Below are 55,791 nucleotides of genomic sequence, written 5' to 3'. Positions count from 1 at the left end.
GAAAGGGGTAGTCCGGTTCGTGCCGGGCCACCGGCCGGCGGGGGCCGGCCAAAGGACGGGGCGCGCCGTCGTGGGCGTCTAGTCCGCCGGCCGGGGCAGGGGCTGGGGCGGCGGGGGCCCCGCGTAGGTGCCGGTGGGGCGGAGGCGGAGCGGAGCCTCGGCGTATTCCTCCAGCGCGTGGGCGATCCACCCCGCGGTACGGCTCACCGCGAAGACCGCCTCGCCCGCCTCCGCGGGCATGCCGGAGGCCACGGAGAGCACCGCGAGGGCCAGGTCGACGTTGGCGTGCAGCGGCTTGTGCCGGGCCACCGTGTCGACCGTGTCGCGCGCGGCGGCGAGCGCGTCCGCCGCGTCCGGCACCTCCGCGAGCCGGGCGAGCAGCAGCCGCGCCCGCGGGTCCTCGCCGCTGTAGAGCCGGTGGCCGAGCCCGGGCAGGCGCTGCCCGGCGCGCAGGTATCCGGCGACCACCGGCCCGGCGCCGCCGCGGTCCAGCACCTCCCGGAGCATGCGGTGGGCCAGTCCGCTGGCCTGCCCGTGCAGCGGGCCGTCGAGCGCGCCGAGCCCCGCGGACACCGCGGCGTACGGGTGGGCGCGCGCCGAGGCCGCGACCCGTACCGCGAGCGTCGACGCGGCCAGGCCGTGGTCGACGAGCAGCGCCAGCGCGGTGTCCAGCGCGCGCAGCGCCGCCGGGTCCGGCTCCCGCGCGGTCAGCCGCGCCCAGAGCCGCCGGGCGGTCGTCCCGTCGGTGTCCGGTGCGCCGGTCGGGGGCAGCGCGTCGACCAGGGTCGGGATGAGCCCGCGGGCGGACGCCAGGACGGCCTCCGGCGCGAGGTCGAAGCGCAGCGGGTCCGCGCAGCCCGCGGCGACGACCGCGACTCGCATGCGGTCCATCGGGGTGCTGCCGGACGGCAGTGCGGCCGCCGCCGCGCGGGCGGCGGCCAGCGGCTCCGGGGGCGCGGTGAAGCGGGCACCGGGCCGCAGCCGGCCGGTCCACAGCCACTCCGCGACCTCCTCGAAGGTGTAGGCCTGCGCCAGCGCGACCGCGTCGACCCCGCGGAAGGCGTACGCCCCCGTGGCGGTGTCGATGTGCGTGACGCCGCTGCGGATCCGCCCCCAGCCGCCGTCCTGCCCGCCGGACTCCGCGGTGCCCGCCTCCGCCTGGCCCGCCTGCCCCGCCGGTACCGACCGGCCGCGGGATGCCAGCGCGGCCACCTCCGCGGGGTCGAAGGTGCTGCCCCGCCCGCCGGGCACGCGCCTGCTGCCGAGCAGCCCGCGGCTCACGTACGCGTACAGCGTCTCGGGTTTGACCCCGAGCCGCCGCGCGGCCTCCCGCGTGCCGATCCGCCCGCCGTCGCCCGCGCCGCCGTCCGCCGTCCCCTCAGCCATGGACGCCACCGTACCCACCTTCCGTCAACCCCTGTCCATATTGATTCAATCAACATTGACAGAATTTCAATCAATCATGGACAGTCGAATCAAGAGCCGAGGAGGAAACCCCATGCGTACAACCGAGTCGCCCGCCCCGTCCGCCCCGCTGGAGGCCCCGCGCGGGCTGAAGGGCGTGATCGTCACCGACACCGTGCTCGGCGACGTACGCGGCGCCGAGGGCTTCTACCACTACCGGGAGTTCTCCGCCGTCGAGCTGGCCGCGAGCCGCGGCTTCGAGGACGTCTGGTACCTGATGGTCCACGGTGCGCTGCCCACACCCGCCGAGCGCGCCCGCTTCACCGCGCAGACCGCCGCGCTGCGCCATCTGTCGCCCGAGGTCAGGGCGGCGCTGCCCGCGGTGGCACGGGCCACCGGAGCCTCCGGCCCGCTCGCCGGGCTGCGTACGGCGCTGTCCCTGACGGGCGCCGCCGCCGGCTTCCGGCCGGTGTACGACCTGGATCCGGCCGCCCGGCAGGCCGACGCGCTGGCCGCGTGCGCCGCGGTGCCCACGCTGCTGACCGCCCTGCACCGGCTGGGCCGCGGGCTGGAGCCGGTCGAGCCGCGCGACGACCTGCCCTACGCCGAGAACTACCTCTACATGCTCACCGGCGAGGAGCCCGACCCCGCGCGGGCGCGAGCGGTCGAGCAGTATCTGATCTCCACCGTGGACCACGGCTTCAACGCCTCCACGTTCACCGCCCGGGTCATCGCCTCGACCGGCGCCGACCTGGCGGCCTGCCTGGTCGGCGCGGTGGGCGCGCTGTCCGGGCCGCTGCACGGCGGGGCGCCGAGCCGCGCGCTGGACACCCTGGACGCGATCGGCACGCCGGACCGCATCGACGGCTGGCTGCGCGAGCACATCACCGCGGGGGAGCGGATCATGGGCTTCGGCCACCCCGTCTACCGCACCGAGGACCCGCGCTCGCGGCTGCTCAAGGGCATAGCCCGGGAGATCGGCGGTGAGCTGGTCGACTTCGCGGTGCGGGTGGAGGAGCGGGCGGAGGCGCTGCTCGCCGAGCTGAAGCCGGGACGGGAACTGCACATCAACGTGGAGTTCTACGCGGGCGTGGTGATGGAGCTGTGCGGGCTGCCGCGGGAGATGTTCACCCCGACCTTCGCCGCCGCGCGGGTCGTCGGCTGGAGTGCGAACATCCTGGAGCAGGCGGCCGACAGCAAGATCATCCGACCGTCCGCCCGCTACGTCGGCACCCCGCCGCCGCGCCCCGTCCCCGCGGCCTGAGCGTACGTACCGACTGGTCGGTAATATGATCGCGCCGGGAGGTGCCCGGTGCGAGACCCACCCGGGAGGAGTCGCCCGTGCGCGCGATCCAGATCACCGAGTTCGGCGGACCGGAGGTCCTGAAGGAGACCGAACTTCCCGACCCGGTCCCGGGGGAGGGGCAGCTGCTGCTGGACGTGGATTCGGCCGGGGTGAACTACGCCGACACGCACACCGTGGAGAATTCCTACCTCGCGCGCAGCACGCTGCCCCTGGTGCCGGGCGCCGAGGTCGTCGGGCGCACCGCCGGCGGCCGCCGGGTGGTGGCCCTCACCGACAACGGCGGCTACGCCCAGAAGGCCGTCGTCCACGAGGGGATGGCGCACGACGTGCCCGACGGCGTGACCGACGCGCAGGCGCTCGCACTGATCATCCAGGGCCTGACCGCCTGGCACCTGCTCCGCACCTCGGCGCGGCTGGCGGCGGGCGAGAGCGTCGTGGTCCATGCCGCGGCAGGCGGCACGGGCTCGCTCGCCGTGCAGCTCGCCCGGCACTTCGGCGCCGGGCGGATCATCGCCACGGCGTCCACGCAGGCCAAGCGGGACCTCGCGCGGGAGCTGGGCGCCGACGCCGCGGTCGACGGCGACCCGGAAGGGCTCACCGAGCGGCTGACGGAGGCCAACGGCGGGCGCAAGGTGGACATCGTGCTGGAGATGACCGGCGGCCCCGTCTTCGACGCCTCGCTGGCCGCGCTCGCCCCGTTCGGCCGCCTGGTCGCGTACGGCATGGCGTCCCGCATCCCGCCCACGCCGGTGGAGCCCGCGCAGCTCATGGGCCGCTCGCGGGCCGTCGTCGGCTTCTGGCTCGCCCATTGCGTCGGCCGGCCGGGGATGTACCACGAGCCGCTGGCCGAGCTGCTGGCCATGACCGCGGACGGCAGGCTGCGCCCGCAGACCGGCGGCGTCTACGGCCTGTCGGAGGCGGCGCGCGCGCACCAGGAGCTGCGCGCGCGGCGTACCGTGGGAAAGCTGGTGCTCGACGTGACCCGATGAGCGGAACCGTAGGGCCGCCCGGGACGTTGCACCGGTGCAAGAGTGGAAATTGCAGGCACAATCACCACCACTGGAGCACGCAGGGCCGCCGCCCGCGACCCGCGCCCCCGTACAGCTCGGGAGGGGCCCATGCCACGCAACCGCTTCGCACCCGACCGGGGCCTGACGACCCGGATGGTCGTCACGATGTTCCTGATCGGATTGCTCTACGTCGTCTTCGTCGGCGCGCTGCTGGCGCTGCTGCGCGGCTCGTGGCCGATCATCCTGGTCGTCGCCGGGCTCCTCCTCGTCGCCCAGTTCTGGTTCAGCGACCGCATCGCCGCCTTCAGCCTGGGCGCCCGCGAGGTCACCCCCGAGGAGCAGCCGGAGCTGCACGGGGTGGTCGACCGGATCTGCGCGCTGGCGGATCTGCCCAAGCCCAAGGTGGCCGTGGCGCAGTCGGACGTGCCCAACGCGTTCGCGACCGGCCGCAACCAGAAGAACACGGTGGTGTGCGTGACCACCGGCCTGCTGCGCCGGCTGGAGCCGGAGGAGCTCGAAGGCGTCGTGGCGCACGAGCTGTCGCATGTCGCGCACAAGGACGTCATGGTGATGACGATCGCGTCCTTCCTCGGCATCCTGGCCGGCGTCATCACCAGGATCGGCCTGTGGGGCGGCTTCCGGCGCAGCCGCGATCCCGGCACCGCCGCGCTGGTCGTCCTGGTGCCGCTGGTCAGCGCGGCGGTCTACGTGATCAGCTTCCTGCTCACCCGGATGCTGTCGCGCTACCGCGAGCTGTCCGCCGACCGCAGCGCGGCCCTGCTGACCGGCCGGCCCTCCGCGCTGGCCTCGGCGCTCACCAAGGTCAGCGGCGAGCTGGCCGCGATCCCGACCAGGGATCTGCGCGCGACCGAGCCCTTCAACGCCTTCTACTTCGCGCCCGCGCTGACCACCAGCGCCACCGTCTCCAAGCTGCTCGCCACCCACCCCAGCCTGGAGCAGCGCCTCGCCCAACTCGCCGCCGTCACCGTCGAACTGGACCGCCGCTGATGGGACTGCTGGATGTGCTGCTGGGCCGCAGCAAGCCCGTCAAGCCGGATCTCGACCAGCTCTTCGGCCTGGCCTCGGCCGCGCTGACCCTGGAGGCGGCGAGCGAACTGCGCCCGACCGGACACGGTGCGGTGTGCTTCGCCGCCGTCGAGGGCGGGGCCTTCACCGAGATCCAGCAGGATCTGCACGCCCTGCTGCCGCTGGAGTCCAGCCGTGACTCCTACGGCTACACCTGGCTGGAGTCCCGGCACGCCCCCGAGGAGACCAACGACCTGGTCACGGATCTGCACGCGGTCAATTCCGCGCTGGAATCCGGCGGATTCGGCCCGCAACTGCTGTGCTCGCTGGTCGCCTTCCACGATCCGCACGGTCCGGAGGACCGCCGGATGGCCCTCGTCTACCTCTACAAGCGCGGGTCCTTCTACCCCTTCGCCCCGCTGCCCGGCGAGAAGCGCGACCACGCCCTGGAACTCCAGGTCAAGGCCCTGGTCGCCAACGACCTGCGGCTGGAGCAGGACCTCGCGCGGTGGTTCCCGGTCTGGGGCGCTCCCGGTATGGGCGGCTGAGCGCCGCGCCGCCGCGGTGCTCGCGTGCCTAAGGTGGGGCTGTTTGCCGGACAGACCCGTCAGGAGGCGCACCGATGACCACGTACGACCCCGCCACCGTGAAGATCAGTCCCGAATCGTGGGTGGCGGACCAGGCCAGGCGGTACGAGGAGTCGAACGGCACCGAGGCCACCGACATGAAGGGCTCGCCCTGCCTGCTGCTGGACTACCAGGGCTGGCGCAGCGGCGAGTGGCGGCGCACGGTGCTCATCTACGGCCGCTCCGGTGAGGACTACCTGATCGTGGCCTCCAAGGGCGGCGCCCCCGAGCACCCGCTGTGGTTCAAGAGCCTGATCACCAACCCCGAGGTGCACGTGCGGGTGCTCGGCGAGCGCTTCCCGGCCCGCGCCGAGGTGCTGACGCCCGACGAGAAGGCCGAGGTCTGGGCGGACCTGGTGGAGGTCTACCCGCCGTACGAGGACTACCAGAAGAGCACCAGCCGGGAGATCCCCGTCATCCGCCTCACCCGCGTCTGACCATCCGGCCGGAACCGGGCACGTGTAAGGGGCGCCCATCCAGGATGGGCGCCCCTTACGTCAGGCGGTTTGCCGTGCTGCTCCGTCTACCGGTCGGCGTGCTTGCCGCGTACCGCCATCCAGGTGGTCAGCGCGGCCAGGGCCAGTTCGAGGGCCAGCAGGAAGACCAGCGCGAGGCCGAAGGCGTGCGGGTAGCGGCCCGGTGCCCCGGCGCCCACCGCGCCGTAGAAGACGATGCCGATCAGCGCGATCCCCAGCGCGCCGCTGACCTGCTGGATGGTGGCCACGACCCCGGAGGCGGCGCCCACCAGGTGGGCGGGGACTGTGCCGAGCGAGGTGTGGGTCAGCGGGGCGATGACCAGCCCCATGCCGACGCCGTCGAGGAAGAGTCCGGGCACCAGCTCCCACAGGCTGCCCGTGGTTCCCGACGCGTGCACCGCGGCCCACAGGGCGCCCAGGCCCGCGGCCATGGCCAGCGCCCCGGCCGGCACGGTCCGGCTGCCCAGGCGTTCGGCGATGCGGTGCGCGGTGGTCGAGGTCAGCAGGTAGCCCGCGCCGATCGCCACGAAGACCACACCCGAGGTCAGCGCCTGCAAGCCCCGCCCGGCCTGCAGGTACAGCGCCAGGACGAGGAAGAAGGAGCCCTGTCCCGACCAGAAGACCAGCTGCGCCACGGCGCCCGCCGCGAAGCCGCGCTGCCGGAAGAGCGCGATGTCCAGGACCGGGTCGCCGCCCGCCGCGCCCACCCGGCGCTGGTGTGCCACGAAGGCCGCGAAGAGCACCGCGGAGCCGGCCAGGCAGACCCACGTCCAGGCCGGCCAGCCCAGCGCACGGCCCTGGATCAGCGGCAGCACCAGCGCGATCGTGGCGGCCGTGGAAAGCGCCACTCCGGTGATGTCCAGCCGCGGGCGGCGCGGCGCCCGCGACTCGGCCAGCGCCCGCGGCGCCGCGGCGAGCGCCACGAGCCCGATGGGCACATTGATCAGGAAGCAGGCCCGCCAGCCGAGCCCGAGCACGTCCGCCTTGATCAGCAGTCCGCCGATGAGCTGTCCGAAGACCGCGCCCACGCCCATCGTCATGCCGTACATCCCGAACGCGCGGGCCTGTGCCCTGCCCTTCCACTCGGTCTGCAGGATGGCCAGCACCTGCGGGCCCATCAGGGCCGCGGACAGCCCCTGGGCGACCCGCGCCGCCACCAGGCTCCCGGAGGTCGGCGCCAGGCCGCAGGCGGCCGAGGTCGCGGTGAAGAGCGCGAGCCCCAGCATGAACATCCGCCGCCGGCCGTGGATGTCGCCCAGCCGGCCCGCGGTGATCAGTCCGGTGGCCACGGCCAGGGCGAACCCGGCCACCACCCACTGGATCGCCGCGGTACCGGCGTGCAGGTCGCCCTGCACGGCCGGTATCGCCACGTTGACGATGAAGAGGTCCAGCGAGGTCATGAAGGTCGCTGCCAGCAGGACCGGCAGACCGAGCCCCGGCCGCCCGGCGGCCGGTGCCGCGTCCGCGGGAGCGGACGGGGAGAGCGTGGAGGTGGCCGAGGCCATGGCTGAACTCCTGTCACAGAGAGGATCGGTGGGGGGCGGGGCCGGTCAGGCGCCGGCCGGGACCTTGTCGAGGAAGCCGTGGACACGCTCGATCAGGCCGTCCTCACCGGTGGCGATGACGTCGAAGCCGACCACCAGCGACTCGCCCCCGGCCGGGCCCAGCTCCCAGGTGAAGCGGGCGATGTCGTGGTGGGCGTCGACCGGGCCGAGGGTGAAGACCAGGCCCGCGAACTGCGCCTGCACCGCGCCGACCACCGCGTCCAGGGCGTCGGGGCCCGTGACGTCGGCCAGCGGGTCGGTGTAGCGGGCGTCGGCGGCGAAGACCGCGCCGATCGCGGCGCGCCGCGCGGCCGGGTCGGTCTCGTTCCAGAGGGCGATGTACTGCTCGGCAAGCTGCTGGATGTCGCTCATGACGGGGTGTCTCCCTGCTGTTGCCGGCGCCTTGTTGCGCCGTGTCCTTGCAGGTCATGAAGTTACGGAGCGGGCCGCGCGGCGGAATCGGTCATCGTTAGGTAATCGCCGACCGGTCACCGGTGTACATGTCCGCCGCCCTTGCCGGGCGGGGCGTACGCGCAGGTCAGGAGGGGGCTGCGGGGTGGGCGTACGGCGCCGCGGTGCACCGCAGCGCGGCAATGTACCGGGCGGAACGCCTGCGCCGCGGCTAAGCGCCCGCTCAGCCGAACCCTTGCGAAAACTGAAACACGTTCCTAGAATCGCGGGTGTGACATCGTCAGTGTCAGACCCGCCTCCACCGCCCGCCCCGCCCGGGCCGGGCCCGCTGGCCGGGGTACGGGTGCTCGAACTGGCGGGCATCGGGCCCGGCCCCTTCGCGGCGATGCTGCTCGCCGACCTGGGCGCCGACGTCGTCCGCGTCGACCGCCCCGGCGGCCCCGGCCTGGGCCTCGCCCCGGCCGCCGACCTGACCAACCGCAACAAGCGCTCGGTGCTGCTCGACCTCAAGACACCCGAGGGCACCGCGGCGGCGCTCGACCTGGCCGGACGCGCCGACATCCTCGTCGAGGGCTACCGCCCCGGCGTCGCCGAGCGCCTCGGCGTGGGCCCGGCGGAGTGCCTGGCACGCAACCCGCGGCTGGTCTACGGGCGGATGACCGGCTGGGGCCAGGACGGGCCGCTCGCCGCCAGCGCCGGACACGACATCGGCTACATCGCGATCACCGGCGCCCTCGCCCTGAGCGGCCCCGCGGACGGCGCCCCCACCGCCCCCGCGAACCTGCTCGGCGACTACGCCGGCGGCGCGCTCTACCTCGTCACCGGCGTGCTCGCCGCCCTGCACCACGCCCGCACCCACGGCGCGGGCCAGGTCGTCGACGCCGCGATCGTCGACGGCACCGCCCACCTCGGGACCCTGCTGCACGGCATGGTCGCCGCCGGCGTCTGGCAGGACCGCAGAGAAGCCAACCTGCTGGACGGCGGCGCGCCCTTCTACGGCGTCTACGCGACCTCCGACGGCGGCCACATGGCCGTCGGCGCCCTCGAACAGCGCTTCTACGACACCTTCGCGACGCTGCTCGGCCTGACCCCGCAGCAGGCCGCGCTCCGCGACGACCCGGCCCGCTGGCCCGAACTGCGCACCGCCGTGGCCGCCCGCTTCCGTACCCGCAGCCGCGAGGAGTGGACGGCGGTCTTCGCCGGCACCGACGCCTGCGCCGCGCCCGTCCTGTCCCTCACCGAGGCCCCGCGGCATCCGCACCTGGCCGCGCGCGGCACCTTCACCGAGGCGGGCGGCACCGTCCAGCCCGCGCCCGCGCCCCGCTTCTCGGCGACACCCGCCGCGCTGCGCCGCCCGCCGCCCCTGCCGGGCGCGCACACTGCGGAGGTGGCCCGCGACTGGGACGTCCCCGCCCTGACGGACCGCCAGGACGGCAGCGGGGCGCAGCCGTCCGGTCCTGCTCCCCACCGCCTCTGACGTACGACCGCACCTACGCCGCGTCCCGCGGCGCACCGACCGTCCGAGCCGACCCCGCGGCCCGCACCGGACCCGCACAGAAAGGCCTGACGTTGAGCACCGACGCCTACGTCTACGACGCCGTCCGCACCCCGCGAGGGCGCGGCAAGGCCAACGGATCGCTGCACGGCACCAAGCCGATCGACCTGGTCGTCGGCCTCATTCACGAGCTGCGCGAGCGGCACCCCGGTCTCGACCCGGCCGCGATCGACGACATCGTGCTCGGCGTCGTCAGCCCGGTCGGCGACCAGGGCTCCGACATCGCCCGCGTCGCCGCCGTCGCCGCGGGCCTGCCGGACACCGTGGCCGGTGTGCAGGAGAACCGCTTCTGCGCCTCCGGCCTCGAAGCGGTCAACATGGCCGCCGCGAAGGTCCGTTCCGGCTGGGAGGACCTCGTGCTCGCCGGCGGCGTCGAGTCGATGTCGCGTGTGCCGATGGCCAGCGACGGCGGCGCCTGGATGATGGACCCGATGACCAACTTCGAGGTCGGCTTCGTCCCGCAGGGCATCGGCGCCGACCTCATCGCGACCCTCGGCGGCTTCACCCGGCACGACGTCGACAGCTACGCCTCGCTGTCCCAGGAACGGGCCGCCGAGGCCTGGAAGGACGGCCGCTTCGCCCGCTCCGTGGTGCCCGTGCGGGACCGCAACGGCCTGGTCGTCCTCGACCGCGACGAGCACGTCCGCCCCGGCACCTCGCCCGAGTCGCTGGCGGCCCTCAAGCCCTCCTTCGCCGACATCGGCGAACTCGGTGGTTTCGACGCCGTGGCCCTGCAGAAATACCACTGGGTCGAGAAGATCGACCACGTCCACCACGCGGGCAATTCCTCCGGCATCGTCGACGGCGCCGCGCTCGTCGCCATCGGCAGCCGGGAGATCGGCGAGCGCTACGGGCTGGTGCCCCGCGCCCGTATCGTCTCGGCCGCCGTGTCCGGGTCCGAGCCCACCATCATGCTCACCGGCCCCGCGCCCGCCAGCCGCAAGGCACTCGCCAAGGCCGGCCTGACCATCGACGACATCGACCTGATCGAGATGAACGAGGCCTTCGCCGCCGTGGTGCTGCGCTTCGCCGCCGACATGGGTGTCGGGCTCGACAAGATCAACGTCAACGGCGGCGCCATCGCCCTGGGACACCCGCTCGGCGCGACCGGCGCGATGCTGCTCGGCACCGTCGTCGACGAGCTGGAGCGCCGCGACCTGCGCCACGGCCTGGTGACCCTCTGCGTCGGCGGCGGCATGGGCATCGCCACCGTCGTCGAACGCCTCTGACCCGCCCCCGCCCCCACCCCGCCGCTACGGAGCCACCCGACATGAGCGAGCCCACCACCATCCGCTGGGAGCAGGACGCGGACGGCGTCGTCACCCTCGTCCTGGACGACCCGGCGCAATCGGCCAACACGATGAACGCCGCGTTCGCCGCCTCCCTCGACGCGGTCGTCGACCGCCTCGGAGCCGAGGCCGAAGGCATCCGCGGGGTCGTCGTCACCTCCGCGAAGAAGACCTTCTTCGCGGGCGGCGACCTGCGCGACCTGATCCGCGCCACCCCGGACGACGCCGCCGACGTCCTCGCCGGCAGCATGCGCGTCAAGCGCGCGCTGCGGCGCCTGGAGACCCTCGGCAAGCCCGTCGTCGCCGCGATCAACGGCGCCGCGCTCGGCGGCGGTTACGAGATCGCGCTGGCCTGCCACCACCGCGTCGCCCTCGACGCGCCGGGTACGAAGATCGGCCTGCCCGAGGTCACCCTCGGCCTGCTGCCCGGCGGCGGCGGGGTCGTGCGGACCGTACGCCTGCTCGGCATCGCCGACGCGCTGCTCAAGGTGCTGCTCCAGGGCACCCAGTACCCGGCGCCGCGCGCGTTGGCCGCGGGCCTGATCCACGAGGTCGCCGCCGACCGCGACGCGCTGCTCGCCGCGGCCCGCGCGTACATCGACGCGCACCCGCAGGCCCGGCAGCCCTGGGACGAGCCCGGCTACAAGATCCCCGGCGGCACCCCCAAGAGCCCCGCCTTCGCCGCCAACCTGCCGGCCTTCCCGGCCAACCTGCGCAAGCAGCTCGCGGGCGCCCCCTACCCGGCGCCGCGCAACATCCTGGCCGCCGCCGTCGAGGGCTCCCAGGTCGACATCGACACTGCCCAGCTCATCGAGGCCCGCTACTTCGCCGAACTCGCCTGCGGCCCGACGTCGAAGAACATGATCCAGGCCTTCTTCTTCGACATGCAGGCCGTCAACTCCGGCGCGGGCCGCCCGGCCGGCGTCCCCGCGCGCCCGGTCACCAGGGTCGCCGTCCTCGGCGCCGGCATGATGGGCGCCGGCATCGCGTACGCCTGCGCGCGGGCGGGCATCGACGTCGTCCTCAAGGACGTCACCGCCGAGGCGGCCGCCCGCGGCAAGGCCTACTCCGAACGCCTGCTGGACAAGGCCCTCGCCAAGGGGCGTACCACGCCGGACAAGCGCGACGCGCTGCTCGCCCGCATCACCCCGACGGCGGAGCCCGCCGACCTGGCCGGCTGCGACGCCGTCATCGAGGCCGTCTTCGAGGACGCAGCGCTCAAGCACAAGGTCTTCCAGGAGATCCAGCACATCGTCGCGCCCGACGCGCTGCTGTGCTCCAACACCTCCACACTGCCGATCAGCCGGCTCGCGGAAGGCGTGGAGCGCCGCGCGGACTTCATCGGCCTGCACTTCTTCTCGCCGGTCGACAAGATGCCGCTGGTGGAGATCATCAAGGGCGAGCAGACCGGCGACGAGGCGCTCGCCCGCGCCTTCGACCTGGTGCGGCAGATCCGCAAGACGCCCATCGTCGTCAACGACTCGCGCGGATTCTTCACCTCCCGGGTGATCAGCCACTTCATCAACGAGGGCGTCGCGATGCTCGCCGAAGGCGTCCCCGCCGCGTCCGTCGAGCAGGCCGCGGCGCAGGCCGGCTACCCGGCGAAGGTGCTGTCGCTGCTGGACGAGCTGACCCTGACGCTCTTCGTCCGGATCAGCCGCGAGACCCGCGCCGCGGTCGAGGAGGCCGGCGGCGTCTGGACCCCGCACCCCGCCGAGGCGGTCATCGACCGCATGGTCGACGACTTCGGCCGCACGGGCCGCAGCGGCGGCGCGGGCTTCTACGACTACGCGGACGGCCGCAGGACCGGGCTCTGGCCTGGCCTGGCCGAGCACTTCGGGAAGCCCGGCACGCAGATCCCGCTGGAGGACCTGAAGGAGCGGATGCTCTTCGCCGAGTCGCTGGACAGCGTGCGGCTGCTGGAGGAGGGCGTGCTCACCTCGGTGGCCGACGCCAACATCGGCTCGGTGCTCGGCATCGGCTTCCCCGCCTGGACCGGCGGCGTCCTGCAGTACATCAACGGCTACCCGGGAGGCGTGGCCGGCTTCACCGCCCGCGCGCGGGAGCTGGCCGCCGCCTACGGCGAGCGCTTCACCCCGCCCGCGCTGCTGGTCACCACCGCCGAGCGCGGCGGGACGTTCACCGACGACGCCCGCAAGCGCTGACCCCCGCCGGGAACGCGCCGGAGCGGCCCCTCAGGGCCCTCCGGCGCGTGGGCCCGCCGGGTCCCCGCGCACGGACCGCTCACGGGCCCGTAGCGTCCGCCCAGGCCCCGCCCGTAGGCCGCCCCGCCCCGCTGCCGCCCCCGCCGGGCCGCACCTCGTACGCTGACCTGCGTGCCCCGACCCCGTACCGCCCGCGCCCCGCGGTTCGCAGCCGGCTGCCTTGCGGCCGCGCTGCTGGCCTGCCTGACGTCCTGCTCCGGCGGCGGCTCCCCGGACCCCGGGGCGGGCGCGGCCGGGCTCGGCGACCGGCTCTTCCCCGGCGCGGGCAACGGCGGCTACGACGTGACGCACTACGGGCTCGACCTGTCCTACGACCCGGCGACCGGCAGGCTGTCCGGCACCGCCGTGGTCAGCGCCACCGCGACGCAGGACCTCACGCGGCTGAACCTCGACCTCGCAGGTCTGACCGTGAGCCGGGTGAGCGTGGACGGGCGCACCGCCCGCACCAACCGCTCCGGGACCGAGCTGACCGTCCGCCCGGCCGGTACATTGCGCCGGGGTTCGCACTTCGCCGTCACCGTCGCGTACGCCGGAGTGCCCCGTGTGGTCACCGACCCCGACGGCTCGCACGAGGGCTGGCTCCGCACCGACGACGGCGCCCTGGCACTCGGCGAACCGGTCGGCTCCATGGGGTGGTTCCCCGGCAACGACCACCCCTCCGACAAGGCCGCCTTCGACCTCACCATGTCCGTGCCGGCCGGTCTGACCGTCGTCTCCAACGGCGAGCTCGCGGGCACCCGCACAGCGGCCGGCCGTACCGCCTTCCACTGGCGCAGCACCGCGCCCATGGCCACGTATCTGGCCACCGTCGGGATCGGGCACTACACGGTCAGCCGCTCCCGCACGCCCGGCGGGATCCCCCTCTACACGGCCGTCGACCCGCGCGCGGCGGACGCCACGACCACCGCCGCGCTGGCCCGGCTGCCGGAGATCCTGGACTGGGAGACGGGCCGCTTCGGCCGCTTTCCCTTCGGCTCGTCCGGCGCGATCGTCGACCACCTGCCCCGCGGCTCGGTCGGCTACGCGCTGGAGACGCAGAACCGTCCCGCCTTTCCCGGCGACGGCGACGGGCCCGCGGTCGACGTCACGACCCTGGTGCACGAGCTGTCGCACCAGTGGTTCGGCGACTCCGTCACCCCGCGCAGCTGGCAGGACATGTGGCTGAACGAGGGCTTCGCCACCTACGCCGAGTGGATGTGGCAGGAGCACGACGCGGGCGTGCCGCTTTCCCGGAGCGCCGCCGAGGCGTTCGCCGACCCCGCCACATGGTCCTTCCCGCCCGCAGCGCCGCCCAAGGCCGCCGACGTGTCGGCCCAGCCGGTCTACGCCCGCGGCGCGCTGGTGCTCTACGAACTGCACCAGGCGCTCGGCGACGGCGCTTTCGACCGCCTGCTGCGCGGCTGGGCCGCGGCACATTCCCACGGCAACGCGTCCACCGCCGACTTCACGGCATATTGCACCCGGCTCGCCGGCCGCGACCTGACCCCGCTGTTCGCGACCTGGCTCTACGGCACGGCCAAGCCCGCCCGGCTGTGAGCGGGCCCGCCCTCAAGGAAGTCAGCGCAGCGGCTCGCCCACCGCGTGCATGTGGCCGAGCGCCTGAGCGTAGGAGTCCAGCAGCCCCGTCTCGGTGTAGCGCACGCCGATGCGGTCGCAGTGGGCGCGCACCAGGGGGCGGGCGAGTCGCAGGTGCGGGCGCGGCATGCTCGGGAAGAGGTGGTGCTCGATCTGGTAGTTGAGCCCGCCGAGCAGGAAGTCCACGACCGGATTGCCCCGTACATTGCGCGAGGTCAGCACCTGGCGGCGCAGATGCCCCCAGCGTGCGCCCGGCTCGGGCATCTCCATGCCCTTGTGGTTGGGGGCGAACGCGCACCCCAGGTGCAGCCCGAAGAGCGCGTGGTGCAGCGCGGCGAAGGCCAGCGCCTGCGGCCACGGCAGCGCGGTCAGCAGCAGCGCCGTGTAGCCCGCGAGATGGGCGACCAGCAGTGAGCCCTCCACCAGCCGCTCCCGGCGGTCCAGGCGCCGCAGGTCCTGGAAGCTCGCCACCTTCAGGGCGAGCCCTTCCAGCAGCAGCATCGGGAAGAACAGCCGCGCCTGGTGCTTCGTCAGGAAGCGGGCGAAGCCCTGCCGTTCCACGGCCTGCGCCCGCGTCCACACCAGGGCGCCCACCTCCACGTCCGGGTCCTTGCCGATGTGGTTGGGGTTGGCGTGGTGCCGGTTGTGCTTGTCGCTCCACCATGCGGCGCCCATTCCCAGCAGCAGATTGCCGTGGAAGAGGGCGATGAGCCGGTTGGTGCGGCGGCCTGCCGCTATCTGCTGGTGCCCGGCGTCGTGCCCGGTGAAGCCGCTGCGCGAGGAGAACACCGCCGCCGGAAGCGCCAGCGCCAGCACCCACCACGACCCGCTGCCGCCGACCACGGCGACCGCCGTCCACACCGCGGCCATTGCCAGCAGGTTCACCGCGATCGACACCGCGTAGTGCCCGCGCCGCCGCCGCAGCAGTCCGGCCTCACGTACCGTGCGCAGCAGCGGGGCGAACTCGCTGGCTTCACAGCCGGGAGCCCGCTCGGTCTGTTCTGGAGTGGTCAGGACGATCGCCATGGGCGCTCCTCGATGATGGGCGGTGTCTGTCCTACGGTCCGGACGGGCCGTACGGCGACGCTACGAACCACCGCCCGCCGCGGACCATGGCGCCATCACCCGACTTCGCGGGGTGCCAGTCCCCCCGGAACGCGGGGGATATCCCCACCCCGGGACAGCCGGAGGGGACCGTATTGGCCACGGACGATCTCTGCCCGGCCGCCTGACGGCGACCGCGCCCACGCCAGTGTCCCATCCCGGCGGCCCGGCCAGGGACCGCTCCCGCACTTCCGGTGACGCGCACCCGCCCGTGGCGCCTTGCCGCGTGCCGCCGCCCGGCGGCGTCTACGATGCTGGACAACCGCCAAGCGGCAGGTGTCTTGGCCAGGTCGGAGGAGCACCATCATCAGCGGCAACGTTTCGGTCGAACGCAGGATCGCCGAGGAGCTGGGCGTACGCGAAGGTCAGGTACGGGCGGCCGTCGATCTGCTCGACGGCGGGGCCACGGTGCCGTTCATCGCGCGCTACCGCAAGGAGGCCACCGGCACCCTCGACGACGAGCAGCTGCGCAACCTGGAGGAGCGCCTGCGCTATCTGCGCGAGCTGGACGAGCGGCGCGCCGCGGTGCTGGAGTCCATCGACTCCCAGGGCAAGCTCGACGACGCGCTGCGCGAGCAGATCATGGCGGCCGACTCCAAGGCGCGGCTGGAGGACATCTACCTGCCGTACAAGCCCAAGCGGCGCACCAAGGCCCAGATCGCCCGCGAGGCGGGTCTCGAACCGCTCGCCGACGCGCTGCTCGCCGACCCGGGTCTGGACCCCCAGGCGGCCGCGGCACCGTACGCCGACGCCGAGAAGGGCGTGGCCGACGCCGCGGCGGCGCTGGAGGGCGCCCGCGCCATCCTCACCGAGCGCTTCTCCGAGGACGCCGACCTGGTGGGCGAGCTGCGCACCCGGATGTGGAGCCGCGGCCGGCTGGTCGCCAAGGTGCGCGAGGGCAAGGAGGAGGCGGGTGCGAAGTTCGCCGACTACTTCGACTTCGCCGAGCCCTTCGGCAAGCTGCCCTCGCACCGCGTCCTGGCCATGCTGCGCGGCGAGAAGGAGGAGGTCCTCGACCTCACCCTGGAGCCGGAGGAGCCCGTCGAGGGCCCCAGCAGCTTCGAGCGGCGCATCGCCCAGCGCTTCGGCGTCGCCGACCGCGGCCGCCCCGGCGACCGCTGGATGCTGGACACCGTCCGCTGGGCCTGGCGCACCCGCATGCTGGTGCGGCTCGGCATCGACCTGCGCGTGCAGCTGCGCCAGGAGGCCGAGGACGAGGCGGTACGGGTCTTCGCCGCGAATCTGCGCGACCTGCTGCTCGCCGCGCCGGCCGGCACGCGCGCCACGATGGGCCTGGACCCGGGCCTGCGCACCGGCGTCAAGGTCGCCGTCGTGGACGCCACCGGCAAGGTCGTCGCCACCGACACGATCTACCCGCACGCGCCGCGCAACCGCTGGGACGAATCCCTCGCCACGCTGGCCGGGCTCGCCGCCGCGCACAGCGTCGACCTGATTGCCATCGGCAACGGCACGGCCTCCCGCGAGACCGACAAGCTGGCGGGCGACCTCATCAAGGCGCACCCGGAGCTGGAGCTCACCAAGGCGGTCGTCTCGGAGGCCGGCGCGTCGGTCTACTCCGCCTCCGCCTACGCGTCCGCCGAGCTGCCCGGCATGGACGTGTCCCTGCGCGGCGCGGTGTCCATCGCCCGCCGCCTCCAGGACCCGCTGGCGGAGCTGGTGAAGATCGACCCGCGGTCCATCGGCGTCGGCCAGTACCAGCACGACCTCTCCGAGGTGAAGCTGTCGCGCTCGCTGGACGCGGTGGTCGAGGACTGCGTGAACGGGGTCGGCGTCGACGTCAACACCGCGTCGGTGCCGCTGCTGCGCCGCGTCTCGGGCATCACCGAGGGCCTGGCCGCCAACATCGTCACCCACCGCGACACCAACGGCCCCTTCCGCAGCCGCAAGGCCCTCAAGGACGTCGCCAGGCTCGGCCCGAAGGCGTACGAGCAGTGCGCGGGCTTCCTGCGCATCCTCGGCGGCGAGGACCCGCTGGACGCGTCCGCCGTGCACCCCGAGGCGTATCCGGTGGTCCGGCGGATCGGCCGGAGCGCGGGCACCGACGTCCCCGAGCTGATCGGCAATGCCGCCGTGCTGCGGCGGCTGCGCCCGGAGGACTTCGTGGACGACTCCTTCGGCCTGCCGACCGTCACCGACATCCTCTCCGAGCTGGAGAAGCCCGGGCGCGATCCGCGGCCGGCGTTCAGGACCGCGGCCTTCAAGGAGGGCGTGGAGGAGATGAAGGACCTGCGGCCGGGAATGCTGCTGGAGGGCGTCGTCACCAACGTGGCCGCCTTCGGCGCGTTCGTGGACGTCGGCGTCCACCAGGACGGGCTGGTGCACGTGTCGGCGCTGTCCGACCGGTACGTCTCCGACCCGCGCGAGGTCGTCAAGCCCGGGGACATCGTCCGGGTCAAGGTGCTGGACATCGATCTGCCGCGCAAGCGGATCTCGCTCACGCTGCGGCTGGACGACGAGCCGCGCGCCGCGGGCGCTGGTGGTGGCGGCGGTGAGCGGCGCGGCACCGCCCCGCGGCAGTTCGGCGGACGACAGGGCGGCGGCCGTCAGGGACAGGGTCAGGGGCAGGGCGGCGGGCGGCGCGGTGGTTCCGCGCCCGCGCCGCAGAACGGTGCCATGGCAGACGCGCTGCGCCGGGCCGGACTGACCGGCGGGCGGTGAGCGGCCCGGCCGGGCGGACCGGGAGCACCCGGCCCGCCCGGCCTGCCGGAGACGCCGGGAACCAGGACGGTCGAACAGGCGTTGTGGTGGGTAGGCGGTAAGTGTGCGAAGGAGCGGCGGCCGGTCGCCGGAGGCCGTGGACGGAGGCGGGGACAGATGTCGAATCGCGCGAAGGTCGCCATCGGTGGTGTGGCGGTCGGGCTGATCCTGCTCATCGTTCTTCCCTGGTGGGTGTCCTTCCTGATCATCGTCGGCATTCCGGCGGCGGCGTACCTGACGCTGGATTCCTCGCAGCGCCGCCGGCTGCGCCGTGTCTCCCGGCGCCAAATAGGTCGCTGACCCGGACGAGGCCCCGGTAGCGTGGCGGCCCGCCCTGTCCCGGCACGGGCGGGGCGGTCACCTGGGAGGGGTTCGGTCCGATGTCGCTTCTTCCCGCCACCGTGCGGTCCGTCGAGGAGCTGGTCGCGTACACCGCGCGCGGTGACCGCGTGAAATACCTGCATTTCTGGGGCCACCGTCCGCAGCGCGACGGCCGTGCGGGTCCCGGCTGCCTCAGCCAGTGGTGGCCCGCACCCTTCACCGTCGACGGCGTCGGCTACGCCACGGCGGAGCACTGGATGATGGCCGGCAAGGCGCGGCTCTTCGACGACCCGGAGGCCGAGCGCCGCGCCCTGGCGGCGACCTCGCCCGGTGCTGCCAAGGCCGCGGGGCGCACGGTGCGCGGTTTCGACGAGGCGGTCTGGGAGCGGGAGCGGTTCGCGCTCGTCGCCGAGGGCAGCCGCCACAAGTTCGGACAGCACCCGGAGCTGCGGGAATACCTGCTGGCGACCGCCGGCCGGGTGCTCGTCGAAGCCAGTCCGGTGGATCGGGTCTGGGGCATCGGCCTGGCCGCGGACGACGAGCGCGCGGCCGATCCGGCACGCTGGCGCGGTCTGAATCTGCTGGGTTTCGCCCTCATGGACGCCCGCGACGCCCTCGGGTGACATCTGGAGGCACGGCCGCCCGGGCCCCCGCCGTACGGGGGAGGCCCGGGCGGGCAGGCACTACTTGAGGTAGGGGCCGTCGGCGCCGATCTTGCCGGGCGCGGCGTTCTTCCCGCCCAGGTCGAGGACGTAGACGCGCATGTCGCCCTTGCCGGGGGCGGTGACGGCCAGGGTCCCGTCGGTGACGGTGCGGCTGTCCCCGGTGACGGCGTCGATGTAGCGGCCGTTCGGTATCCCGGTGAAGGTGGCCGCGTCCGTCACCGTCACCAGGGCGAAGCTGTCGACCCCGGAGGCGGTGTCGGTGTAGCGGCGCTTGAAGGACATGCCGCCACCGCTGACCCCGTCCGTGCTGTACTGGCCCATCTGCAGGGCCGGTATCGCCCGGCGGATCCGGTTGAGCCGTTGCAGGTGCTCGACCAGCGGCTGGGCCAGTGTGGTGGCGACCTCGCCGGAGGCGCTGGAGACCACGCCGTAGTCCGAGGCGGTGACGCTGCCTTCCAGATGGTCGCCGTAGTAGGCGCGGCCGGTGGTGGCCAGCGGGCAGCTGGGGCCGCAGTCGATCGTCTTTCCGGCCTGGAACTGTATCTCCGAGCCGTAGTACAGCGTCGGGATGCCGCGGAAGGTCCACATCAGTGCCATGTTCTCGGCCCACGCGTCCTGGCCTCCGGCGTAGCGCACGGACGACTTGTTGGGGCCGTAGTCGTGGCTGTCGACGTAGACGACGTTGTACGTCGCGTCGTTCGTCGAGTCGTCGGAGTCCTTGCCGTTGGTGAAGGCGTTGTGCGCGTCACCGAAATTCATGTGCATGCGCATGTCGATGATGTTCATGCCGGAGAACTGGCTGTGGTCGGGCGTGTGGTAAGCGTTGCCGTCGAGGAAGGCGTTGGTCGACGTCGGCTGGTTGCCGGTGCCGAGCTGCTCCTCGTAGGTGTACTGCTCGATCGCGGCGGTGGCGTCGTCCGGGCTGTACTCCTTGCGCTCCTTCCAGGTGTAGAACTGCGCCGAGTGGTTGACCGAACCGCGGTTCCACTTGTCGTTGACGAAGGCGCCGACCTCGCCGAAGACGAAGAAGTTCTGCGCCTTGTCCTGGCCCCAGTCCTGCAGCACGCGCTGCTGGATGGCGGGCAGGAAGCGGCGGTTCCAGGTGACGCGGGGGATGTGCACGGCCGTGTCGATGCGGAATCCGTCGACGCCCATGTCGATGTACTTGTTGTAGGCGCCGATCAGGTAGTTCTGCACCGTGGGATTCTCGGTGTTGAAGTCGGCGAGGTCGTCGGCGAGCCAGCACGACCGCGAGTCCTCGCCCTCCCAGTTGCCGATCCAGCACTGGTGGTAGAGGTCGGCGGGGAAGAGCTTGTTCGTCGGGCCGGGCCACTGGCAGTTGTAGAGGGTGTAGCCCTCCGGGCTGTACTGGCCCGACGGCTTGCCCCAGTTCAGGCAGGTGTTGCCGGCCGGTTCGGCGGTCGACCACAGATCGCCGTTGTAGTACGACTTCCCGGTCTTCGGATCGACCGTCAGGCCGTCGTACTCGAAGCCGTCCTCCTTCTCGTCGTAGTACCAGGACCACTGCGCGTCCCGCACGCCGTACACGGTCGGCGTGAACAGTCCCTTGGCGCCCCACCGGGAGCTGTGGTTGTAGACGACGTCCTGGTAGATCTTGATGCCCTTGGCGTGCGCGGCGTTGATGAGGTCCTGGTAGGACGCCCCCGCCGATTCCAGCCGCGGGTCGACCCGGTAGAAGTCGTAGCCGTGGTAACCGTGGTAGTCGTAGTCGCTGCGGTTGAGGACCACCGGGGTGATCCAGATCGCCGAGAAGCCGAGCGCCTTGACGTAGTCGAGCTTCTGGACCAGGCCCTTGAAGTCGCCGCGGAACATCGGGTCGTGGTTGGCGGCGTTCCCCGAGGCCACGTCCTGGTTGCCGCCGCGGTCGTTGCTCGTGTCGCCGTCGTAGAACCGCGCGGTCAGCACGAAGTAGATCGGATCCTTGCGCGGATCCGTCCCGATCATCTCGCCGGAGGTCGCGGGCGGCGGGGCGTGGCCGGTGACCGCGCTCGCCGGGGCGGACGCCGCCGACGCGTTGCCGGCCGCGTCCAGGGCGACGACGGTGTACGTGTAGGTGGTGGCCTCCTCCAGGCCGGACTCCGAGAAGACCGTGGAGCCCACGCTCGTCACCACCGTGCCCCTGCTGCCGCCGGTACGGGTGACCTGGTAGCCCGTCACCCCGGTGTCGTCCGTGGACGGATCCCAGGTCAGCACCACCGCGGTGTCGGTGGCCGAGGCCTTGACCGCGCTCGGCACGCTCGGCGCGGTGGTGTCGGGCACGACCGCCGCGCAGGGATCCGTGGCACGTGCGGTGACCTTGTGGTCCTTGACGGTGCTGACGCCCGTGCCCAGCGCGTAGTTGGCGCCGTTGTTGTTGTCCCACGTGCCGTTGCCGTTGTTGAAGGTCGCCGCGAGCCCGGACGCCCCGCCCAGGTCGACGGTCTTCTTCACCCATCCCGTGCAGGCCGGTTCCATGCCGACGCCCGGAACGGCCGTCCACGGCTTGCCGTTGGGCGCGTAGTGCAGGTTGACGGTCGTCCAGCCGACCGTCGCGGTGGAGTAGAAGACTGTGGCGGAGGTGCCGGGCGGCGGGTCGGTCGTGCCGCCGGCGCAGGGGTCGCTGTGGGCGATGGCGCCGTCCTTGACGGTGATGGTGCCGGTGCCCAGGGCGTAGTTCTTGCCGCCGTTGTTGTCCCAGGTGCCCTGGCCGTTGGTGAAGGTGGCCTGCCACCCGGTGGCGGAGCCCAGGTCGACGGTCTTCTTCACCCAGCCGGCGCAGGCGGACTCCATGGCGACACCGGGGACGGCGGTCCAGTTGCCGCCGTCCGGTGCCCAGTGCAGGTTGTAGGCCGCCCAGCCGGTGGAGGCCGTCGAGTAGAAGACGGTGGCGGTGTTGCCGGCGTCGGTCGCCGCGGCCGCGCGGGCACCGGTTCCGGGAAGTGCGGGAAGCAGGGCGGCCACGAGCGCGCAGAGCGCGGCGAGCAGCAGCGCCAGCGGGCCGGGCCTGGCTCTGCGGTGGTGATGGCGCGTCAGGAGGGTCACGAGGTGCTCCTCGGAAAGGGCCGCACGGGGGCGGCCGGTGTGGGGGAGCCGTCGGTTCCGCGCGCCACGGAAAGAACGGCCGTATATCTTGCGCAAGTTGCTGCAAGAACCTTCGTGAGGGTACTGGGACATGTGGGTGACGTAAAGAGGTGCGGACGGGCACGACACCGCGCCGCACGTAGGGTGATCAGGGTGCGGTGACCGGGGGTGCGACGGAAGGTGGTTCGGCGGAGATGACGGAGCGTCTGGTGGTCATCGGCGGCGACGCCGCCGGCATGTCGGCCGCGTCGCAGGCCCGCCGCCGCAGAACCGCAACCGACCTGGAGATCGTCGCTTTCGAGCGCGGCCACCACAGCTCCTACTCGGCCTGCGGCATCCCGTACTGGATCGCGGGTGACGCGGCGGGCCCCGGCGCCCTCGTGGCCAGGACCGCGGCGGAGCACCGCGAGCGCGGTATCGACCTGCGGCTCGGCACCGAGGTCGTCACGATCGACCCGGAGCGCGGCCGGGTCCGCAGCCGCGACGCCGCGGGCCGCGAGGAGTGGACGGGCTACGACCACCTGGTCATCGCCACCGGCGCGGAGCCGGTGCGCCCGCGCGTGCCGGGCATCGACGCGCCGGGCGTCTTCGGCGTGCAGACACTCGACGACGGCGAGGCCGTCCTGCACGGCCTGGAACGCTCCGGGGTGCGGCGGGCCGTCGTCGTGGGCGGCGGCTACATCGGCGTCGAGATGGCCGAGGCGATGCTGCGGCACGGCCTCGACGTGACCCTGATCGACCGCAACGAGCAGCCGATGACCACCCTCGACCCGGACATGGGCCGCCTGGTGCGCACCGCTCTCGAAGGCCTCGGGGTGCGGGTGGTCTCCGGCGCCCCGGTCCGCGAGGTGCTCACCGGCGCGGACGGCCGGGTCCGCGCGGTGGCCACCGACACCGCCGAACACCCCGCCGACCTGGTGGTCCTGGGTCTGGGGGTGCGGCCGCAGACCGGGCTCGCGGCCGCCGCCGGACTGCCGCTCGGCGCCCACGGCGGCCTGCTCACCGACCGCGCGATGCGGGTGCGCGGCAGCGAGCGCGTCTGGGCGGGCGGCGACTGCGTCGAGGTGCTCAACCTCGTCTCCGGCGAGTCCCAGCACATCGCGCTGGGCACCCACGCCAACAAGCACGGCCGGATCATCGGCATCAACATCGGCGGCGGTTACGCCACCTTCCCCGGCGTCGTCGGCACCGCCGTCAGCAAGGTCTGCGACGTCGAGATCGCCCGCACCGGCCTGAAGGAATCCCAGGCGCGCGCGGCGGGGCTGCGGTTCGTGACCGCGGTCGTGGAGTCCACCAGCCGCGCCGGCTACTACCCGGGCGCGGCCGTCATGACGGTCAAGATGCTGGCCGAGCGCCGCACCGGGCGGCTGCTCGGACTGCAGATCGTCGGCGGCGAGGGGGCGGCCAAGCGGGTCGACGTCGGCGCTGTCGCGCTCACCGCGGGTATGACGGTCGAGCAGATGACCGGCCTCGACCTCGGCTACGCCCCGCCGTTCTCCCCGGTGTGGGATCCGGTGCTGGTGGCCGCCCGCAAGGCGGCCGACGCGGTGGCGGCGGACATCGCCGCGGGGTGAGGGCCGGGGCCGGACGGACGTCGGGCCGCGTCCCCGAGGACCGGTGACGGTTGCGCACGTGCGCGCGGTCCGGCCATGGCGCGCAGCCGCGTACGTACGCGGAGCGCGGTCGGCGGTCCGCCGTCAGGACGGCGCCCCGGCAAGCTTGTCGAGTGCCTCCAGGAGCTGCGGCAGCGATTCGCCGCGGCCGACCGGCAGCACCTCACCGGGGGCCTCGTCCAGCAGGACGAAGGCGATGTCGTCGGTCCGGGCGACCAGGCTCCAGCCAGGCCCGTCGGCGCGCAGGGCGCCCGCGGTGGTCCGTATCCGGCCGGGCGGGGGGAGGGTGTCGGCGTAGGCCGCCGCCTCGGCCAGTGCGCGGCGGACACCGGGGTGGGAGATCCCGGCCGCCGCCCCGTCCGGCGGCGGGTCGGAGGGCGCGGGGGCGAGGGAGGGCGGGAGCTGGTCGCGCCATTCGTGCCAGTGCACGGCGATCTCGTCGGCGCCCAGCCGCCGTTGCGGCGGGCCCCACACCGAGACGTCCGGCGGGGCGAGCGCGGGCCCCGCCTCCTCCTCGGCCGGGTCGTGCGGATCCGGGACGTCGGGCACCGCCACGGCCACCGGCAGCGGCCAGCCGGGCAGGGAGGCGGCAAGCGTGTCCTCCTGCGGTGCCAGCTCGTACTCCAGGCCGCAGTCCCACGCCGCCAGCGCGCACGCGACGAGGGCGGCGTCCGTGGTGACGACCGTCCAGCGGGCGCCGCGCCCGTCCTGGCCGAACATCAGACCGTAGCCGCCGGGCAGCGGATCGAGCCCCAACTGCTCGCACGCGGCGGGGTAGTCGTCGCCGAGCACCCCGGGGAAGTGTTCGGCGGTCAGCATCGCGGCCGTCAGCACGAACAGCGCGTCCTCGTCCTCCGCGTGGTCGGCATGCTCGGCCGCGGCCATGTGGCGCCCTCCCTCTCGTTCCGGTCCGCGCACCTTAACCAGCCGGTAACACCTACGTCGAGGGGGTCGGGAGCACCGTAAACCCGTTCGGTTCCGTCCGCCGCCGTCGCCTATCCTCGCCGCATGGGACGCATTCGCAGCACCCACTACGTCTGTCTGCCGTGCCGGGCCTCGTGGAAGATCCCACTCGCCCGCGACACCGCGGGGACGTGCCCGCGCTGTGCGGGCCGGCTGATCAACGCGGGCACGCAGTTCGCCGCGCCGAGGCGCCGCGACACGGCCGCGTGGCGCGCGCTCGGCGCGGTACTCGCGTCCGGGCTGCGCTTCCATTCCGCGTGCGAGTGCTGTCAGGACGGTCCGGGCTACCGGCCGCGCACACCGCGCGAGGTACGCGAGCGGCTCGCTCATGCGGCCGCGACCGGGGCGCCGGTCGCGGTGGCTCTGCAGTGCCGGGACGTCACGCACAGTGGTGACGCCCCGGGCCGGTGCATGCTGTAGGGGTGCCTTCCGCCCCGCTCTGTCCGGTCGGCGCGACAATGCCACCTCCCGGCACTCCGCGGATACCGGCCATGCATCATGGTGGGATGATCACCCTGCGTTCCATGGCTCTCTTCGTTCTCGCCGCCGTGCTGGAGATCGGCGGCGCCTGGCTCATCTGGCAGGGCGTGCGCGAGCACCGCGGGCTTGCCTGGATGGGGGCGGGCGTCGTGGCCCTCGGCCTCTACGGATTCGTCGCGACCCGCCAGCCGGACGCGGAGTTCGGCCGCATCCTGGCCGCGTACGGCGGCGTCTTCGTGGCCGGTTCGCTCCTGTGGGGCGTGGTCGCCGACGGTTACCGCCCTGACCGGTTCGACATCGTCGGAGCGGTGATCTGCCTGGTCGGAGTGGGCGTCATCATGTATGCCCCGCGCGGCGGCTGAAACCCGCCGGTCGTCCGCCCCCACCCCGTCGTTGCGCCCCCGCGGCGCCCCCAGGCGGGGTTGCCCTGGCGCCTCAGGCGCGACAGGCTCTAGGGCAGGGGAGACGGGAGGCAGGGGCGATGACGGTGAGCAACAAGCTTGCGTGGTTGCTGGATGATCTGACACGGCGCGTGCCGCACGTCCGACACGCTCTCGTCCTGTCCAACGACGGACTGGTGACCGGTGCCAGCGAGAGCCTGGACCGTCCGACGGCGGAGCACCTGGCGGCGGTCTCGTCCGGTTTCCACAGCCTCGCCAAGGGGGCCGGCCGGCAGTTCGGCGTCGGCGGGGTGCGGCAGACGATGGTCGAGTTCGACGAGGGCTACCTCTTCGTGACGGCTGCGGGCGACGGGAGCTGCCTGGCGGTGCTGAGCGGCATGGAGGCCGACGTCGGGCGGGTGGCCTACGAGATGACGCTGCTGGTGCACCGGGTGGGCGAGCACCTCGGGGTCGCGGCCCGCCAGTCGAGTTCGCCTTACTGAGGTCCCGGGCGCCGGGGGCGGTGGCGCGGGGCGCCGGGGCGGGCTGAGCTGCGGGGACGCAAGTTATCCACAGGGGAAGAACGGGTGTTCGTCCGTGCGCGCTATCGTCGTGACTGTCAGTGGTTGAGCGACAGCACAGAGAGACGGTGGCAGTGATGGGGACGACGAGGACGGCGACGAACACGGCCCGGCCGGAGCAGCGGACGCGGGTGGCGCGGGTGGCGCGGGGCGCGCGGGCGGTGCAGTCGCCGCCGCTGCCGGACACCGCTGCGGAGGACCCGCCGCAGATGTTCACCCTCAACCGCGCCCGGGAGGAACTGGGCCTGCCCTTCGCCGAGTTCGAGCTGGCCCTGCAGCTCGGCGAGATCGGCACGGTCGTCGGCGGTGGCGCCGACCGGCCGCGGGTGTCCGCGACGGAGCTCGCCCGGGTGCGCGACCAGGACGGCGGCACAGCGGCCCTGCTGTCGCGGATCGAACTGGTCAACACCACGGCCGCGGCCGATCTGCTCGGGGTCGGCCGGGATCGGCTGCTCCGCCTCACGCGAGCAGGGTACGTCCGGCCCGTGCGCTGGTACGTGAACCGCTACCGGGCCCTGGTGTGGCTCTACCTCGCAGGTGAACTGCGGGAGTTCGCGGTCGCCCGGCCCGCGCTGCTGACCGGCCGGCTGCCGGCGGAGCTGCGCGAGGCGGAGGCGGAAGGGGCGGACCTGCGGCCGCGCGGCTGGCGGTCCCGGCAGGTCGCCCGGCTGGTCGAGGACGCACCCGGCCCCTGGGAGGAGGCCGCGGTGTGGGCGGCGCTGCTGGGGCCTGAACTCACTGACGAGGCGGTGCCCGATCCGCACGAGCGCAGGCGCCTGCGCGGCATCCGTACGGTGCTGCCCTACGGCCGACCGGGGCCGCTGGCGGGCATGGCCCTGATCAGACGGCTGACCCTCGCGGACGCCCCCGACGAGGTCGCTGCCGCCCTGCTGGCGCTCGCCGAGGCCCTCGGACGTGCCCGCGCCGGTGAGAAGGTGCCGCCGAAGCCGCCGTACGAACCGTGGGGCGCGCCGCCGCCGGAGCCGGGCGGCGCCCCACCGACCGGCGACGTGCCCGCGCCGCGCCGGGTCCGGCCGCCGGTTGCCGCGCCGGATGCCGTACGGGCCTTGCCCGCGTCCGGCGGGGCGCTCGCCGGGCCCGGGAGCGTCGCGGCGCGGGGGCACGGGACCCCGCCGACGGGCGCGGGTGCCTGGGTGGTGGGGGAGCGGCCGCGGCGCAGCCTGCTGAGGCTGCTGCGCGGGCGGCGCCGGGCCGTCGACGGCTGACGCCACCCGCCGGGGGCGCTGCGTTCAGAGTTCGCCGACACCGGTGACCCTGATCACCGCGCGGCCCTCCTCGTCGGAGGCCGCGAGGTCGACCTCGGCCGAGATTCCCCAACCGTGGTCGCCCGCGGGGTCGGCGAAGGTCTGCCGTACGCGCCAGAGCCCGTGCTGCGGCTCCTCCTCGATCATGAGCAGCTTCGGGCCGCGGGCGTCAGGACCGGTACCGAGGTCGTCGTACTCGTCCCAGTAGGCGTCCATGGCGTCGGCCCACGCGTCCGCGTCCCAGCCGGACGCCTCGTCCAACTCGCCCAGCAGCTCGACCTTGTCGAGGGCGGCCAGCTCCACGCGGCGGAAGAGCGCGTTGCGGACCAGGACACGGAAGGCCCGGCCGTTCGCGGTGACCGGCTTGACCTGGTCGGCGCGCTCGGCGGCCTCCTCCGCGGTCTCCACCTCGGGGTTGGCCAGCTGCTCCCACTCGTCCAGCAGGCTGGAGTCGACCTGCCGGACCAGCTCGCCGAGCCATGCCGTCAGGTCCTGGAAGTCCTCGGACTTCAGGTCGTCGGGCACGGTGTGGTCCAGCGCCTTGTACGCGCTCGCCAGGTAGCGCAGCACGATGCCCTCGGTCCTGGCCAGCTCGTAGTACGACACGAATTCGGAGAACGTCATCGCGCGCTCGTACATGTCGCGCACCACCGATTTGGGGGACACCGGATGGTCACCGACCCACGGGTGGCTCTTGCGGTACACGCCGTAGGCGTGCAGCAGGAGCTCCTCCAGCGGCTTGGGGTAGGACACCTCCTGCAGCCGCTCCATGCGCTCCTCGTACTCCACGCCGTCCGCCTTCATCGCGGCCACCGCGTCGCCCCTGGCCTTGTTCTGCTGGGCCGCCAGGATCTGCCGCGGGTCGTCGAGCGTCGACTCGACCACCGACACCATGTCCAGCGCATAGGACGGGGAGTCCGGGTCGAGCAGCTCGAAGGCGGCCAGCGCGAAGGTGGACAGCGGCTGGTTGAGTGCGAAGTCCTGCTGGAGGTCGACGGTCAGGCGGACGATCCTGCCCTCGGCGTCCGGCTCGTCCAGCCGCTCCACCACGCCGCCGTCCAGCAGCGAGCGGTAGATGGCGATGGCCCGGCGGATGTGCCGCAGTTGGGAGCGGCGGTCCTCGTGGTTGTCCTCCAGCAGGCTGCGCATCGCGTCGAAGGCGTTGCCCGGCCGCGCGATGACGGACAGCAGCATCGCGTGGGTGACGCGGAAACGCGAGGTCAGCGGCTCCGGGTCGGAGGCGATGAGCTTCTCGAAGGTGCTCTGCGACCAGTTGACGAAGCCCTCGGGGGCCTTCTTACGCACCACCTTGCGGCGCTTCTTCGGATCGTCGCCCGCCTTCGCCAGTGCCTTCTCGTTCTCCACGACGTGCTCCGGCGCCTGCGCCACCACGAAGCCCGCGGTGTCGAAGCCGGCCCGGCCCGCCCGCCCGGCGATCTGATGGAATTCTCTGGCCCGCAGCACCCGCACCCGCTGCCCGTCGTATTTGGTCAGCGCCGTGAAGAGCACCGTGCGGATGGGCACGTTGACGCCCACGCCCAGCGTGTCCGTCCCGCAGATCACCTTCAGCAGACCGGCCTGCGCCAGTTTCTCCACCAGCCGGCGGTACTTCGGCAGCATGCCCGCGTGGTGCACCCCGATGCCGTGCCGGACGTAGCGGGAGAGGTTGCGGCCGAAGGCGGTGGTGAAGCGGAAGCTGCCGATCAGCTCGGCGATGGCGTCCTTCTCGGCGCGCGAGCACATGTTGATGCTCATCAGCGCCTGGGCCCGCTCCACCGCGGCCGCCTGCGTGAAGTGCACGATGTAGACCGGCGACTGGCGGGTCTCCAGCAGTTCGGTGAGGGTCTCGGTGAGCGCGGTCGTGCGGTATTCGTAGCTCAGCGGTACCGGACGGGTCGCCGAGCGCACCACGGAGGTGGGCCGCCCGGTCCTGCGGGTCAGGTCCTCCTCGAAGCGGGAGACGTCGCCGAGGGTCGCCGACATCAGCAGGAACTGCGCCTGCGGCAGCTCCAGCAGCGGGATCTGCCACGCCCAGCCGCGGTCCGGCTCGGCGTAGAAGTGGAATTCGTCCATGACCACCTGGCCGACGTCCGCGGCCCGGCCGTCGCGCAGCGCGATCGAGGCGAGCACCTCGGCGGTGCAGCAGATGACCGGCGCGTCCGGGTTCACCGAGGCGTCGCCGGTGAGCATGCCGACGTTCTCGGTGCCGAACAGCTTGCACAGGTCGAAGAACTTCTCCGACACCAGCGCCTTGATCGGCGCGGTGTAGAAGGTGACCTCGTCGCGGGCCAGCGCGGCGAAGTGCGCACCTGCCGCGACCAGGCTCTTTCCGGAACCGGTGGGGGTGGAGAGGATCACGTTCGCCCCCGAGACCACCTCGATCAGCGCCTCCTCCTGGGCGGGGTAGAGCGTGATGCCCTGCCCTTGCGCCCACGTCGAGAACGCGTCGAAGAGGGCGTCGGGGCCGGGGTCGGACGGCAGCTGGTCGATAAGGGTCACCCCACCATTTTGCCTGTCCCGGCCGCTCCGGGCGGAACCGGAGGCACCGCGGAAGATCGCCGACGATATGGTGTGCCGTCGAACCACGCGTCAACTCCGCCTGCGGGCGGCACATTTTGGGGGACGGAGCAGCCTGATGATGGGACCTGCGCATTCACTGTCCGGGGCTGCGGCCTGGCTGGCCGTCGGCGCGGTAGCCGCGGGCCTCGACCATCCGATGCCCTGGCCGACGGTGCTCGTCGGCGCCCTGATCTGCGCGGGCGCGGCGCTCGCCCCGGACCTCGACCACCAGGCGGCGACGATCTCCAGGGCCTTCGGCCCGCTGTCGCGGGGACTGTGCAAGGTCGTGGACGCCATCGCACACGCGACCTACAAGGCGACCCGCAAGGCGGGCGACCCGCGCCGGGCCGGCGGGCACCGCACCCTGACGCACACCTGGCTGTGGGCGGTGCTCATCGGCGCGGGCTTCTCCGCCGCCGCGGTGTACGGCGGGCGCTGGGCGGTGCTGGTCATCCTCTTCATCCACATGGTGCTGGCCGTCGAGGGCCTGCTGTGGCGGCAGGCCCGGGGCGCGCACGACGTCCTGGTGTGGCTCCTCGGGGCGACCAGCGCGTGGATGCTCGCCGACATCCTGGACGACCCGGGCAACGGCAAGGACTGGCTCTTCACCCAGCCCGGCCAGCACTATCTGTGGATCGGCCTGCCGATCGTGCTGGGCTCGCTGGTGCACTGCCTCGGCGACGCGCTCACCGTCTCCGGCTGCCCGGTGCTGTGGCCGATACCGATCGGGCGGCGCCGCTGGTATCCGATCGGTCCGCCGAAGTTCATGCGCTTCCGCGCCGGCAGCTGGGTCGAGATCAAGGTCCTCATGCCGGTCTTCCTCGTGGTCGGCGGCGGCTGCGCCCTGGGAGCCCTGGGGGCCCTGAGCTTCGTCGGCTGACGCCCGCGGCCGCCGGACCGCCCGGCGCCGGGCGGTCCGGCGCGGGGCTGCCGGGCAGGTCAGCCGTGCCAGGACCGCCACAGGGCCGCGTAGGCGCCGTCCGCGGCGACCAGTTGGTGGTGGCTGCCCAGCTCGCTGATCCTGCCGTCCTCGACCACCGCGATGACGTCCGCGTCGTGCGCGGTGTGCAGCCGGTGGGCGATGGCGACGACCGTGCGGCCGTCGAGCACGCGCGACAGGGAGCGTTCCAGATGGCGCGCGGCCCGCGGGTCCAGCAGCGAGGTGGCCTCGTCGAGCACCAGCGTGTGCGGGTCGGCCAGTACCAGCCGGGCCAGCGCGAGCTGCTGCGCCTGCGCCGGGGTGAGCACCGAGCCCCCGGAGCCGACCTCGGTGTCCAGGCCGCCGGAGAGCGCCCTCGCCCAGTCCTCGGCGTCCACCGCGCGCAGTGCCTCCCACAGCTCGCCGTCGGCCGCGCCCGCCCTGGCGAGCAGGAGGTTGTCGCGCAGCGTGCCGACGAAGACGTGGTGCTCCTGGTTGACCAGCGCCACGTGCTCGCGGACGCGTTCGGCGGGCATCCGGGCGAGCTGCGCGCCGCCGAGGGTGACCTCACCGGTGCGCGGAGCGTAGATCCCGGCCAGCAGCCGGCCCAGGGTGGACTTGCCCGCGCCCGACGGCCCGACCAGCGCGAGCCGGGTGCCCGGCCGCACATGCAGGCTGACGTCGTGCAGCACGTCGCTGCCGGCGCGGTAGCCGAAGCGCACCTTGTCGGCGGCGACGTCGCGGCCCAGCGGGGCGAGCCGCTCGTCGCCCGCCTCCTCCTCGATCTCGCGGACCCCGACCAGACGGGCCAGCGAGACCTGTGCGACCTGCAGCTCGTCGTACCACCGCAGGATCATGTTGACCGGGTTGATCAGCATCTCGGCGTAGAGCGCCCCGGTGGTCAGCTGGCCCGCGGTCACCCAGCCGTGCAGGGCGAAGGTGCCGCCGATCATGAGGACCGAGGTCAGCACCAGCACATGGGTCGCGTTGATCACCGGGAAGAGGACCGTACGCAGCCACATCGTGTAGCGCTCCCACGCCACCCACTGCCCGATCCGGGTCCGCGACAGCTCTTCGCGGCTGCTGCCGAGCCCGTGCGCCTCGATCGTGCGGCCCGCGTCGACCGACTCGGTGAGCGCCGCGGCGACGGCGGCGTATCCCGCGGCCTCGGAGCGGTAGCCCTGCGGGGCCCGCCGGTAGTACCAGCGGGCGCCGACGAGCAGCACCGGCAGGGCCACCAGCACCGCCAGGGCCAGCGGCGGCGAGGTCACGCAGAGGGCGCCCAGCAGCAGCCCCGCCCACACCACGGCGATGGCCAGCTCCGGCACGGCCTCGCGCATCGCGCTGGCCAGCCGGTCGATGTCGGTGGTGATCCGGGACAGCAGATCGCCCGTTCCGGCACGCTCCAGCACACCGGGCGGCAGCGACACCGAGCGGACCAGGAAGTCCTCGCGCAGGTCGGCCAGCATCCGCTCGCCGAGCATCGCGCCGCGCAGCCGGACCAGGCGGACGAAGAACGCCTGCACCAGCAGCGCGGCCAGGAAGTAGGCCACCGCCCGCCCGAGGTGTATGTCCCGCCGCCCCTCGGACAGGTCCTGGACCATCCCGCCCAGCACGTACGGGCCCACCATCGACGCCAGCACCGACACCGTGTTGACGCCCACCAGCAGCAGGAAGGCGCCGCGGTGCCGGCGGGCCAGCTCGCGGACGTAACCGCGCACCGTCGCCGGCGAGCCCACCGGGAGGGTGCTGCTCTGCTGCGGCGCGGCCGGATCGTGCTCCGGCGGTCGCACGCCGATCATGCGGACTCCTCCATCGGGACGGTCGTGGGAGCCGCCGCGGCGGAGGTGCCGGCGGCGCCGGTGTCGGGTTCCCGGGTGACGACGGCGCGGTAGCGGGGTTCGGTGCGCAGCAGGTCGTGGTGGCGGCCCGCGGCCACCGCGGCGCCGTCGTCGACGAAGACCACCCGGTCGGCCCGGTCGAGCACCAGCGGGCTGGAGGTGAGGACGACGGTCGTGCGGCCTGCCCGCACCGCGCCGAGGCCGCGGGCGATCCGTGCCTCGGTGTGCGCGTCGACCGCGGACGTCGGCTCGTCCAGCACCAGCACCTTGGGGTCGGCGACCAGCGAGCGGGCCAGGGCCAGCCGCTGCCGCTGGCCGCCGGACAGCGACCTGCCGCGCTCGGTGATCCTGGCCCGCATCGGATCCGGCGCCGTCTCCCCCTCCGGCAGCGACTGGACGAGCGACTCCAGCACGTCCCCGCACTGCGCGGCCGCCAGCGCCTCGTCCGGTGTGACGCGCCCGGAGGACGGCACCGCGAGCAGCTCGGCCAGGGTGCCCGACAGCAGCACCGGATCCTTGTCCTGCACCAGTACCGCCGCGCGCGCCGCCGCCAGCGCCAGCGCGTCGAGCGGCTGCCCGCCCAGCGTCGCCGAGGGCTCGCCGCCTCGCCCCGACGGGCTGTGCCCGCCGAGCCGGTCGGCCAGCCGCCCCGCGGCGTCCGGGTCGCCGCACACCACGGCGGTGAGCAGGCCGCAGGGGGCGCGGAGCCCGGTCAGCGGGTCGCACAGGTCGCCCCCGGGAGCAGCGGGCGGGGCAGCGGCGGGAGCAGCGTCGGCAGTGTCGCCGGACACCGTGCCGGAGGGCGCCTCCCCGCCCCTCGACAGCGCCAGCACCCGCGCCGCGCGCTTCGCCGAGGGCCGGGAGAAGGACCAGGCCATGGCGATCTCCTCGAAGTTGCGCAGCGGCATCAGCAGGAAGCCCACCGCGCCGTACACGGTGACCAGCTCGCCCGCCGTGATCTGCCCGTCGAGCGCCAGCCGTGCGCCGTACCAGGCCACGCCGACCAGCAGCAGGCCGGGCAGCAGCGTCTGCACCGCGCTGATCAGCGCCCACATCCGGGCGCTGTGCACCGCCGCGGCGCGCACCTGCTGCGAGGCGCGCCGGTAGCGGTCGAGGAAGAGGTCCTCGCCGCCGATGCCGCGCAGCACCCGCAGGCCGGCGACCGTGTCGGACGCCAGCTCGGTGGCCTTGCCCGCCTTCTCCCGCTGGACGTCGGCGCGCCGCGTCGCCGCGGGCAGCAGCGGCAGCGCGGCGAGCGCCAGCACCGGCACGGCCGCGGCGACGATGCCGCCCAGCTCGGGCCGGTAGACCAGCAGGGCGACGGTCACCCCCACGGTGGCCAGCAGCGCGGAGGTGAAGCGCGCCAGGGCCTCGACGAACCAACCGATCTTCTCCACGTCGCCGGTGCTGACGGCGACGACCTCGCCCGCCGCGACCTGCCGGGTCAGCACCGCGCCCAGCTCGACGGTCTTGCGGGCCAGCAGCTGCTGGACGCGGGCGGCGACGCTGATCCAGTTCGTCACCGCGGTGCGGTGCAGCATGGTGTCGCCGAGCGCGGTGAGCGCCCCGAGCAGCAGCATCAGGGCACCGGCCGCCGCGAGCCGTCGCCCCGAGTGGTCCACCACCGCCTGCACGGCCAGGCCGACGGGCAGCGGGAAGGCCGCCACGGCGGCCATGTGCAGGGTGCCCCAGGCGGTGGCGAGCAGCTGGCCGCGCCACTGCCGCACCTCCAGCCAGAGCAGGAAGCGTGTGCCGGAACGGACGTCGGGGACACCGGGATCGGACAGCGGAAGATCGAGTAGGGACGGCATGATGTCCTGGGGTCGGAGCGGAGGACGGCAACCTTCGCGAAGTCACCGGTGCGGGGTCAACAGGTTTTCCGCCGGCCGGCGGGCCGCCCGGTTCACCCGTACGGAGCAGGAGCGGGCACACTGTGGTCTTCCACCGCTCGTGATCCACAGAGGAGATCCCACCCATGAAGGGCTTCCGCGCCTTCCTGCTCCGCGGCAACGTCGTCGACCTGGCTGTCGGTATCGTCATCGGCGCCGCCTTCACCGCGCTGGTCAACGGCTTCGTCAAGGCGTTCCTCACGCCCATCGTGGGCCTGGTCAGCGGTGCCACCGGTGACTTCAGCGCCAGGACCTTCCACGCCTCGGGGGTCAGCTTTCCCTACGGGGTCTTCATCGACGCCACGATCAGCTTCGTCATCGTCGCGGCCGTCATCTACTTCCTGGTCGTGCTGCCCATGAACCGCATGCAGGAGCGGTTCTTCCCGAAGGCCGCGAGCGCGCCGATGCGCGAGTGCCCGGAGTGCCTGACCGCCGTTCCCGCGGCTGCGAAGCGGTGCAGCGCCTGCACCGCGCAGATAGCACCGACCGCGGTCCCGGCGCAGGACGGCACGCCTGACCTCGGGAAGTAGCCGAAGGCGTGTCCGCGCCGGACATGCCGCACGGGGGCTGTGGGGGCCCCGGGGGTCCGCAACCCCGGAGCCCCCGCAGCCCCCGCGTCATGGGGGAGGTGCGGGCCCGCGTCAGCGCGAGGGGCCCGCGCCCTCCGGCTCCTCCCGGTCGAGCACGGCCAGCAGCCGGGTCAGCGCGGCACGCGCGTCGCCGTCCAGCGGTGAGAGGATCTCCGCCGCCGCCGTCCGGCGGGCCTGCCGCAGCTCCTGCACCGCGCTCCGCCCGCCCTCGGTCAGCTGGATCCTGATCACCCGCCGGTTGGACGGGTCGGGCGCCCGGCGCACCAGCTCCCGCTCCTCCAGCGCGTCCACCAGCGTGGTCACCGCCCGCGGCACCACCTCCAGGCGCTGCGCCAGGTCGGCCATCCGGGGCGGCTCGGCTCCGTGCGCGTCCCAGTGCGAGAGGGCCCGCAGCAGCCGCGCCTGCGCCGGGGTGATGCCCAGCGGCTCCAGCCGGTGGCGCTGCGCGCGGTGCAGTCGGCGGCTCAGGCCCAGCAGCTGGTCGGACAGTCTGGCGGTCAGGTCGTCCGTCCGGTCGGGCCGGTCGGGATCCGCGGCCGCCGTCCGCGACGGGCCGCTTCCGGCCGCCTCGGACGGTATGTGCTCCGCCTGGGACGGCACGGGCTCCGCCACGGGCGCCTGGTGGCGCGGGGCTTCCGTGGCGGGGTCGGCGGTGCGGGTCTCCATGGAATACAGCGTAGCAGAACGAAGTTCATTGTGAGCATAGGTAACAATGACCTACACTCTCCGTCGAGAGTCCTGCCGCCGTCTCCCAAGGAGTCCCTTGCGCCCCGACGATCTCACCGACCGGTGGACGCCACCGAAGAAGAAGTCCGGCAAGCCCACCGACGTCCGCCGCATCATCCGGCTGTTCCGCCCCTACCGCGGCCGGCTGGCCGTCGTGGGCATGCTCGTCGCCCTGTCCTCGCTGGTGTCCGTCGCCTCGCCCTTCCTGCTGCGGGCGATCCTGGACACCGCCATCCCGCAGGGTCGCACCGGCCTGCTGAGCCTGCTGGCGCTCGGCATGATCGCCACCGCGGTCGCCAACGGCGTCTTCGGCGTCCTGCAGACCCTGATCTCCACCACCGTCGGCCAGCGCGTCATGCACGACCTGCGCACCGCCGTCTACGCCCGCCTCCAGCGCATGTCGCTGGCCTTCTTCACCCGCACCCGCACCGGCGAGGTGCAGTCGCGCATCGCCAACGACATCGGCGGCATGCAGGCCACCGTCACCTCCACCGCGACCTCGCTGGTCTCCAACGCCACCTCGGTCATCGCCTCGATCGTGGCCATGGCCGCGCTGGACTGGCGGCTGACCATCGTCTCCCTCGTGCTGCTCCCGGTCTTCGTGTGGATCGCCCGCCGGGTCGGCCGCGAGCGCAAGAAGATCGCCACCGAGCGGCAGAAGCAGATGGCGTCGATGTCCGCGATCGTCACGGAGTCGCTGTCGGTCAGCGGCATCCTGCTCGGCCGCACCATGGGCCGCGCCGACTCCCTGACCCAGGACTTCTCCACCGAGTCCGAGCGGCTCGTCGACCTCGAAGTGCGCTCCAACATGCAGGGGCGCTGGCGGATGGCCGTCATCGGCATCGTGATGTCGGCGATGCCCGCGCTGCTCTACTGGGCGGCGGGCATGACCACGGGGCACGGCGGCCCCGCCGTCTCCATCGGCACCCTGGTCGCCTTCGTCTCGCTCCAGCAGGGCCTCTTCCGGCCCACCATCTCGCTGCTGGCCACCGGCGTGCAGGTGCAGACCTCGCTCGCCCTCTTCCAGCGCATCTTCGAATACCTCGACCTGCCGATCGACATCACCGAGCGGCCCGGTGCGCGGGCCCTGGACACCGTCCGCGGCGAGGTCGCCTTCGAGGGCGTCGACTTCTCCTACGACCCCGGCGCCGGATCGGAGCCCACGCTGCGCGGCATCGACGTGACCGTGCCCGCGGGCGGCAGCCTGGCCGTCGTCGGCGCGACCGGATCCGGCAAGAGCACCCTGAGCTACCTGGTGCCCAGGCTCTACGACGTCACCGCGGGCCGGGTCGCCCTCGACGGCACGGACGTGCGCGACCTGACCTTCGACACGCTCGCGACCGCCGTCGGCGTGGTCTCCCAGGAGACGTACCTCTTCCACGCCTCCGTCGCGGAGAACCTGCGCTTCGCCAAGCCGGACGCCACCGACGACGAGATCCAGGCCGCGGCGAAGGCCGCCCAGATCCACGACCACATCACGGGCCTGCCGGACGGCTACGACACCATGGTGGGCGAGCGCGGCTACCGCTTCTCCGGTGGTGAGAAGCAGCGGCTGGCCATCGCCCGCACCATCCTGCGCGACCCGCCGGTGCTGATCCTCGACGAGGCGACCAGCGCCCTGGACACCCGCACCGAGCAGGCCGTCCAGGACGCCATCGACACCCTCTCGGCCGGCCGTACCACCATCACCATCGCGCACCGGCTGTCCACGATCCGCGACGCCGACCAGATCGTGGTGCTCGACGCCGGGCAGATCGTCGAGCGCGGCACGCACGACGAACTCCTCGCCGCCGACGGCCGCTACGCCGCGCTGGTCCGGCGCGACGCGCACATGGCCACCACCGCGCCGTGACCGCGCCGGGCGGCCCCGGCCGCTACGGCGCCACCAGCACCACGTCCAGGGTGCGCGGCCCGTGGACGCCCTCGACCCGGCTCAGCTCGATGTCGCTGGTCGCCGAGGGCCCGGAGATCCAGGTGAGCGGCCGGGCCGGGTCCAGCCGCGGCAGCGCCTGCGGCACCGAGTCGACGACCTGCTCGGGCACCCGCACGATGCACACATGGTGGTCGGGGATGAGCGTGAGCAGCCGGCGGCCCTGGTCGGGGCCCGCGTCCAGGACGATCGTGCCGGTCTCGGCGACGGCCAGCGCGCAGCCGGTCACCACGCTGTCGACCTCGTCCAGCCGGGCGGCCGGCAGCGGGTCGCCGTCGTCCAGGACCTCGACCCCGGCCGCCTCGGACACCCACGCGCGCGGGGCCCGCCCCGGCAGGACGACACTGCGCGAGCCGTGCTCGGCCAGCAGCCGGGCGACCGTCGCGGGCAGCCCGGCGGCGTCGGTGCGGTGCACCGCGGCGCGGTAGTCGGTGAGGTTCGCGGCGAGCAGGTCCACCCGCTCGTCCGCGGTGCGTTCCGCGTGCACCGTCAGATACCCGCGCTCCGGGCGCTCCTCGCCCGGGGCGCCGCCGTCGGAGGTGACCGCCAGGGCCTGGCGCACCCGGCGCAGGATCTCGGCGCGGCTGTCCCCGCTCACTGCTGACCGCCCTTCGGTTCGTCGCCGCCCGGCTGACGGGCCCCTTGCTCCGGCCGTCCGCCGGCCTGGCGCTCGCGCTGCCGCCACCACTCGCGGAAGGACTGGCCCGGTAGTTCGGGCAGCTCCCGGCTCGCGGTCCACGCCTTCGCCGCCTTGCCGGGCAGCCGGCGCGGGTGCAGTGCCCGGGTGCCCAGCGCGAGCCGCTGCGTGGTGCGCCAGGCCGCCGGGTGGTCCAGGGCCCAGCGTCCGGCCCGCATCGCGGCGCGCTCGGCGGCGTGCCCCTTGGCGGGCCTGATCGTCGTACGGACGCCCGCCCGCGTGACCTCACCGCCCTCCGCCACCCGTTCGCGCAGGCTCACCAGCACCTCGGGGATGTCGATGGCGACCGGGCAGACCTCGTAGCACGCCCCGCACAGCGAGGAGGCGTAGGGCAGGGACGCGTCCAGCGCGGTGCCCGTCCCGCGCAGCTGCGGGGTGAGGATGGCGCCGATCGGACCCGGATAGGCCGAGCCGTACGCGTGGCCGCCGGCCCGCTCGTACACCGGGCAGACGTTGAGGCAGGCCGAGCACCGGATGCAGCGCAGTGCCTGCCGTCCGGTGGCGTCGGCGAGGGTGTCGGTGCGCCCGTTGTCGAGCAGGACGAGATGGAAGGTGCCCGGGCCGTCGCCGTCGGTGGTGCCGGTGAAGGTGCTGGTGTACGGGTTCATGCGCTCGGCGGTGGAGGAGCGCGGCAGCGTCTGGAGGAAGATCTCCAGATCCCGCCAGGTGGGCACGACCTTCTCGATACCGGCGACGGTGATCAGCGTCTCCGGCACGGTCAGGCACATCCGGCCGTTGCCCTCGGACTCCAGGACGACCACCGTCCCGGTCTCGGCGACCAGGAAGTTGGCACCGGAGACGGCGACCTTCGCCCGCAGGAACTTCTCCCGCAGGTGCAGCCGCGCCGCCTCGGCGAGTTCGCCGGGGCTGTCGCCCAGGTCCTCGGGTGCGGGCCTGCCCCAGCGGGCCATCTGCTCGGTGAAGGTGTCGCGGATCTGCCGCCGGTTCTTGTGGATGGCCGGCACCAGGATGTGCGACGGGCGGTCGTCGGCGAGCTGCACGATCAGCTCGGCCAGATCCGTCTCGTACGCGGTGACGCCCGCCTCGGCCAGCGCCTCGTTGAGCTCGATCTCCTGCGTGGCCATCGACTTGACCTTGACGACCTCGGTCTCGCCGGTCTCCTGGACGAGCCGGGTCACGATCCGGTTGGCCTCGGCGGCGTCGGCGGCCCAGTGGACGGTGCCGCCCGCCGCGGTGACCGCGGACTCCAGCTGCAGCAGGTAGTGGTCGAGGTGCCGCAGGGTGTGGTCCTTGACGGCGGCGCCCGCCGCGCGCAGCTCGGCCCAGTCGCCGAGCTCGGCAACGGCGGCGGCGCGCTTGGTGCGGATGGTGTGCGTGGCGTGCCGCAGATTCGCCCGCAGCTGGGTGTCCCTGGTCGCGGGCGCGGCGGCGCGCGGGAAGGTCGGCAGGCCCAGGTAGGTGGAGCTCATCGGACCTCTTCCGTCCTGCGGCCGGGCTTTTCCCGCGCAATGTGCCGCGCCTGCGCGTCGGGCGCCCGGTACGGCTCCTCGCGAGTCGAGGCCAGCACCTCGGCCAGGTGCACGGTGTGCATCGGCGACCGGTCCCTGCGCAGGATGCCGTCCAGGTGCATCAGGCAGGAGTTGTCCGCCCCGCACAGCAGGCCGGCTCCGGTGCCCTGGGCGTTGGCGGTCTTGTCACGGCCCATCGCGGCCGACACGTCGGGGTTCTTGACCGCGAAGGTGCCGCCGAAGCCGCAGCACTCCTCGGCCCCGGGCAGCTCGCGCAGCTCCAGGCCCGCCACGGCGTCCAGCAGCTTCCGCGGCCGGTCGCCCAGGCCCAGCATGCGCAGCCCGTGGCAGGAGGGGTGGTAGGTCACCGTGTGCGGGAAGTACGCGCCCACGTCCGTGACGCCGAGCACGTCCACCAGGAATTCGGTGAGCTCGTACGTCTTGGCCGCCAGCGCGGCCGCCGCCCGCTCCAGCTCCTCGCCGCGGCCCTCGGCCTTGGCCTTCGCGCCGATCCGCGGGTAGTTGTCGCGCACCATGGCCGCGCAGGAGCCCGAGGGGGTGACGACGTGGTCGTACTCCTCGAACGCCGCCGCCATACGCAGCACCAGCGGCTCGGTCTCCCGCCGGTAGCCGGTGTTGAACTGCGGCTGCCCGCAGCACGACTGGGCTGCGGGGAAGTCCACGGTCACGCCCAGCCGCTCCAGCAGGCGCACCGTCGCCCGGCCCGTGCCGGGGTAGAGCAGGTCGTTCACGCAGGTCACGAAAAGCGCTACGCGCATGGGTCCTCCGCGCCGCACCGGCGCGGGCCGGGCTGATCTCGATCACGCATGCGCCCATACTGCCGCAGACTCCTTCCCGGGGGAAGGAGACATCCGATGTTTATTGCCTCGACGTGGCAGAAGCAGCGGGAAAGGCCCGGCGGAAACGGACCTCGGACACCACCCGGAGTTCGGCGCTCAGTGCGCCGGTTCCAGTGCGGGACCGTGCGCGGGAGCGGCCTCAGGCGTACGGCCGGCCAGCAGTGCGCGGATCTCGCGAACGGCGGCGCGGCCCGCGCGGTTGGCGCCGATGGTGCTCGCCGAGGGCCCGTAGCCGACCAGGTGGATCCGCGGGTCCTTGACGACCCGGGTGCCCTCCACCCGCACCCCGCCGCCCGGCTCCCGCAGCCGCAACGGCGCGAGATGGTCGAGGGCGGCGCGGAAGCCGGTCGCCCACAAGATCACGTCGGCGTCCAGCGCGCCCCCGCCGTCCCAGGCCACCCCGTGCGGCGTGATGCGGTCGAACATCGGTCGGCGGCGCAATATGCCGCGTTCCGCGGCCTGCCGCACGGACTCGGTCGCCGCCAGCCCCGTCACGCCGACCACGCTCTGCGGCGGCAGCCCCCGGCGTACCCGCTGCTCGACACGCGCCACCGCCTCGCGCCCCCATTCCTCGTCGAAGGGCGTCTCGCGGAAGACCGGCGGGCGCCGCGTCACCCATGTCGTGCGTGCCACCTCCGCCAGCTCGATCAGCAGCTGCACCGCCGAGGTGCCGCCGCCGACCACCACCACGTGCCGGCCCGCGAACTCCGCGGCCCCGCGGTAGCCGGCGGTGTGCAACTGGCGGCCCAGGAAGGTCTCCTGACCGGGGTAGTACGGCACGAAGGGCCGGTCCCAGGTGCCGGTCGCGTTGACCAGCGCCCGCGCCGCCCAGGTGCCCGCGTCCGTCTCGACGAGCAGCCGCGGGCCGCCGTCGCGTACCGCGGTGACGTCCACCGGGCGGTGCACCGGCAGGTCGAACGCCCCTTCGTAGGCGGCGAAGTATTCGGCCACCACCTCGGCGGAGGGCCGCTCCGGGTCCGCGTCGCCGAGCGGCATACCGGGCAGCTCGTGCACCCGGTGCGCCTTGCCGTAGGTCAGCGACGGCCAGCGGTACTGCCAGGCGCCGCCGGCGCCGGGGGAGTGGTCCAGCATCACGAAGCCGCTGCCCGGCTCCAGCCCGGAGCGGCGCAGGAAATACCCCGCCGACAGCCCGGCCTGCCCCGCGCCGACGACCGCCACCTCGACCTCGCGCACCGCATCGTCCATGCAGACGGCAACGGTGCCGGCCCGGCAATGCTTCCCGGCCCGGCGACCGCGGCTCCACGGCCGCGCCGCTCCGGGGCACGCCGACCCGGGACGCCCGCGGAGGACCTACTCCGGCATCCGGGGCTCGGACGCCCAGCGGCGCAGCCGGGCCACCCGCTCCGCCGCCTCCTCCAGCCGCTGCTGCGGGAGGTCGCCGTCCGCCACCGCGCGCGCCGCGGCGGCGTGGATCGCGTCCCGCACCCCGGCGCCGCTGGACGGCCCGAGCCGCACCAGGTCCACCCCGGCGATCCAGGCGAGCACCGCGGCACCCGGCACCCCCCAGCCGTCGACGATCGCCGGCCGGTCCAGCGTGTCGCTCAGCACCACCCCTCGGTAGCCCAGCTCGCCGCGCAGCACCCCGGTCACGGCGCGGGCGCTGAGCATCGCGGGCACCTCCTCGTCGCCGGGCGCGGGCGCGTGGCCCGCGGTGATGGCCCGCACACCGGCCGCGGCGCCCTCGGCGAATGGACGCAGGCTGGTCGCGCCGCCCGCGGTGAAGGGGCCGAGGGCCGCGGCGACACCGTGCGTCTGGAGGTCGGTGACGAAGACCCGGGTGTCGTCGGCGCGCGCGCCGGGGCGTACGGCCAGGTGCAGATTCGCGCCCGCCGCGACGAGTTCGGCCGCCGCCGCGCAGCCGTCGGTGCGGGCCGGGTGCTCCGGGCGGCGGACCGGAGGCGGGCCCGCGTGGCCGGTGAGGGCGTCCGGCAGCGCCGCCTTGAGCGCCTGGGCCGTCGCGCGGGCCGCCGGGCCCTGGGCGTCCACGGCGGCGCCGGGGGCGCCGTTCTCCAGGCTGTGCAGGACCCAGTCGGGCAGCCGCCCGCCGCGTCCCCGTACGGTGGGCAGCAGACAGGAGTCGACCAGTGCGGTGAGCCGGCGCAACGCGAATGCCCCCCTCCGGGCCGCGGGCTTGGGCCGGACGGTGGTCCGGGTCCGCAGAATGGTACAGACCAATCCCCGTCCCCGGCAATGATCCCCCCGCCCACCAGCTCCCCGGCCGCCCGCCCCGGGCGCGGAACGGTCACCGGAAGCGCCCAACGGCCCGCCGCCGGGCGGCCGTACCGCGGGTGAGCGCGCGGGGCGGACGGGGCACAATGGCCGTATGGGCGATCGTTTCCGTTCCCGCGTGATCGACGTGGCCACCGGCTCGGCAGAGACCGTGCACGACCTGACGCAGGAGTGCGCGGCCTTCCTGCGGGAGGCGGCCGCGGGCCGCGACGGCCTGCTCAACGTGTTCGTGCCGCACGCCACGGCGGGGGTCGCGATCATCGAGACCGGTGCCGGCAGCGACGACGACCTGCTGGCCGCCCTGCACGACCTGCTCCCCGCCGACGACCGCTGGCGCCACCGGCACGGCGCCCCCGGCCACGGCCGCGACCACGTCCTGCCCGCCCTGGTCCCGCCGCACGCCACCCTTCCGGTGCTCGGCGGCGCCCTGGAGCTGGGCACCTGGCAGTCCGTGGTGCTGGTCGACACCAACAAGGACAATCCCCGTCGCCAGGTCCGGCTGAGCTTCCTCGGCTGACCCCCGGGGCGGCCCGGCGGACAGACCGTGAGGCGGTGGGGCGCCCCGGGGTCAGCCCCCCGCCTGCCCGGTGGACAGGAAGTCCGCCAGGTCGTAGCGCACCGGCTCCTCCAGCTGGGCGTACGTGCACTGCTCCGGCTCGCGGTCCGGGCGCCACCGGCGGAACTGCGCGGTGTGCCGGAAGCGGTCCCCCTGCATGTGGTCGTAGGCGACCTCCAGGACGCGCTCGGGGCGCAGCGGCAGCCACGACAGGTCCTTCTTGCCCGTCCAGCGGCTGGGCCCGCCGGGGAGCCGGCTCGCGCCCTGCGCCTCCTCGCTCGTCCACTCCTGCCACGGGTGCCCGGCCACCGAGTCCATGAGCAGCGGGGCCATCTCCTCCATGAGCTGGGCCCGGCGGCGCATCGGGAAGGACGCGCAGACGCCGACGTGCTGGAGACGGCCCGCGTCGTCGTACAGGCCCAGCAGCAGCGAGCCGACGACCGGCCCGCTCTTGTGCTGGCGCAGGCCCGCGACCACGCAGTCCGCGGTGCGCTCGTGCTTGACCTTGACCAGGACGCGCTCGCCCGGCCGGTAGGGCAGGTGCGGCGGCTTGGCCACCACGCCGTCCAGGCCCGCGCCCTCGAAGCGTTCGAACCAGTCTTCGGCGAGCGCCAGGTCGGCGGTGGCGGGCGCGGTGAAGACCGGCGCGTCCGCGTCCCGCAGCGCCGCCGTCAGCGCGTCCCGGCGCGCGGTCTGCGGCTCCGCCATCAGCGACCGGTCGTCCAGGGCGAGCAGGTCGAAGGCGACGAAGCTCGCGGGCGTCACCTCCGCCAGATGGCGTACCCGCGAATCGGCCGGGTGGATGCGCTCCAGCAGCGCGTCGAAGTCCAGCCGCCCCTCCCGGGCGATGACGATCTCGCCGTCCAGCACGCAGCGCCGCGGGATGCGGCCGCGCAGCGCCTCGACCACCTCGGGGAAGTAGCGGGTGAGCGGCTTGGTCGAGCGGCTGCCCAGCTCGATCTCGTCGCCGTCGCGGAAGACGACCGCCCGGAAGCCGTCCCATTTCGCCTCGTACTGCATGCCCGGCGGAATGGCCTTCGCGGGCTTGGCGAGCATCGGCTGCACTGGGGGCATCACCGGCAGGTCCATGGCTCCGATTGTGCGCGCGGGCGGCGCCCCGGGCGCGGTGGCGGGCCGTCCGGCCTAGCGTGGGAGCCATGGCAGAGACGCTGGAGCTGACCGTCGGCGAGCGCACCGTGCGCGTCTCGCACCCGGACAAGGTCTACTTCCCGCAGCGCGGCCTGACCAAGGCCGACCTGGTGCGCTACTACCTCGCCGTCGGCGACGGCATCCTGCGGGCGCTGCGGAACCGCCCCACCACCATGGAGCGCTACGTCGACGGTGTCGAGGGCGAGTCGTTCTTCCAGAAGCGCGCCCCGAAGAACCTCCCCGACTGGATCCCGACCGGCCGCATCGCCTTCCCCAGCGGCCGCTACGCCGACGAGATCTGCCCCACCGAGGTGGCCGCGGTGCTGTGGGCCGCCAACCTCGGCACCTTCACCTTCCACCCCTGGCCGGTGCGCCGCGGCGACACCGAGCACCCCGACGAACTGCGCATCGACCTCGACCCGCAGCCCGGGACCGGCTTCGGCGACGCCGTCCGCGCCGCCCTGCAACTGCGCGAGGTGCTCGAAGGGCTCGGCCTGCGGGGCTGGCCCAAGACCTCCGGCGGGCGCGGACTGCACGTCTTCGTGCCGATCGCGCCGGAGTGGACCTTCGTCCAGGTGCGCCGCTCGGCCATCGCGGTCGCGCGCGAGCTGGAGCGGCGCGACCCCGGGCGCGTCACCACGGCCTGGTGGAAGGAGGAACGCGGCGAGAAGATCTTCGTCGACTACAACCAGACGGCGCGCGACCGCACCATCGCCAGCGCGTACTCCGTGCGCCCCTTCGCGCACGCGCCGGTGTCCGCGCCGCTGCGCTGGGAGGAGCTGACCGAGGTCGCGCCGGCCGATTTCGACCTGGTCACCATGCCCGCCCGCTACGCCGAGCTGGGCGATCTGCACGCCGACATGGACGACCACGCCTTCCGCCTCGACGCGGCCCTCGACCTCGCCGACCGCGACGAGCGCGAGCACGGACTCGGGGACCTGCCCTACCCGCCCGAGCACCCGAAGATGAAGGGCGAGCCCCGGCGCGTCCAGCCGAGCCGGGCGAAAAAGCAGGCGGACTGACGGGCGCCTGCCGCGGGTCCCGCGCCCGGTTCCGCTGCCGCGACCCGTGGCGGAAATCGTCACAAGGCTGTCCTTGCCGCCACCGCGGCATCCGCCGACGATGGACGTATGACCCGCAGGACCGTCGTCTTCGCCGTCTTCCCCGGCTTCCAGATGCTCGACCTCGCCGGGCCGCACGAGGTCTTCGTGCAGGCCGGGCAGCGGGCCGAGCGCGCCGGGAGACCGGGGAATGCGGTCCACACGGTGGCCGCGGCGCCCGGCCCGGTCGCCTCCAGCGGCGGCCTCGCGGTCTCCCCGACCCTGACCGCCCGTGAGTTCACCGGCCCGGTGGACACCCTCGTGGCCGTCGGCGGCGCAGGCGTCCACGAGGCCTGCGCGGACCGGGAGTTCGTCGACTGGTTCGCCGCCACCGCGCGCCGGGCCCGGCGGACCGCCTCGGTGTGCAGCGGCGCCTTCCTGCTCGGCGCCGCCGGGCTGCTGGACGGGCGGCGGGCGGTCACCCACTGGTCGTCGTGCGCGCTGCTGGCCGAGCGGTATCCGCGCGCCGTCGTCGACCCCGACCCGATCTTCGTACGGGACGGCGACCTGTGGACGTCCGCGGGTGTCACCGCCGGGATGGACCTCGCCCTCGCCATGGTCGAGGCCGACGACGGGCCCGAGGTGTCGCGGGCCATCGCCCGGCAGCTGGTGATGTTCGTGCAGCGCCCCGGCGGCCAGGCGCAGTTCAGCGCGCAGCTCGCCGCCCAGCGGCCCGTCCGGCAGCCGCTGCGCGAGGTCCTGGACTGGATCGCCGACCACCTCGGCGACGACCTGGGCGTGCCCGCCCTCGCCGTCCGGGCGGGGATGAGCGAGCGCAACTTCGCCCGCGTCTTCCGCGCCGAGACCGGCCGCACCCCGGCCGCGTACGTCGAGAGCGCCCGCGTCGAGGCGGCCCGCCGGCTGCTGGAGTCCACCGGCACCCCGCTGGACGCCGTCGCCCGCAGCTGCGGTTACGGCACCGTGGCCACGCTGCACCGCAGCTTCAAACGCTCCGTCCGGGTGACACCCGGCGAATACCGGCGCCGCTTCGCCCCGCACGCCACCGCGGACTGAACCCCGTCCGCTCCGGACCCGCCGCGCGAGCGCCGACCGGCTGCCCCCGCACGCCCCGCCGCGCCCTCCCCGCGGCTCACGCACCGCTCCACCGGCCAGGAAAGGCACACCGCCATGCGCATCGTCCTCCCGCTCTTCGACGGCTTCACGGCGCTCGACGCCGTCGGCCCCTACGAGGTCCTGCGGAATCTTCCGGACGCCGACATCGTCTTCGCCGCCGCGGCGCCGGGACCCGTCACCGACGGGGCGGGCCGGCTCGTCCTCACCGCCGCCACGGCCTTCGACGACATCGCCGCCGCCGACGTGCTGGTGGTCCCCGGCGGCCCCGGCGCCCGCGCGAACACCGGCAACGCCGGTCTTCTCGACTGGATCCGGTCCGTCCACGCCACCACCGCCTGGACGACCTCGGTGTGCACGGGCTCGCTGCTGCTGGGCGCCGCCGGGCTGCTCACCGGACTGCGCGCGACGACCCACTGGAGCGCCGTCGGCCTGCTGGAGTCTTACGGGGCCGTCCCCACCGGGCAGCGGGTCGTCGAGCAGGGCCGGATCGTCACGGCGGCCGGGGTCTCCTCCGGCATCGACATGGCACTGCGGCTCGTCGAGCTGATCGCGGGCCCCGTCGCGGCCCAGGCCGTCCAGCTCGCGATCGAGTACGACCCGCAGCCGCCCTTCGACGCCGGCTCCTGGAGCAAGGCGCCGCAGGCCGCGAAGGACTACCTGGCGGCCCGCTGACCGCCCTCCTCCGGCGTGCCGTCCGCTCCGGCGCCTTCCGGGGCGTCCGGGCCCGGCTCCGCCGCCAGTGACTCGACGAGCGGCAGCAGCCGGTGCGCGACCCGCTCGCTCAGCGCTATCTCGGTGCGGATCCGCACCACGCCCGCCAGCCGGCCCAGCCGCTGGATGACCGCTTCCAGATGCCCGTTGTCCCGCGCCACCACCCGGGTTAGCAGATCACCGCCGCCGCCCGCGACCGAGAACGCCTCGACGATCTCCGGCACCGCGGCCAGCGCCTCGCCCACCTCGTCCAGGTGCCCGCGGGCGACCTCCAGCCGTACGAAGGCCAGCACCGGGTGGCCCAGCGCGGCGGGGGACACCCGCGGGCCCGCGACGGTGATGACCCCGTCGCGTTCCAGCCGTTCCAGCCGGGCCTGCAGGGTGCCGCGGGCGACGCCCAGGATGCGGGCGTACCCGCGGACACTCGTACGGGGCTGGTCGAGCATCAGCCGGACTATGCGGGCGTCCAGGGGGTCGAAGGGCATGGTGCGGCCGTACTCCTTGCGGGCGTCGGGTGATCGTCGGGGATCTCATGATCACCGTACTGACGGCGCCCGGCCGACCGGCTACTTTGAGCCATCGCCGCCGCTGACGGCCCTCCGCGCCGCCCAACGGCCCCCGGCAGCCGCCGCATCGGCGGGCCACCGGCGCGCCGCAGACGGCACCCGCGCGCGACGCGGCCGCCGCGAGGCACTACTCTCGGCCGCCGTACAGACATCAGGCGGAAGAGGTACGGCAGTGGCCGGGCACGCATACATCGGTTCGTTCACTTCGGGGGGCGGGCGCGGCCTCACCACGGCCGCCGTCGACCCGGGGACGGGAGCGCTCACCGCGCTCGGCGCCAGCGCCGACGTGGTCAACCCGTCTTTCCTCGCGGTGTCCCCCGATGGGGGGACGCTCTACACGGTCAGCGAGACCGACCCCGACGGCGCGGCCGCCGCCTTCTCCCTCGCCGACCCGGCCGCGCCCGTGCTCATCGGCGGCCCCGTCGCGGTGCACGGCGGCTCGCCCACCCACCTGGCCGTCCACAAGGGCCACCTGCTGACCGCCAACTACTCGGCGCCCGGCAGCGTCAGCGTGCTCGCGATCCGCGCCGACGGCGGGCTCGACGGGCTGCGCTCGGTGCTGGAGCACGAGGGCGACGGCCCCAACCAGCAGCGCCAGGAGGGCCCGCACGCGCACGCCGTGCTGACCGACCCGACCGGCCGCTGGGCGGTCAGCGTCGATCTCGGCACCGACTCGCTGCGGGTCTGCGAACTCGACGCCGCCACCGGCGAGCTGGAGATCGAGCGCGAACTCGGCCTGCGCTCCGGCATCGGCCCGCGGCACCTCGCCTTTCACCCGGACGGGCGACACGTGTACGTCATGAACGAGCTGGACTCCGTCGTCACCGTGTGCGGCTGGGACGCCGAACGCGGCAGCCTGCGCCCGCTGTCCGAGACCCGGGTGCTGCCCGACGGCACCGAGGGCGACAACTACCCCTCGGAGCTGGTGGTCTCCGCGGACGGACGCTTCGCGTGGGCCGCCAACCGCGGCCACAACAGCATCGCGGTCCTCGCCGTGCACGACGGCGGTGAGCGGCTCGAACTCCTCGACACCGTCGGCTGCGGCGGCGACTGGCCGCGCCATCTCACCCTCGACCCCGAGGGCGCCCGGCTCTACGCGGCCAACGAGCGCTCCGGCGACGTCACCTGGTTCGACGTCGACCGGGCCACCGGCATCCCCAAGCAGGCCGGCTCCCTCGACGTGCCCGCCGCGTCCTGCGTCGTCTTCGCCTGACCCGCAGGACGCGCGAGGCGGGCGGCCCCTGCCGGGACCGCCCGCCCGCGGACGTGCGTCAAGGGCTCTGCCGCCCCGCGCTCAGCGCATCGGCACGCCGCTGCCCTGCTGCGGCATCGGCAGGCCCAGCGCCGCCGCGTACTGCGTGACGACCAGCTTGCCGACCGCCGGGTAGGGGCCGAGCGCGTCCGCCGCGGAGCAGCCCGCCTCGGCGGCGGCGGTGTGCAGCACCTGCGGGGCGATCTCCGGGCCGATCAGGCACGGCGCGAGCGCCAGCGTGCCGGAGCCCGAGGACCGCAACTGCTCGGCGGCGGACGCGACGGAGCCGTCCTCGTCCAGCGCGGCCGCCAGCACCGGGACCGCGAGCCGCGCGGCGAGCAGCAGCCCGGTCACCCCGGCCGCCTGCGCGGCCTCCTCGCCGCCGACCGTCGCGAGGATGATGCCGTCCGCGGCGGTCGCCACCGTGAAGAGCCGGGCCCGGTCGGCGCGCGCCAGCCCGGCCTCGGACAGCCGGACGTGCAGCGCCTCGGCGAGCAGCGGGTGCGGGCCCAGCACCTCGGTCAGCTCGACCTGCGCCTTGCTGTCGGCCACGGCCTGCCGTACGCGGCGCAGCACCGACGCCTCGGGGCCCGCCAGCAGCGGCACCACGACCGCCGAGACGTCCTCGCCGGCCCGCTCGACGGCCACCTGGTCGAGCACACTGCGCAGCGAGGGGAAGTCGGCGTCCTCCGCGTCGGCCCCGTCGACGAAGCCGATCCGCGGGTCCAGCCCGGACAGCTCGGACCGCGCGATGCTGACGACCTCCTCGGCCAGGCTCAGCGCGGCCGTCGAGGGGGTGCCGGGAACGGCGAGGACCAGCACCGGGGCGCCCTCGGGCGCGGACAGCGCCTCGGGCCGGCGGTGCCGTCCGGTCTGGCGCGGGCGCGGCATACGAACAGGGAGACCGGAGGCGGGACCGCCTGTGGTAGTGCTCATGGCGTGGCATGCTAACGCCTCGCGGCGGCCTGCCGTCCAGCCGGGTGCGGGACGGTGCGGCCTGTCCTGAACTGTCCGTTTCCGCTGCTCCGCGGGCCGTCACCGACCGTCAGAAGGCCGTCACCGCACAGGTCTGAGCAGCGGCGATCGCTCCGCCACGGCGTCAGCCGCGGCTGACGGTCAGCAGCGCGCCGTCGCACGGCAGCGTCAGCGAACCGGTGTGCAGGGCGCCGGCGATCCTCAGCGCGCCGTCCAGCGGATCACCCGCCGCGGGCACCAGGACGGCGTCGGGCAGCAGCCACTCCGCCTGGTCGCGCAGCGGCGCGAGCAGCGGCTCGCCCATCCGGAACAGCCCGCCGGCCAGACCCACCTCGACAGCGCCCTCGCCCGGCGGGCGGGCCGCGGCGGCCGACTCCAGGATGTACTGCGCCGCCTGCCGCAGGATGCCGGACGCCACCGGGTCCTGCGCGGCGCAGCGCGCCACGTCGGGCGCGAAGGACGCCAGCACCGCGGGGCGGTCGGCGCGCGGGTAGAGCAGGCCGGGCAGCGTGTCCGGCGGCCCGAACCGCTCGCGCAGGCAGGCCAGCAGCGGGCCGGAGCCGCCGGCCCGGCCGTCGTACGCGCGCATCGCGGCGTCCAGGCCCGCGCGGCCGATCCAGGCGCCGCCGCCCGCGTCGCCCAGCAGATGGCCCCACCCGTCGACGCGCCGCCAGCCGTCGCCGGAGGTGCCCAGCGCGATCAGGCCCGTCCCGGCGGCGACCACCACGCCGGGGCGCAGTCCGAGCGCGCCGGCGTAGGCCGTGACGGCGTCACCGGCCAGTGCCAGGGCGCGCACCCCGAAGGCCTCGCCGAGCGCGGCGGGCAGGGCGGCGCGCAGGTCGTCGCCGAGCGTGGCCATCCCGGCCGCGCCGACGCAGGCCGCGGCCACCGACTCCGCGCCCGTCTCGCGCAGCAGCCCGGACACGAGCGGCAGCACCCGGTCGAGCAGGCTCGCCGCGTCGATACCGCGCTCGCCGGTCACGGCGGGGCGGTCGGCGGTGGCGGGTGCCGGACCCGCCGACCCGTCGGCGCGGGCCAGGCGGACCCGTACCCCGGAGCCGCCCGAGTCGACCCCCAGTACCCAGTGCGTCATGCCCGGCTCAGCCGAGCCCGCGGGAGTCCTGCTTGAGGGCGGTGTCCACGGTCAGGGCGGAGGCGACGACCATGCTCAGCAGGGGGTCCTGGAGCGGCCGGTGGATCTGCAGGACGTAGTTGTCCGCGGTCGTGAACAGGGTCTTGGCCAGGCCCTCCCACGTCTTGGTGATCCGGGCGATCTCGGTCTCGGTGTGGTCGACGATGGCGAAGTTCCAGGCGCGCCAGTTCTCCGCCTTGATCGCGCCGATCTGCTGGCCGTTGTACATGAAGCCGAAGCGGATCTTGCCGAAGGCGTTCTGCTGGACGATCTCGCCGAGCGGCTCGCCGTTGGCCCGCTGGACCAGGACCTTGGACTTGATGAACTTCGCCGGCCGGGTCAGCACCAGGTGCGGGGTGCCGTGGGCGTCCCGGACCTCCAGCTTGTGGGTCAGGAACTGGTCGACGCTGGAGACGAAGCGCAGCACCTTCTTCGCCGTGCTCTGGCCGACCTCGACGACCGAGCCCAGCGTGTTGCCGTGCTGGTCGAAGACGCTGTATTCGTTGACCAGCTCGATCAGCTTGGCCTTCTGGTTCACCACCAGGACGGGCTCGCTGAACAGCGTGCCGCCGCCGAACCCCGTCGGGGACACGCCGGCCTGCTGCTGCACCTGGTGCTGGACCTTCGCCGGGTCGGGGGTGCCGCTGACATTCAGCTCCCAGGCGCTGCCCCCGCCCTGCTGCTGCTGGGGCACCTGGCCGGGGTTGGTGTGCTCGGTCCACTGGGCGCCGTCCCAGTAGCGGAGCAGGTTCGGGGTGCCTTGCGGGTCCGCGTACCAGCCCGCCGGGGTATTCGAATGCGTTGTCACCCGGGCAGGGTACCGTTTTCAGCCGTTCAGGGAAGCTGCCAGTTCACCGGCTGTCCGCCCTGCTGCAGCAGCATCTCGTTCGCGCGGCTGAAGGGGCGGGAGCCGAAGAAGCCGCGGTCGGCCGACATCGGCGACGGGTGCGCCGACTCGATGGCCGGCAGCCGGCCCAGCAGCGGGCGCAGATTGCGGGCGTCGCGTCCCCACAGGATCGACACCAGCGGCTTGTCCCGCGCGGCGAGCGCCCTGATCGCCTGCTCGGTGACCTCCTCCCAGCCCTTGCCGCGGTGCGCGGCAGGCCGCCGTGGCGCGGTGGTCAGCGCGCGGTTGAGCAGCAGCACCCCCTGCCGGGTCCACGGCGTGAGGTCGCCGTTGGACGGCCGCGGCACCCCGAGGTCGGCGCCCAGCTCCCGGAAGATGTTCTCCAGGCTGCCGGGCAGCGGGCGCACGTCGGGCGCGACCGAGAAGCTGAGGCCGACCGCGTGGCCGGGCGTGGGATACGGGTCCTGGCCGACGATGAGGACCTTGACCTCGTCCAGCGGCTGCTGGAAGGCGCGCAGGACGTTCGGCCCGGCCGGCAGGTAGGTGCGGCCCGCGGCGATCTCCGCCCGCAGGAAGTCCCCCATCTCCGCGATCCGGCCCGCCACGGGTTCGAGCGCCTTCGCCCAGCCCGCCTCGACAATCTCGTTCAACGGTCGTGCTGTCACGGTCCGTCACTCTACTGGCTCAACAGGCCTGCTACGGACGGGCGTCGGGTCCTGGACCGGCCCGGCAGGCTCCGGCGGGGGGAAGCCCCACTCCCACTCCAGCTCGTAGCGCTGGAACAGCTCGGCCCGCAGCCGGTGCAGCGGCATCGGCGCGCCCGGCAGCAGCATGGCCACTGTCGCGCCCATCAGCAGCGCGCGCAGCAGCCGGTACTCCTCCTCCGCGTCCTCGGCGCCCCAGCAGGTCACCGTGTCGCGGAGCAGCAACGCCAGCCGCTGCTGCTCCGGGCACTGGATGAAGCCCTCCTCCTGGAGGATCGCCGCCATGTGCGTACGCATCAGCGTGGTGTGCCGGACGCTGATGCCGAGCATCCCGTCGATGGCCCGCGCCAGCAGCTGCCGCCCGTCCGCGGTCCGCGGCTCGAACTCCAGCGCGGCCGCCAGCTCGTCGGCCATCAGCCGGTGCACGGCCGACTGCAGCAGCGCCCGCTTGCCGGAGAAGTAGTACGAGACCAGGCCTCTGGCCGACCCCGCGCGCTGGGTGATGTCGGCCAGCGTGGTGGCCTCGTAGCCGCGCTCCTCGACCAGCTCGACGGTGGCCCGCAGCAGCCGTTCCCGGGAACGCCTGCGCATCGCTTCATTGACCGAAGCGCTCCGAGGGGACATGCTTTACTCCTGCGTTGACTGGCTCCGAGCCAATATACTCAGCGCACCCCGCCGGACCAGGGTCCGGACGGGGCACGAGGACGGGCGCCGTCCCGGCGACGCGGGGGATCGCCGGGACGGCGCCCGCCGTCGCATCGGGCGCCGCATCAGGTCAGGGAGTTCAGGCCGGGGCCGAAGGCGATCAGCAGCGGCACCACGGGGACGAGCAGGGCGTACGCGCTCACCCGCACCCGGCGCGCCAGCGGCAGCCGCGGGGAGGGGTCCAGCAGCCGGTGCACCCGGCCCGGGAGCCCGGCGAGCGGGGCCGGGGCGGGACCGAAGACCCCGCGCTCCTCGTTCAGCTCCACCAGCGCCAGGGCCGTGGTGAGCCGGCCGACCCGGCGCGAGGCGGTGTCGTCCGCGGCCAGCTCGACCAGGTGGTGCACCTGGTCCCGGAAGGCGGCGAAGACCGGTACCTGCGGGAAGCCGCCGGCGAGCGCGCCCGAGCAGTGCAGCAGCACGTCGTGGCGGGCCCGCATGTGCCCCTGCTCGTGCGCCAGCACGGCGTCCAGCTGGCGGCCCTTGAGCCGCTGCAGCGCGGCGGTGGTGATCACCAGCTGCGGCTCGGCGCCGGACAGCCACCAGGCGTCGGAACGCGTGTCCTCCAGGACGACGAGGCGCTCGCCGGTCGGTACGTCCTCGCCCGGCAGCCGGGGCGAGCGCACCCGCAGCTCCGCCCGCCGCCGGCGGCGCCTGCCGCGGGCCGAGCGGACCTCACGGGTGAGCATGGCGGCCGTCCACAGGCCGCCGAGCGCCAGCATCACCGCCAGCGCCGCGGCTCCGCGGCCGTACTCCGGCAGCCCGTACGCGTCGACCACGCCGTGCGGCGCGAAGGCGAACACATGGCCGCGCACGGCGGCCCACGCGGCCGAGGCGGTGAGCGCCAGCGCCGACAGGCAGCACAGCAGCACGGCGGCGACCACGCACTGCCACACCCACAGGGCCAGCACGGGTTCGCGTTCCGGCCAGTCGGCACGGGACAGCAGGCGCGGCGCCATCGCCGCCGTCAGTGCGCCCAGGACCAGCAGCACGAACGGGACCGTCATGACGATCACCCTAGGAGCGGGCGGCGGGCCGCGGGTGCGGCCCGCACGCAATGTGACGTATCACTCACGCAATCCCGCCCGTCCCAGGCGTCACAAGGCTTCCGTGTCGCCGCAGGACCGGCCTCACATCGTCAGCAGCATCGCGAACATGCCCATCGCCATCGCCACGCGGCACGCCGCCGCCACCTCCGGGGCGTGCCGCAGGCGTATCGCGCCGCCCGGCGGCGCGGCGAGGCCGGCCACGGCGACCAGCCGGGTGCCCGCGCGCAGCACGTATCCGGCGAAATACGCCAGCAGCAGCCCCGTCAGCAGCGGGGTGCCCATCGCGGCGCCCGCCGCGTGGCCCGCGTGGCCGGAGTGCGCCTGGCTCGCGCCGGCCGTCGCCGCCGCCATGTAGACCATCGCGCCCGCGCACACCGAGTGGTGCATCCGGTGCGCCGTCGCGCGGTGCGCGGAGGGCCGCAGGGCGTGCACGGCCGCGCCGGCGAAGACGGCGGCGAGCACCGCGGTGCTCCAGCGCGGCGGCTCGTACACCGAGAGGGGGACGGCCATCAGCGCCATGCCCGTGCCCAGCAGGGCCTCCGCGCGTGCCTCTCGGCGCAGCACGCACGACAGCGCGGTCGCGGCGCTGAGCGCCACCAGCAACCACGCGACCACCGGTGGTCCGT

The 55,791-nt window shown here is 74.0% G+C and carries 49 protein-coding genes (1 of these 49 only partly in view); 25 read left to right on the top strand and 24 right to left on the bottom strand.

The window, feature by feature from the left end; translation table 11 throughout:
* Nucleotides 1-78 precede the first annotated feature (78 nt).
* Nucleotides 79-1,386 (bottom strand): citrate/2-methylcitrate synthase, encoded by a 1,308-nt coding sequence (locus tag ACH4SL_RS32460; RefSeq protein ID WP_398452449.1) that lies wholly within the window; start codon nucleotides 1,384-1,386, stop codon nucleotides 79-81.
* A 112-nt stretch (nucleotides 1,387-1,498) separates the two neighbouring features.
* Between ACH4SL_RS32460 and ACH4SL_RS32455 the strand changes: the two genes are divergently transcribed.
* From ACH4SL_RS32455 to ACH4SL_RS32435, 5 genes are all read left to right on the top strand, one after another.
* Nucleotides 1,499-2,668, top strand: coding sequence for a citrate synthase (locus ACH4SL_RS32455; RefSeq protein ID WP_398452448.1), 1,170 nt, complete (start codon nucleotides 1,499-1,501; stop codon nucleotides 2,666-2,668).
* A gap of 77 nt (nucleotides 2,669-2,745) precedes the next feature.
* Nucleotides 2,746-3,699 (top strand): zinc-binding alcohol dehydrogenase family protein, encoded by a 954-nt coding sequence (locus tag ACH4SL_RS32450; protein WP_398452446.1) that lies wholly within the window; start codon nucleotides 2,746-2,748, stop codon nucleotides 3,697-3,699.
* A 129-nt stretch (nucleotides 3,700-3,828) separates the two neighbouring features.
* Nucleotides 3,829-4,728: a zinc metalloprotease HtpX gene (htpX, locus tag ACH4SL_RS32445; protein WP_398452444.1), complete on the top strand. Its 900-nt coding sequence runs from the start codon at nucleotides 3,829-3,831 to the stop codon at nucleotides 4,726-4,728.
* On the top strand, nucleotides 4,728-5,294 hold the full coding sequence (locus ACH4SL_RS32440) for a hypothetical protein (RefSeq protein ID WP_398452441.1): 567 nt from the start codon (nucleotides 4,728-4,730) through the stop codon (nucleotides 5,292-5,294). The genes htpX and ACH4SL_RS32440 overlap by 1 nt, the downstream gene beginning before the upstream one ends.
* A 74-nt stretch (nucleotides 5,295-5,368) precedes the next feature.
* Nucleotides 5,369-5,809 (top strand): nitroreductase family deazaflavin-dependent oxidoreductase, encoded by a 441-nt coding sequence (locus tag ACH4SL_RS32435; RefSeq protein ID WP_398452439.1) that lies wholly within the window; start codon nucleotides 5,369-5,371, stop codon nucleotides 5,807-5,809.
* Nucleotides 5,810-5,895: 86 nt separating this feature from the next.
* On the opposite strand, the gene ACH4SL_RS32430 is transcribed toward ACH4SL_RS32435, so the two are convergent.
* Both ACH4SL_RS32430 and ACH4SL_RS32425 read right to left on the bottom strand, forming a co-directional pair.
* Nucleotides 5,896-7,353, bottom strand: coding sequence for an MFS transporter (locus ACH4SL_RS32430; protein WP_398452436.1), 1,458 nt, complete (start codon nucleotides 7,351-7,353; stop codon nucleotides 5,896-5,898).
* Between the two features lie 45 nt (nucleotides 7,354-7,398).
* Nucleotides 7,399-7,764 (bottom strand): nuclear transport factor 2 family protein, encoded by a 366-nt coding sequence (locus ACH4SL_RS32425; RefSeq protein ID WP_398452434.1) that lies wholly within the window; start codon nucleotides 7,762-7,764, stop codon nucleotides 7,399-7,401.
* A gap of 367 nt (nucleotides 7,765-8,131) precedes the next feature.
* Between ACH4SL_RS32425 and ACH4SL_RS32420 the strand changes: the two genes are divergently transcribed.
* The 4 genes from ACH4SL_RS32420 to ACH4SL_RS32405 all read left to right on the top strand — a co-directional run bounded on the left by ACH4SL_RS32420 (nucleotide 8,132) and on the right by ACH4SL_RS32405 (nucleotide 14,408).
* A complete protein-coding gene (locus ACH4SL_RS32420; protein ID WP_398452636.1) occupies nucleotides 8,132-9,280 on the top strand; it encodes a CaiB/BaiF CoA transferase family protein in 1,149 nt (382 codons plus the stop codon).
* Between the two features lie 92 nt (nucleotides 9,281-9,372).
* A complete protein-coding gene (locus tag ACH4SL_RS32415) occupies nucleotides 9,373-10,587 on the top strand; it encodes an acetyl-CoA C-acetyltransferase (RefSeq protein ID WP_398452431.1) in 1,215 nt (404 codons plus the stop codon).
* Nucleotides 10,588-10,628: 41 nt separating this feature from the next.
* Nucleotides 10,629-12,812 (top strand): 3-hydroxyacyl-CoA dehydrogenase NAD-binding domain-containing protein, encoded by a 2,184-nt coding sequence (locus ACH4SL_RS32410; RefSeq protein WP_398452428.1) that lies wholly within the window; start codon nucleotides 10,629-10,631, stop codon nucleotides 12,810-12,812.
* 171 nt (nucleotides 12,813-12,983) lie between these two features.
* On the top strand, nucleotides 12,984-14,408 hold the full coding sequence (locus tag ACH4SL_RS32405; RefSeq protein WP_398452426.1) for a M1 family metallopeptidase: 1,425 nt from the start codon (nucleotides 12,984-12,986) through the stop codon (nucleotides 14,406-14,408).
* Nucleotides 14,409-14,429: 21 nt separating this feature from the next.
* Here the strand turns inward: ACH4SL_RS32405 and ACH4SL_RS32400 are convergent, their stop codons facing one another.
* Entirely contained in the window at nucleotides 14,430-15,473 is a 1,044-nt protein-coding gene (locus ACH4SL_RS32400) for an acyl-CoA desaturase (protein WP_398452422.1), read from the bottom strand.
* Between the two features lie 354 nt (nucleotides 15,474-15,827).
* Here ACH4SL_RS32400 and ACH4SL_RS32395 point away from each other — a divergent pair, with 354 nt between their 5' ends.
* The 3 genes from ACH4SL_RS32395 to ACH4SL_RS32385 all read left to right on the top strand — a co-directional run bounded on the left by ACH4SL_RS32395 (nucleotide 15,828) and on the right by ACH4SL_RS32385 (nucleotide 19,213).
* Nucleotides 15,828-18,230, top strand: coding sequence for a Tex family protein (locus ACH4SL_RS32395; RefSeq protein WP_398452419.1), 2,403 nt, complete (start codon nucleotides 15,828-15,830; stop codon nucleotides 18,228-18,230).
* A gap of 156 nt (nucleotides 18,231-18,386) precedes the next feature.
* Entirely contained in the window at nucleotides 18,387-18,569 is a 183-nt protein-coding gene (locus tag ACH4SL_RS32390) for a hypothetical protein (RefSeq protein WP_398179750.1), read from the top strand.
* 80 nt (nucleotides 18,570-18,649) lie between these two features.
* Nucleotides 18,650-19,213 (top strand): NADAR family protein, encoded by a 564-nt coding sequence (locus tag ACH4SL_RS32385; protein WP_398452416.1) that lies wholly within the window; start codon nucleotides 18,650-18,652, stop codon nucleotides 19,211-19,213.
* A 60-nt stretch (nucleotides 19,214-19,273) separates the two neighbouring features.
* On the opposite strand, the gene ACH4SL_RS32380 is transcribed toward ACH4SL_RS32385, so the two are convergent.
* On the bottom strand, nucleotides 19,274-22,288 hold the full coding sequence (locus ACH4SL_RS32380; protein ID WP_398452634.1) for a carbohydrate binding domain-containing protein: 3,015 nt from the start codon (nucleotides 22,286-22,288) through the stop codon (nucleotides 19,274-19,276).
* A 242-nt stretch (nucleotides 22,289-22,530) separates the two neighbouring features.
* Between ACH4SL_RS32380 and ACH4SL_RS32375 the strand changes: the two genes are divergently transcribed.
* A complete protein-coding gene (locus ACH4SL_RS32375) occupies nucleotides 22,531-23,910 on the top strand; it encodes an FAD-dependent oxidoreductase (protein WP_398452413.1) in 1,380 nt (459 codons plus the stop codon).
* A gap of 123 nt (nucleotides 23,911-24,033) precedes the next feature.
* Here ACH4SL_RS32375 and ACH4SL_RS32370 read toward each other — a convergent pair whose 3' ends face one another.
* On the bottom strand, nucleotides 24,034-24,834 hold the full coding sequence (locus tag ACH4SL_RS32370; protein WP_398452410.1) for a hypothetical protein: 801 nt from the start codon (nucleotides 24,832-24,834) through the stop codon (nucleotides 24,034-24,036).
* Between the two features lie 123 nt (nucleotides 24,835-24,957).
* Between ACH4SL_RS32370 and ACH4SL_RS32365 the strand changes: the two genes are divergently transcribed.
* The 4 genes from ACH4SL_RS32365 to ACH4SL_RS32350 all read left to right on the top strand — a co-directional run bounded on the left by ACH4SL_RS32365 (nucleotide 24,958) and on the right by ACH4SL_RS32350 (nucleotide 27,579).
* Entirely contained in the window at nucleotides 24,958-25,332 is a 375-nt protein-coding gene (locus ACH4SL_RS32365; protein ID WP_398452407.1) for a deoxyxylulose-5-phosphate synthase, read from the top strand.
* Between the two features lie 86 nt (nucleotides 25,333-25,418).
* Complete coding sequence (locus ACH4SL_RS32360; protein ID WP_398452404.1) at nucleotides 25,419-25,754, top strand: YnfA family protein; 336 nt, start codon at nucleotides 25,419-25,421, stop codon at nucleotides 25,752-25,754.
* 119 nt (nucleotides 25,755-25,873) lie between these two features.
* Nucleotides 25,874-26,275: a roadblock/LC7 domain-containing protein gene (locus ACH4SL_RS32355; protein ID WP_398179732.1), complete on the top strand. Its 402-nt coding sequence runs from the start codon at nucleotides 25,874-25,876 to the stop codon at nucleotides 26,273-26,275.
* A gap of 155 nt (nucleotides 26,276-26,430) precedes the next feature.
* Nucleotides 26,431-27,579, top strand: coding sequence for a DUF6397 family protein (locus ACH4SL_RS32350; protein ID WP_398452401.1), 1,149 nt, complete (start codon nucleotides 26,431-26,433; stop codon nucleotides 27,577-27,579).
* Between the two features lie 24 nt (nucleotides 27,580-27,603).
* On the opposite strand, the gene ACH4SL_RS32345 is transcribed toward ACH4SL_RS32350, so the two are convergent.
* Nucleotides 27,604-30,117: a DEAD/DEAH box helicase gene (locus tag ACH4SL_RS32345; protein ID WP_398452398.1), complete on the bottom strand. Its 2,514-nt coding sequence runs from the start codon at nucleotides 30,115-30,117 to the stop codon at nucleotides 27,604-27,606.
* 136 nt (nucleotides 30,118-30,253) lie between these two features.
* Here ACH4SL_RS32345 and ACH4SL_RS32340 point away from each other — a divergent pair, with 136 nt between their 5' ends.
* Nucleotides 30,254-31,057, top strand: a complete 804-nt coding sequence (locus tag ACH4SL_RS32340) for a metal-dependent hydrolase (protein WP_398452395.1) — start codon at nucleotides 30,254-30,256, stop codon at nucleotides 31,055-31,057.
* A 59-nt stretch (nucleotides 31,058-31,116) separates the two neighbouring features.
* On the opposite strand, the gene ACH4SL_RS32335 is transcribed toward ACH4SL_RS32340, so the two are convergent.
* Nucleotides 31,117-32,898, bottom strand: coding sequence for an ABC transporter ATP-binding protein (locus ACH4SL_RS32335; RefSeq protein WP_398452391.1), 1,782 nt, complete (start codon nucleotides 32,896-32,898; stop codon nucleotides 31,117-31,119).
* Nucleotides 32,895-34,748 carry an ABC transporter transmembrane domain-containing protein gene (locus ACH4SL_RS32330; RefSeq protein WP_398452387.1) on the bottom strand — a complete coding sequence of 618 codons (1,854 nt, stop codon included), beginning with the start codon at nucleotides 34,746-34,748 and terminating at the stop codon, nucleotides 32,895-32,897. The genes ACH4SL_RS32335 and ACH4SL_RS32330 overlap by 4 nt, the downstream gene beginning before the upstream one ends.
* Nucleotides 34,749-34,912: 164 nt before the next feature.
* On the opposite strand from ACH4SL_RS32330, the gene mscL reads away from it, so the two are divergent.
* A complete protein-coding gene (mscL, locus tag ACH4SL_RS32325; RefSeq protein ID WP_398452384.1) occupies nucleotides 34,913-35,356 on the top strand; it encodes a large conductance mechanosensitive channel protein MscL in 444 nt (147 codons plus the stop codon).
* A 111-nt stretch (nucleotides 35,357-35,467) separates the two neighbouring features.
* Here mscL and ACH4SL_RS32320 read toward each other — a convergent pair whose 3' ends face one another.
* On the bottom strand, nucleotides 35,468-36,082 hold the full coding sequence (locus ACH4SL_RS32320; RefSeq protein ID WP_398452380.1) for a MarR family winged helix-turn-helix transcriptional regulator: 615 nt from the start codon (nucleotides 36,080-36,082) through the stop codon (nucleotides 35,468-35,470).
* 97 nt (nucleotides 36,083-36,179) lie between these two features.
* Between ACH4SL_RS32320 and ACH4SL_RS32315 the strand changes: the two genes are divergently transcribed.
* The gene (locus ACH4SL_RS32315) at nucleotides 36,180-37,994 is read left to right on the top strand and encodes an ABC transporter ATP-binding protein (protein WP_398452377.1); all 1,815 of its coding nucleotides are present in this window, start codon (nucleotides 36,180-36,182) and stop codon (nucleotides 37,992-37,994) included.
* 22 nt (nucleotides 37,995-38,016) lie between these two features.
* Here ACH4SL_RS32315 and ACH4SL_RS32310 read toward each other — a convergent pair whose 3' ends face one another.
* The 5 genes from ACH4SL_RS32310 to ACH4SL_RS32290 all read right to left on the bottom strand — a co-directional run bounded on the left by ACH4SL_RS32310 (nucleotide 38,017) and on the right by ACH4SL_RS32290 (nucleotide 43,222).
* Entirely contained in the window at nucleotides 38,017-38,670 is a 654-nt protein-coding gene (locus ACH4SL_RS32310; protein ID WP_398452374.1) for a lactate utilization protein C, read from the bottom strand.
* The gene (locus tag ACH4SL_RS32305) at nucleotides 38,667-40,199 is read right to left on the bottom strand and encodes a lactate utilization protein B (RefSeq protein ID WP_398452372.1); all 1,533 of its coding nucleotides are present in this window, start codon (nucleotides 40,197-40,199) and stop codon (nucleotides 38,667-38,669) included. The genes ACH4SL_RS32310 and ACH4SL_RS32305 overlap by 4 nt, the downstream gene beginning before the upstream one ends.
* Nucleotides 40,196-41,017 (bottom strand): (Fe-S)-binding protein, encoded by an 822-nt coding sequence (locus tag ACH4SL_RS32300; RefSeq protein ID WP_398452369.1) that lies wholly within the window; start codon nucleotides 41,015-41,017, stop codon nucleotides 40,196-40,198. The genes ACH4SL_RS32305 and ACH4SL_RS32300 overlap by 4 nt, the downstream gene beginning before the upstream one ends.
* A gap of 177 nt (nucleotides 41,018-41,194) precedes the next feature.
* Complete coding sequence (locus ACH4SL_RS32295; protein ID WP_398452366.1) at nucleotides 41,195-42,304, bottom strand: NAD(P)-binding domain-containing protein; 1,110 nt, start codon at nucleotides 42,302-42,304, stop codon at nucleotides 41,195-41,197.
* A gap of 105 nt (nucleotides 42,305-42,409) precedes the next feature.
* Nucleotides 42,410-43,222 (bottom strand): glycoside hydrolase family 3 N-terminal domain-containing protein, encoded by an 813-nt coding sequence (locus ACH4SL_RS32290; RefSeq protein WP_398452363.1) that lies wholly within the window; start codon nucleotides 43,220-43,222, stop codon nucleotides 42,410-42,412.
* Between the two features lie 220 nt (nucleotides 43,223-43,442).
* Here ACH4SL_RS32290 and ACH4SL_RS32285 point away from each other — a divergent pair, with 220 nt between their 5' ends.
* Nucleotides 43,443-43,865: a secondary thiamine-phosphate synthase enzyme YjbQ gene (locus ACH4SL_RS32285; RefSeq protein WP_398452359.1), complete on the top strand. Its 423-nt coding sequence runs from the start codon at nucleotides 43,443-43,445 to the stop codon at nucleotides 43,863-43,865.
* A 51-nt stretch (nucleotides 43,866-43,916) separates the two neighbouring features.
* Here ACH4SL_RS32285 and ACH4SL_RS32280 read toward each other — a convergent pair whose 3' ends face one another.
* Entirely contained in the window at nucleotides 43,917-44,993 is a 1,077-nt protein-coding gene (locus ACH4SL_RS32280) for an ATP-dependent DNA ligase (RefSeq protein WP_398452357.1), read from the bottom strand.
* A gap of 68 nt (nucleotides 44,994-45,061) precedes the next feature.
* On the opposite strand from ACH4SL_RS32280, the gene ligD reads away from it, so the two are divergent.
* The 3 genes from ligD (at nucleotide 45,062) to ACH4SL_RS32265 (ending at nucleotide 47,899) form a co-directional block, all read left to right on the top strand.
* Nucleotides 45,062-46,075, top strand: coding sequence for a non-homologous end-joining DNA ligase (ligD, locus tag ACH4SL_RS32275; protein WP_398452354.1), 1,014 nt, complete (start codon nucleotides 45,062-45,064; stop codon nucleotides 46,073-46,075).
* A 108-nt stretch (nucleotides 46,076-46,183) separates the two neighbouring features.
* Nucleotides 46,184-47,167, top strand: a complete 984-nt coding sequence (locus ACH4SL_RS32270; protein WP_398452351.1) for a GlxA family transcriptional regulator — start codon at nucleotides 46,184-46,186, stop codon at nucleotides 47,165-47,167.
* Nucleotides 47,168-47,281: 114 nt separating this feature from the next.
* On the top strand, nucleotides 47,282-47,899 hold the full coding sequence (locus ACH4SL_RS32265) for a DJ-1/PfpI family protein (protein ID WP_398452348.1): 618 nt from the start codon (nucleotides 47,282-47,284) through the stop codon (nucleotides 47,897-47,899).
* Here ACH4SL_RS32265 and ACH4SL_RS32260 read toward each other — a convergent pair.
* Entirely contained in the window at nucleotides 47,881-48,423 is a 543-nt protein-coding gene (locus ACH4SL_RS32260) for an Lrp/AsnC family transcriptional regulator (protein ID WP_398452345.1), read from the bottom strand. The two genes, ACH4SL_RS32265 and ACH4SL_RS32260, sit on opposite strands and share 19 nt — an antisense overlap.
* A gap of 253 nt (nucleotides 48,424-48,676) precedes the next feature.
* On the opposite strand from ACH4SL_RS32260, the gene ACH4SL_RS32255 reads away from it, so the two are divergent.
* On the top strand, nucleotides 48,677-49,717 hold the full coding sequence (locus ACH4SL_RS32255; RefSeq protein ID WP_398452343.1) for a lactonase family protein: 1,041 nt from the start codon (nucleotides 48,677-48,679) through the stop codon (nucleotides 49,715-49,717).
* 81 nt (nucleotides 49,718-49,798) lie between these two features.
* On the opposite strand, the gene ACH4SL_RS32250 is transcribed toward ACH4SL_RS32255, so the two are convergent.
* The 7 genes from ACH4SL_RS32250 to ACH4SL_RS32220 all read right to left on the bottom strand — a co-directional run.
* A complete protein-coding gene (locus tag ACH4SL_RS32250) occupies nucleotides 49,799-50,692 on the bottom strand; it encodes a sirohydrochlorin chelatase (protein WP_398452340.1) in 894 nt (297 codons plus the stop codon).
* Between the two features lie 163 nt (nucleotides 50,693-50,855).
* Nucleotides 50,856-51,824 carry an N-acetylglucosamine kinase gene (locus ACH4SL_RS32245; RefSeq protein WP_398452337.1) on the bottom strand — a complete coding sequence of 323 codons (969 nt, stop codon included), beginning with the start codon at nucleotides 51,822-51,824 and terminating at the stop codon, nucleotides 50,856-50,858.
* Nucleotides 51,825-51,831: 7 nt separating this feature from the next.
* Nucleotides 51,832-52,671, bottom strand: coding sequence for a phospholipid scramblase-related protein (locus ACH4SL_RS32240; RefSeq protein WP_398452334.1), 840 nt, complete (start codon nucleotides 52,669-52,671; stop codon nucleotides 51,832-51,834).
* A 26-nt stretch (nucleotides 52,672-52,697) separates the two neighbouring features.
* Complete coding sequence (locus tag ACH4SL_RS32235; RefSeq protein WP_398452332.1) at nucleotides 52,698-53,375, bottom strand: uracil-DNA glycosylase; 678 nt, start codon at nucleotides 53,373-53,375, stop codon at nucleotides 52,698-52,700.
* Nucleotides 53,376-53,381: 6 nt separating this feature from the next.
* Nucleotides 53,382-54,038 (bottom strand): TetR/AcrR family transcriptional regulator, encoded by a 657-nt coding sequence (locus ACH4SL_RS32230; protein ID WP_398452329.1) that lies wholly within the window; start codon nucleotides 54,036-54,038, stop codon nucleotides 53,382-53,384.
* A 146-nt stretch (nucleotides 54,039-54,184) separates the two neighbouring features.
* Nucleotides 54,185-55,123, bottom strand: a complete 939-nt coding sequence (locus ACH4SL_RS32225; protein WP_398452326.1) for a M56 family metallopeptidase — start codon at nucleotides 55,121-55,123, stop codon at nucleotides 54,185-54,187.
* Between the two features lie 123 nt (nucleotides 55,124-55,246).
* Nucleotides 55,247-55,791, bottom strand: the 3' portion of a protein-coding gene (locus ACH4SL_RS32220) for a DUF5134 domain-containing protein (RefSeq protein ID WP_398452323.1). Its footprint extends 4 nt past the window's final position; the window shows 545 of its 549 coding nt (coding positions 5-549); the start codon falls outside the window, past its right edge; it ends in the stop codon at nucleotides 55,247-55,249.

It is taken from the genome of Streptomyces sp. NPDC021020 (genome assembly GCF_044333285.1).
In the GTDB taxonomy this organism is placed as follows: domain Bacteria; phylum Actinomycetota; class Actinomycetes; order Streptomycetales; family Streptomycetaceae; genus Actinacidiphila.
The sequence above is the reverse complement of the archived record's forward strand: the minus strand, read 5'-3'. Positions and strand labels throughout refer to the sequence as shown.

Bases quoted from the DNA above. Each gene is read 5' to 3' on its own strand.
- ACH4SL_RS32425 (WP_398452434.1), bottom strand. From the start codon at position 7,764: ATGAGCGACATCCAGCAGCTTGCCGAGCAGTACATCGCCCTCTGGAAC.
- mscL (WP_398452384.1), top strand. From the start codon at position 34,913: ATGAAGGGCTTCCGCGCCTTCCTGCTCCGCGGCAACGTCGTCGACCTG.
- ACH4SL_RS32355 (WP_398179732.1), top strand. From the start codon at position 25,874: ATGACGGTGAGCAACAAGCTTGCGTGGTTGCTGGATGATCTGACACGG.
- ACH4SL_RS32385 (WP_398452416.1), top strand. From the start codon at position 18,650: ATGTCGCTTCTTCCCGCCACCGTGCGGTCCGTCGAGGAGCTGGTCGCG.
- ACH4SL_RS32430 (WP_398452436.1), bottom strand. From the start codon at position 7,353: ATGGCCTCGGCCACCTCCACGCTCTCCCCGTCCGCTCCCGCGGACGCG.
- ACH4SL_RS32455 (WP_398452448.1), top strand. From the start codon at position 1,499: ATGCGTACAACCGAGTCGCCCGCCCCGTCCGCCCCGCTGGAGGCCCCG.
- ACH4SL_RS32230 (WP_398452329.1), bottom strand. From the start codon at position 54,038: ATGTCCCCTCGGAGCGCTTCGGTCAATGAAGCGATGCGCAGGCGTTCC.
- ACH4SL_RS32365 (WP_398452407.1), top strand. From the start codon at position 24,958: ATGGGACGCATTCGCAGCACCCACTACGTCTGTCTGCCGTGCCGGGCC.
- htpX (WP_398452444.1), top strand. From the start codon at position 3,829: ATGCCACGCAACCGCTTCGCACCCGACCGGGGCCTGACGACCCGGATG.
- ACH4SL_RS32300 (WP_398452369.1), bottom strand. From the start codon at position 41,017: ATGCGCGTAGCGCTTTTCGTGACCTGCGTGAACGACCTGCTCTACCCC.
- ACH4SL_RS32390 (WP_398179750.1), top strand. From the start codon at position 18,387: ATGTCGAATCGCGCGAAGGTCGCCATCGGTGGTGTGGCGGTCGGGCTG.
- ACH4SL_RS32350 (WP_398452401.1), top strand. From the start codon at position 26,431: ATGGGGACGACGAGGACGGCGACGAACACGGCCCGGCCGGAGCAGCGG.
- ACH4SL_RS32375 (WP_398452413.1), top strand. From the start codon at position 22,531: ATGACGGAGCGTCTGGTGGTCATCGGCGGCGACGCCGCCGGCATGTCG.
- ACH4SL_RS32400 (WP_398452422.1), bottom strand. From the start codon at position 15,473: ATGGCGATCGTCCTGACCACTCCAGAACAGACCGAGCGGGCTCCCGGC.
- ACH4SL_RS32440 (WP_398452441.1), top strand. From the start codon at position 4,728: ATGGGACTGCTGGATGTGCTGCTGGGCCGCAGCAAGCCCGTCAAGCCG.
- ACH4SL_RS32360 (WP_398452404.1), top strand. From the start codon at position 25,419: ATGATCACCCTGCGTTCCATGGCTCTCTTCGTTCTCGCCGCCGTGCTG.
- ACH4SL_RS32285 (WP_398452359.1), top strand. From the start codon at position 43,443: ATGGGCGATCGTTTCCGTTCCCGCGTGATCGACGTGGCCACCGGCTCG.
- ACH4SL_RS32340 (WP_398452395.1), top strand. From the start codon at position 30,254: ATGATGGGACCTGCGCATTCACTGTCCGGGGCTGCGGCCTGGCTGGCC.
- ligD (WP_398452354.1), top strand. From the start codon at position 45,062: ATGGCAGAGACGCTGGAGCTGACCGTCGGCGAGCGCACCGTGCGCGTC.
- ACH4SL_RS32435 (WP_398452439.1), top strand. From the start codon at position 5,369: ATGACCACGTACGACCCCGCCACCGTGAAGATCAGTCCCGAATCGTGG.
- ACH4SL_RS32330 (WP_398452387.1), bottom strand. From the start codon at position 34,748: ATGCCGTCCCTACTCGATCTTCCGCTGTCCGATCCCGGTGTCCCCGAC.
- ACH4SL_RS32270 (WP_398452351.1), top strand. From the start codon at position 46,184: ATGACCCGCAGGACCGTCGTCTTCGCCGTCTTCCCCGGCTTCCAGATG.
- ACH4SL_RS32335 (WP_398452391.1), bottom strand. From the start codon at position 32,898: ATGATCGGCGTGCGACCGCCGGAGCACGATCCGGCCGCGCCGCAGCAG.
- ACH4SL_RS32410 (WP_398452428.1), top strand. From the start codon at position 10,629: ATGAGCGAGCCCACCACCATCCGCTGGGAGCAGGACGCGGACGGCGTC.
- ACH4SL_RS32265 (WP_398452348.1), top strand. From the start codon at position 47,282: ATGCGCATCGTCCTCCCGCTCTTCGACGGCTTCACGGCGCTCGACGCC.
- ACH4SL_RS32370 (WP_398452410.1), bottom strand. From the start codon at position 24,834: ATGGCCGCGGCCGAGCATGCCGACCACGCGGAGGACGAGGACGCGCTG.
- ACH4SL_RS32460 (WP_398452449.1), bottom strand. From the start codon at position 1,386: ATGGCTGAGGGGACGGCGGACGGCGGCGCGGGCGACGGCGGGCGGATC.
- ACH4SL_RS32250 (WP_398452340.1), bottom strand. From the start codon at position 50,692: ATGAGCACTACCACAGGCGGTCCCGCCTCCGGTCTCCCTGTTCGTATG.
- ACH4SL_RS32225 (WP_398452326.1), bottom strand. From the start codon at position 55,123: ATGACGGTCCCGTTCGTGCTGCTGGTCCTGGGCGCACTGACGGCGGCG.
- ACH4SL_RS32260 (WP_398452345.1), bottom strand. From the start codon at position 48,423: ATGCCCTTCGACCCCCTGGACGCCCGCATAGTCCGGCTGATGCTCGAC.
- ACH4SL_RS32245 (WP_398452337.1), bottom strand. From the start codon at position 51,824: ATGACGCACTGGGTACTGGGGGTCGACTCGGGCGGCTCCGGGGTACGG.
- ACH4SL_RS32305 (WP_398452372.1), bottom strand. From the start codon at position 40,199: ATGAGCTCCACCTACCTGGGCCTGCCGACCTTCCCGCGCGCCGCCGCG.
- ACH4SL_RS32295 (WP_398452366.1), bottom strand. From the start codon at position 42,304: ATGGACGATGCGGTGCGCGAGGTCGAGGTGGCGGTCGTCGGCGCGGGG.
- ACH4SL_RS32320 (WP_398452380.1), bottom strand. From the start codon at position 36,082: ATGGAGACCCGCACCGCCGACCCCGCCACGGAAGCCCCGCGCCACCAG.
- ACH4SL_RS32280 (WP_398452357.1), bottom strand. From the start codon at position 44,993: ATGGACCTGCCGGTGATGCCCCCAGTGCAGCCGATGCTCGCCAAGCCC.